The sequence below is a fragment of the Aeromonas sp. S41-2 genome (genome assembly GCF_027705845.1).
GTDB classification, from domain to species: Bacteria; Pseudomonadota; Gammaproteobacteria; order Enterobacterales; family Aeromonadaceae; genus Aeromonas; species Aeromonas hydrophila.
The window spans coordinates 114,868-170,329 of sequence record NZ_JAPDCG010000005.1 but is presented as its reverse complement, the minus strand read 5'-3'; the positions used below and the strand labels follow the sequence as shown (position 1 = coordinate 170,329).

Genomic DNA, 55,462 nt, shown 5'->3' with positions numbered 1-55,462 from the left:
GCAGAATGCGGCGAATTTCCTGACGCTCCAGCGCATCCACCGCCGCCGCCACCGCCAGATAGGTCTTGCCTGTTCCTGCAGGGCCGATGCCAAAGCAAATATCGTGGCGCACGATATTGGCGATGTACTGGGCCTGGTTGGGGCTGCGCGGCTTGATGAGGCCGCGCTTGGTCTTGACCGTCACCTCCTTGCCGTAAGGGATGCTCGGCGTCGGCTCGTCATCCTGCTCCAGCACCCGCGACTCCTGAATGGCCAGATGGACCATGTCGGGGGTGATGTCGGTCACCTTGCCGCCCTTGAGCGGCTGGGTTTCCACATAAAGGTGCTTGAGGATGACGGCGGCCGCCTCCACCTGGGCCTGCTTGCCCAGCAGCTGGAAGTGGTTGTCACGGTAGCTGATCTCGACGCCGAGGCGGCGCTCCAGCTGTTTGACGTTGTCATCGAACGGACCGCACAGACTGGCGAGACGCTGGTTGTCGGCGGGTTCCAGATGCAGATTCAGGGTCGAGATGTGTCGGCTCAAAGTGTCCTCGTCTTGACGCGATCCCATCCGGCCGGGGCCGGATGGGGTGAACAGATTAGTGGGGAGTGAAGGCGGCCACGCCCAGCGGGTCCGGTACGTTGTCCGGGCGGCGGGCGAGGATCTCGCTCGGGGCGGTGGCGATGCGCAGGTTCATCTCGTTCTCGCCGCGCAGGAATTTGCCGCGCAGGGAGTTGGGACGCACCTCGGTGATCTCCACGTCGGCAAAGCCGCCGATCAGGGTATGCGGGCCCTCGAAGTTGACCACCCGGTTGTTCTCGGTGCGACCGCACAGCTGCATGGGGTCGAGCTTGGAGGGCCCTTCCACCAGGATACGCTGGGTGGAGCCCAGCATGGCGCGGCCAATCTGCATCGACTGGTTGTTGATGACGTGCTGCAGGCGGGTCAGGCGGGCTTTCTTCACCTCCATGTCGACGTCATCGGGCAGATCGGCGGCCGGGGTGCCGGGGCGCGGGCTGTAGATGAAGCTGAAGCTCATGTCGAAGTTGATCTCTTCGATGAGTTTCATGGTGGCCTCGAAATCCTCGTCCGTCTCGTTCGGGAAGCCGACGATGAAGTCGGAACTGATGGTGATGTCGGGACGGGCGGCGCGCAGGCGACGGATCTTGGACTTGTACTCCAGCACGGTGTGCGGGCGCTTCATCATGGTCAGGATGCGGTCGGAGCCACTCTGCACCGGCAGGTGCAGGAAGCTGACCACTTCCGGGGTGTCCTTGTAGACCTCGATGATGTCGTCGGTGAACTCGATGGGGTGGCTGGTGGTATAGCGAATGCGATCGATGCCGTCGATGGCGGCCACCAGCCGCAGCAGCTCGGCGAAGGTGCAGATGCCGCCGTCGAAGGTCGGGCCCCGATAGGCGTTGACGTTCTGGCCGAGCAGGTTCACTTCGCGCACGCCCTGCTGGGCGAGCTGGGCGATTTCATAGAGCACGTCGTCCAGCGGTCGGCTCACCTCCTCGCCGCGGGTGTAGGGCACCACGCAGAAGGAGCAGTATTTGGAACAGCCTTCCATGATGGACACGAAGGCGGTCGCCCCTTCGGCGCGCGGCTCGGGCAGGCTGTCGAACTTCTCGATTTCCGGGAAGGCGACGTCTACCTGGGCGCCGCGCCCCTCCTGCACCTGCTTGATCATGGTGGGCAGGCGATGCAGGGTCTGCGGGCCGAAGACGATGTCCACATAGGGGGCGCGAGTGCGGATGTTGTCCCCCTCCTGGGAGGCGACGCAGCCGCCCACGCCGATCACCAGACCGGGTTTGTTTGCCTTGAGCTTCTTCCAGCGTCCCAGCTGGTGAAACACCTTCTCCTGCGCTTTTTCGCGGATGGAGCAGGTGTTGAGCAGCAAAACGTCTGCCTCTTCGGGCTCTTCGGTAAGCGTGTAGCCATTGCTGGCATCCAACAGGTCGGCCATCTTGGACGAGTCGTACTCGTTCATCTGGCAACCCCAGGTTTTGATGTGAAGTTTTTTGCTCATTGCTTCTCTTGACTTGTTTTGAATGCGGCATGGTCAAAGGACCGGGCATTTTACTCCGCAATCCGGAGACTGCCTAGCGAATATCCAGCCGGCCACGGCCGGAGCGCCGCCGGCGGACTTCCTGTCGCCATCGGCTTTCTCCTTGATTTGGCGCACTAATTCTCCACACCCTTCACTGTTTCCCGGCGCCCCTTGCGGTATCATGTGATCATTCGGTCCGGCTGTGTTTTCCCCTTGCCCGGGCTCACCCCTTGCAGGAATCAAGTTATGGAACAGTGTGATATCGCCATCGTCGGGGCCGGCATGGTCGGCGCCGCCACCGCCTGTCTGCTGGCGGCGCAGGGTCTCTCGGTGCGGGTCATCGAGACCCGGCTGCCGGAGCAATACGCCCCCGAGCAGCCGCTGGATCTGCGGGTCTCCGCCATCAGTCAGGCTTCGGTGGCGTTGCTGGAGCAGGCCGGCGCCTGGCAGCACCTGCAGCAGATGCGGCTGTGCCCCTATCGCCGGCTGGAGACCTGGGAGCTGGACGGTTTTGCCACCCGCTTCAATGCCGCCGACCTCGGCCTGCCCCAGCTTGGCTACATCATCGAGAACCGGCTGGTGCAGCTGGCGTTGCTCAGACGCATGGAAGATTTCCCCAACATCCAGACCCACACCCCGGCGGCGGTGACGAGCCTGCGCCAGAGTGCGGACGAGGCGGTGCTGACCCTGGATGATGGCAGCGAGCTGGCCGCTCGCTGGGTGCTGGCGTGCGACGGCGCCGAATCCCACACCCGCAAGCTGGCTGGCATCGGGGTGTCGCGCTTTGAGTACCGCCAGCACTGCATGCTGATCAACATCGACACCGACTTCGAACAGGAAGACATCACCTGGCAGCAGTTTACCCCGAGCGGCCCGCGCGCCTTCCTGCCGCTGCCGGGCCGGCACGGCTCCCTGGTGTGGTATGACAGTCCGGCCCGCATCCGGGCGCTGGCCGCCATGAGCAACGAGGGGTTGGCCGCCGAGGTGCGCCGCCACTTCCCGAGCCGGCTCGGCGGGTTTGCCGTGACGGCCAAGGGGAGTTTCCCGCTGGTGCGCCGCCACGCCAACGACTACCACGCTGGCCGGGTGGTGCTGCTGGGCGATGCCGCCCACACCATCAACCCGCTGGCGGGGCAGGGGGTCAACCTCGGCTTCAAGGACGTGGCCTGCTGGCGCGATCTGCTGCAGGGGGCCGGGGCCGACTGGCATCAGCTGGCGCTGGCCGGGCGCTATGAGCGGCGCCGCCGCCCCGACAACCTGCTGATGCAGTCGGGGATGGATCTCTTCTACGGGGTGTTCAGCAACGAGATAGGCCCGCTCAAGCTGGCGCGCAATCTGGCCCTCAATCTGGCGGACAAGGCGGGCCCGCTCAAGGAGATGGCGCTACGCTATGCGCTGGGGCTGGTTTAAGGCGCGCGGCGCCATCATGAGGGAGCAGGCAGCATGAACAAGGCATTGCTGGTGATCGATTTCATCAACGACATCGCCCACCCGGACGGGCGCATCGCCGCCTCGGCGGCCCATGTGCTGGAACAGGACGCCATCGCGCACGCCAATCAGGCGCTGGCCCATGCCCGTGCCCACGGCTGGCTGGTGGTGCTGATCAAGGTGGGTTTTGACCCGCACTATCTGCTGCAGCCCAAGGGCTCGCCCATGTTTGGCCGGGCTCACCAGTTCGGGGCGCTGTCGCTTGGCGATAGCGGCACCGACTTTCACGCCGACCTCGACGTGCAGCCGGGCGATCTGGTGCTGACCAAGCCCAGAGTCAGCCCCTTCTACGGCACCGCGCTGGAGCCGGCGCTGCGGGCCAACCACATCGAGCACCTCTATCTGTGCGGGGTGAGTACCAGCTGGGCCATTCAGGCGGCGGCGCGGGAGGGGCATGATCGGGATTACGCCATCACCATTCTGGAGGATGCCTGCGCGGCGGCGGATGCCAATGAGCACCATGCCTCGTTGCGGATGCTTGGCCGCATCGCCGAGATCTGCAAGGTGGCTCAGCTGGCCTGATCCCGGCGGCAGTCGGAGCTTGCTCACTGTTTTGACATTTTGTCTGCGGCCCCCTGTCGGGCCGCAGCCATTTTGGGCAACATGAAGCGAGCATCGATGGCCACAAGGATGAGTGCATGCGTTATCAGGGACGGATCGTGCGCTGGAACGAGGCGCGCGGCTTTGGTTTTATCGCCCCCGAGCAGGGGGATGGCGAGCCGAAAGGAGCCGAGCTGTTCGTGCATATCTCGGCGCTACAGTCAGATGGCTCGCTGCCCAAGATTGGCGAGCGGGTCTCCTATCTGCTTGGCAGCGGCCAGGATGGCAAACCCAGGGCCGAGCAGGTGTTCTTTGTGGATCGGCCGCTGTCGCTGGCAGGCACCCAACCAGCGCCCTCTGTGGGCAGGCTGGCTGTGACCGGGGAGCGGCCTCTGCCAGCCAGGGCACGCCCGCGCCCCGCCTATCGGCGCCGCAGCAACTGGCGCGGCAAGCTGATCCCGCTGCTGGTGCTGGCCGGGATCTTCTCCATTTACTCCCGCTTCTCGGCCGAGTCGGTCTCGCCTTCGCCAAGCTCTTCTTTCAGTCAGCAGGCGGCGGACAGCACAGACAGCCCGCAGGCGGCGCCTACTTTCGTCCGTCAGTGCGACGGTCGGCAGTACTGCTCCCAGATGACCTCCTGCGAGGAGGCGACCTGGTTTTTGCAAAACTGCCCCAATACCAAGATGGACGGCAGAGGAAGAGGGAACGGCATTCCATGTGAAAGCCAGTGGTGCGGCCACTAACGAGGGGATGAGGGCGGGTGCAAGTGGTTGATCATCTATCTTTATCTTGCAGGCCGGGGGCAGGCCATGGCCGCCGATGCCCCTTCGTCATGGACGGAACGCCGGCATTACGCTGGTGGCTGCGGCAGGTACGGTGCGTCGTTGTTGGGTGAGGAGCAGGGTCATGGCGGACTATTTTCAGGGATCACTGTTTCACTTCTCCGATCGGGCGCAATACCTGTCTGCATTGCTCAATTCGCTGGAGGAGCAGATCTCGGTGATCGATCGGGATGGCGTCATCCACTACACCAACCTCGCCTGGAATAGTTTCGCCGAACAGAACGGCATGCCGAAGGGGTACGACTGGCTGGGCGTCAACTATCTGAGGGTGTGCGACAACTCGGTGGAGCCGCTGGCCCAGATGGCGGCCGAAGGGATCCGGCGGGTATTGCGCCACGAACAGCAGCACTTTCATCTGGAGTACCCCTGTCACAGCCCGGATACCCAGCGCTGGTTCATGATGCGGGTCTCCGCCATCCCTGGTATCGAGGTCGAGTTCTACACCATCAGCCACGTCAACGTCACCGAGCGCAAGCTGCAGGAGCTGGACATGGCCTACCTCTCCCTGCACGACCCGCTGACCGGGCTGGCGAACCGGCGGCTGTTCAACAGCTTTCTGCACAACGAGTGGCGGCGCAGCATGCGCGAACAGACCCCCATCTCCTTCATCATGCTGGATCTGGACAACTTCAAGCTGTGCAACGACCACTTCGGCCATCAGGTCGGGGACGGTTTCTTGCAGCAGGTGGGTCAGCTGCTGAGTACCTTCTGCCAGCGGGCCACCGATCTGCCGTGCCGCTTCGGCGGCGACGAATTTGCCCTGATCCTCGGCAACACCGGGGACGAGGCCGCCTCCCGCATGGGGGAGGCCATTCGCGTCGGCATCAGCGAGCTGCTGATCCCGGGGGCGGATGGACTTAGACTCAGCGCCAGCGTCGGCATCGCCACCCTGTTGCCGCAGCAGGCCCGCGTCTCGGAAGAGGAGCTGCTGACCGCCGCCGACATGGCGCTCTATCTGGCCAAGCAGGGGGGCAAGAATCGCTGCCACTGCGTCAGCTGCAGCGCGCTGCCGGCCGCCTGATACTCGATTGCCTCACCCCTGTGGCGATTCCTCGCTTGCCCCTGATATCGACGCCCTGAACCTATCGCATCAGCGACCCGGTAGGGCTGGCTGCGGCGCCGGATGGGCATTGATGACCAGCTGCACGAAGCGATCGCGGATGGGATCGGCGAATTCCGGGTTCCACACCAGGCTTATCTCCCACTCGGAGCAGGGGCCGGACAAGGGGTAGAGGGTGACGTCCGGGCCGGCGATGAAGCTGACGCTGCGCGGCAGGATGGCGTTGCCGATGCCGGCGGCCACCAGTGCCACCAGGGTCTGGATATCCTCCGCCTCCTGGATCATGCCGGTCAGCCGGTTGGCGCCGAGGAAGCCGGCGATCTGCTGGCTGAGGCCGGGGCAGCGGTGGCCGACCATCTGCAGCAAGGGCTGGCTGGCCAGGGCCTGCTCCACATCGAAGGCGGCCGGATCCGGCTGCGTCATCAGGGTCGGCACCGCCAGCACCAGCCGATCGGTCAGCAGTCTGTGCTCCTGCAACTGTGGCGCCTGGGGTCGGCGCATGAAGCCGAGCTGCAGCTGGCCCGACAGCAGCCGCTCCTGCTGGATGGCGGAGGTCATGTCCTGCAGATGCACCATCACCTCGGGCACCTGCTGCTTGAAGCTGGCCACCAGTGCCGGTGCCAGCGCGAAGCTCGACAGGCCGAAACCAATCTTGAGGCGCCCGGCGATGCCGCTGGCCAACGCCATGGCATGGCGCTCAAAGCCCTTGCCGTGTTCGACCAGGGCGCTCGCCTGGGTGAGCAGCTGGGCGCCGATGGCGGTCAGCTCGGCGCCGTGGCGACCCCGGTTGAACAGGGTACTGCCGAGGGTCTGCTCCAGCCCCTGGATCTGCTTGGTGAGCGCTGGCTGGGTGATGAACAGCCGGTTGGCGGCCTCCCGGTAGTTGGCGGTGTCGGCCAGGGTGACGAATGCCTGCAGTTGCTTCAGATCGAATTTCATTCCATGTGGTTATCTAAAGTGGCCATTTTGTGATTATAAATTATCTAACCGCCTTGTTCTAATGGTCTGGTAGCGGGCCCCATTGGCCCCATCCGAACCGTCACAAGGAGTCATCTCATGCCTGCCGAACGCTATCTGTTTTTGATCAAGGGAACCCTGGTGCTGGCCCAGCCGCTGGCTGCGCCGGAGACGGGAGAGCTGCTTACCAGCTTGCTGCATCAGGGCTTTGCGGTCGGCCCCTTGCAAGTCTGGGCGAGCAATGCCGAACAGGCGCTGGCCTGCTATGAACAGGCGGCCCAGCGGCGGGCCTTCGGCGACATTCTGGCGGGGAGCGAACCCGGCCTGGCAGGGGTCGGTTCATGAGTCGGCTTGTGCTGCGGGCCAGCGCCCTGCTGCTGGACATGGATGGCACCCTAGTGCACTCCACCGGCGAAGTGGAGACGGTATGGCGGCTCTGGTGTCGCCGTCATCAGCTGGCGCCCGAGCCGGTGCTGGCCATGTGCCACGGGGTGCGCTCGCGAGAGGTGCTCCGTGCCCTGGCCCCGCAACTGGACATGGCGCAGGAGGTGGCCCTGCTCGATGAGCTGGAGATCAACCACACCGGCCAGGCGGAGGCCATCGCCGGGGCCCGGACTCTGCTGGCAGGTTTGCCGAGCGAGCGCTGGGCGCTGGTGACCTCCGCCAGTCAGCGGGTGGCCCGTCATCGGTTGCACAGCGCCGCTCTGCCGTTGCCCACCCTGCTGGTGGGGGCCGAGGATGTGATGCATGGCAAGCCGGATCCCGAGCCCTATCTGCTGGCGGCCGAGCGTCTGGGGCTGGCGGCGGCCGATTGCCTGGTGTTCGAGGATGCGTCGGCCGGTATCATCAGTGCGCTGCGGGCGGGTTGCCGCGTGGTACAGGTGGGGGGCAGGCAGCGGCTGGATCCGAACATCAGTGCCCTGATCCAGGACTGGCGCCAGGTGAGCGTGGTGGAGGAGGTGTCGGGTCTGCAGCTGACGCTGCTGGCCTGACAACAAAAAGCCCCCGTCGAGCGGGGGCTTGGGTGGTGGGCGACACGCTTATTTGAACACGCGAAAACGCGCGGCGTCGTCCATGAAGGTCTTGTCACCGGCCGGTTGCTTGATGCTGCCAAAGGGCATCTGGGCGCGCAGCAGCCAGCTGGCGGGCAGGTTCCACTCCTTGTGTACCGCCTGGTCTATGAGCGGGTTGTAGTGCTGCAGGGATGCGCCGATCTTCTCCTGGGCCAGGGTGGTCCAGACTGCAAACTGGGCGATGCCGGTGGCATGTTCCGACCAGATGGGGAAGTTGTCGGCGTAGAGGGCGAATTTTTGCTGCAGATCCTTGATGACGTCGGTGTCCTCGAAGAAGAGCACGGTGCCGAAACCTGCGCGGAAACTGCCGTCCACCTTGGCTTCGCTCTGGGGATAGGCTTCCGGCGGCACTATCTTCTTCAGCTCCGCCTTGACGATGTCCCACAGCTTGTGGTGCTGGGCGCCAAACAGGATGACGGCGCGGGAGCTCTGGGAGTTGAACGAGGAGGGGCTGTGCTTGATGGCATCCTGGATGAGAGTGGTCAGCTGCTCCGGCGTATGGGAAACCTGGTCACCCAGGGCATAGATGGTACGACGTACTTTGATCTGTTCGATAAACGGACTGCTCATAACATCTCCTTTGTTTGACAGGGAATCGTCTTCGGTGGTCCTTGGCAAGGCCATCCGGCTCCGATTGTTCAAGCTATAGACTATAACACCCCCTTCCTGGTTAGCCGTCAACGCACAGTGGTCACTGTTTTTACTTTTTGTTGATATACATATCCACGGCATGGATGAGCAGTATCACGTTTATATGTTTTTTGTCAGTTAGCCGGAGGGTGGCTGATTTTAATCAATGAATGATTCTGTTCGGCCGCCATAGAATCCTCGCATTACAGAATTTTTTGCGGGGTGTTGATGATCCAATGGTTGATTAGTCGGCGTTACTACCTGTTGACCTCGTTGACCCTGCTGCTGGGCACCCTGGTGCTGGTGGTGACCCTGGCCCTGGCGACGGCCAGCTATCTGCGCAGCATCGACAAGACGGTGGCCGGCTACGGCCACATGCTCTCCTCCCTCGATGCGGCCCTGATCCACGAGCTGGTGCTGGCCAACCAGCGTCAGCTGGCGGTGCTGGAGGCGTCGCTGGACAAGGCCGCCATCGCCCGCGGCGAGCCGGCCGACAACCCGCTCTGGGCCATTGCCCACCAGATCAAGCGCGACAGCCACTACATCTACTTCTACAACCCGCAGACGGACCGCATCAGCAGCTACCCGGCCTGGCAGCAGCCGGCCGAGTATCGTGCCGCCAGCCGGCCCTGGTATCGGGCGCTGTCGATGCCGGGCGATGACCTCATCTGGTTGGGTCCCTATCAGGAGTACGGCTCGGACAAGCAGATCCTGACCCTGATCAAGCGGGTAAAGTGGCTGGATGGTCAGCTGCTCGGCCTGCTGATGGTCGACATGTCGTTCAACGCCATCCAGCAGGCACTGCAGCGGGCCATGGGCCGCAACCAGGCGGCCATCTACATCAGCTCGCGGGGGGGAGATCAGCTGGTGGTGGGCTGCAACATGGCGCTCTATCAGCCGCCGGTGACCACGGCGGGTGTGGTGGGCAGCGGACTGGAGGTGATCTGGCATGGCCGCCATCTGCGCCGGGAGCTGGAGGGGATCGACTGGGATCTCAACATCTATCTGCCGCCCGAGCTGTTTCACGACGGCCTCGAGGAGGCCCTGCTGATGGTGGTGCTGCCGCTGCTCTCGCTGTTTGCCATCTGGTTTTGCAGCATCAACTTTCTGGTGCGGGTGTTCAATCAGGAGCAGGCGCTGGTGGCCGGCTCGCTGACCGGCATAGTGCGGGATCCGACCCAGACTCCCTGCCAGCTGAAGACCTGGTTCGTGCACAGCAGCCTGAGCGAGATAGATCAGGTGCGGGCCAGCTTTCTGCAGGGGCAGGATGCCCTGCTGCACGACCCCCTCACCGGCATCATGAACCGGCGGGCCTTCACCCAGCGTCGCAGCGAGCTGGAAGAGAGTGCCACACCCCACTGGCTGCTGCTGTTCGACGTCGACAACTTCAAGCGCATCAATGACAACTGGGGACACACGGTGGGGGACGGCGTGCTCTGCCGGGTGGCCGAGCTGCTGGTGGCGGAGCTGGGCAGTGGCTGCGTCTACCGGATCGGGGGAGACGAGTTCGCCGCCCTGCTGCCCTGGCCGCGCAGCGAGCTGGAGTCCGGGCTGACCCGGCTGCTGGCGCGGGTGCGCAATCAGCAGTGGCGCGAGTTTCGCGAGGCGGTGACCCTGAGCGTGGGCGGCGCTCACAGCCCGGATGACGGTGTGCTGCTGTTCGAGCGGGCCGACGAGTGTCTCTATCGGAGCAAGCGGCTGGGGCGCGATGGCTGGTCTTTGACGGAGAGGACCCGGCAGGAGCAGGGTGCTGACAGATCCTGTCATATGGATAACGGCTAAGCGACCGCTGCTGCTCGGTGGGTCCCGGCACTGCTTGCTGCCCAATTTCCATCTGATGTCATTTACATATTAAAATTCAATGTGTTATGTGTGAATTGGACGACATCGCAGGCGGTGCGGGAGGCGGTGTCGCTCTCCTGCGACAGTGGCGCCCTTTGGCGGGAATCGTATAGTTCGGGGAAATTAATCAGGTTTGACAGGAGTACCCCATGGAGATGAACAAGCGTGGCATGAGCGCCCTGGCCCTGCTGGGCTCACTGCTGCTGGTCAGCGGCGTAGCGCAGGCCTCGGAGACACTCAATACCATCCTCGGTGGCGGTGCGGGTGGCGTGGCCGGCACCATGATCGGCAAGGAGCTGGGCGGTGATACCGGCGCCCTGGTGGGGGCGGCGCTGGGCGGTGCGGCCGGTGGCGCCGCTACGGCCAACAAGGGCAACAAGAATGAAGCGGCGCTCGGTGGCGCCGTCGGGGCCCTCGGTGGTGCGGCCATCGGCAAGAGCGTGGGTGGCAGCACGGGTCAGCTGATCGGGGCTGGCGTCGGCGGGGCCAGCGGCTCCGCCATCGGCGCCAAGACGGGCGATGGCCACAAGAGCAACAACGACCGTTACTACGACGATGAGCACAGGCACCACAAGAAACACAAGAAGCACAAGAAACACAGATGGCATGACGACGATTGATCGCTGCCAGCAATGAGAGAGGGGCCGACAGGCCCCTCTCTTGTTTGGCTCGACCGCCGCTCACACCAGCCGGTGTTGGCGGCGCCCCTCGGCGAAGGCGTTGATGTTGTCGATCAGCTGATCGGCGAGGCGCTGCATCGACTCCTCGCTGGCCCAGGCCACGTGGGGGGTGAGGATGAAGTGAGGGTACTGCAGCGCCTGCATCAGCGGGTGGTCGGGGGGCGGCGGCTCGACGCTCGCCACGTCGAAACCGGCGCCGCCGAGGCGACCGTTGGCCAGTGCCCGCAGCAGGGCCTCCTCGTCCACCAGACCGCCGCGGCCGACGTTGATCAACAGGGCGCCCGGCTTCATCAGCTCGAGCTCCCGCTCGCCAATCAGGTTGCGGGTGTAGGGGGTGAGCGGGCAGTGCAGGCTGATGACATCGGCGCTTTGCAGCAGTTCGTCCAGCGGCAGCCGATCCTCGTCGTGGCTGGCGCCGACCTGGCTCTGGGCGTAGCGCACCTCCATGCCGATCCCCCTGGCCCGCTCGCCGAGGGCCTGACCGAGTGTCCCCTTGCCGATGATGCCGAGCCGCTTGCCGTGCAGATCCGTGATGTGGTGATCGAAGAAGCAGAACTGGCCGCTCTGCTGCCAGCGCCCCTCCAGCAGCGACTGGCGCCAGCAGAAGAGGTTGCGCGCCAGGGCCAGCATCAGCGCCATGGCGTGTTCCGGCACCGAGGGGCCCGAGTAGTTGCGGATGTTGCAGACGCCGACGTTGGCGGCGCGGCACGCCTCCAGATCCACGTTGTCGCTGCCGGTGGCAGCCAGCGCGATGAGTTTCAGGTCCGGCAGCCGGGCCAGCTCGGCGGCGCCGATGCGTACCTTGTTGATGATGGCGATGCTGGCGTCTTTGAGTCGCTCCACCACCTGCTCGGGGGCCGTGCTCGGGTAGCTCTGCCAGTGATGGGGAAAGTCGGGGTGGCGCAGGGTGATGCCGGTATCCAGGGTATCGCTGTCGAGAAACACAATTTGCTGCATGGAGCCTCCTGCCGTTGAGGCGTTCATGATGCCAAACATCGGCGACCGAGGGCCAGTTTGCTGCGCATCAACGGCTTGGCAATCGCGCCGGATGTGAGGCAGGCGGCATTTTTCGGGTCAGAGCCAGCCGAGGTGGGTGAGCCAGCCCTGGATCCGGGTCGGCGTTTCATCCAGCTCCAGCAGGGCGTAGGGGCGGTAGTTGAGCTTGTGGCTGCGGCGGCTCTCGCTTCTGCGTGCCTCGGCGGCCAGCAGCGGCCAGCGTCCGCCATCTTCCTGATAGAGGTCGAGGGTCGGCATGGTGGCCTGGGCGATCTCCTTGGCGAAGATCTGGTTGCTCTGCTGGTCGGGGAAGAAGCCGTCGAGCAGCACCAGCGCATCGGGGGCGGGCAGCTGTTCGCTGGCGATGAGGTTGGTGGCCCAGGCGGCGCCGGTGCCTTGCGCCAGAATCAGCTTGAAGCCCCCCTCCTGCAGCTTGGCATCTCCCAGCTTGCTGATGCGGGTGGCGAACTGCTTGCGAAAGTCGTCGATGGCCTGCTGCTTTTTCTCGGCGGCGGGGTCCAGTTCGGTCTGCTGGGGCGAGGGGAGCAGCAGCAGGGTGTCGAAGCCGAGCCGGCCGAGGGCCCGGGTCAGCTGCCACAGCTGGCCGCTGCGCTGCCAGTCGGGCAAGAGGATGGCCAGCCCCACATAGCTGTCGCTATCGTGCTTGGCGAACAGCACTGTCTGCTTGTCGATCTGGGTGCTGTTGGGCAGCCCCTGCCAGTCGTTGTTCTGCCAGTAGTCGAGCGGCGTCAGCGGTGTGCCCTCGCTGGCCTGCAAGGGGTTGCTTGCCAGCAGGGTCAGTAACAGCAGTGATAAGAACAATCTGGCCATAGTGCGCTCCCCGGTTACTCGGGTTAGCGGCACCAGGCCGGTTTTCTGAAGGGGGAAGTGGCAGTGCTAGGGTGACGGCCGCTCGGGGCTGGCGAGCCCGGCCAGCTTGCGGTCGTGCAGGGAGGAGAGCAGCAGCAGGGCACTGACGGCGCCAATCAGGGCGAAGAACATGTCGGACTGGGTATCCCAGGGGTCGCCCTGGGTGCCGAGAAACTCATCCGCTCCCTGGCCGAGCGCGAGGGCCGCCCCCCACTCGATGAACTCGTAGGTGGCGCTGATGGCGAGCACCACGCAGACCACCAGAAACGCCAGCATGCGCCGGCCCTGCACATAACCTCCGCGCAGCAGGATCTCCCGACACACCAGGGCGGGCACAAAGCCCTGAAAGAAGTGGCCAATCTTGTCATAGGGGTTGCGACTGAGCTCTAACCACTGCTGCAGCTCGAATCCCAGCGGGACGCGGGCGTAGGTATAGGCGCCGCCCAGCATCAGCACCATGGCGTGCAGGGTGATGCACAGATAGAGCAGGCTGGTGAGCGGAAAACGGCGGTGCGTCAGGGCAAGCAGCGGCATGGCGATGAGCACGGGGGCGACTTCCATCAGCCAGGTCGCCCGGTCATAGGGTTGCCAGCCGGAGAGGATCAGCAGTAGCAGGGTCGACAGCAGCAACAGACCTTTATGCAGAGATGTCATGGGGCGCTCCGGAGGATGGCACAAACCAGCTTGCCCATTTAGCCATGTTTGCGCTTCGAATACAGCCGGGCGGCGTTGTGCGCCCATAAAAAAAGCGAGCCAGAGGCTCGCTTTTTCACCATGGATTCAAGGGGTCAACTTAGTTGACGCGACGCTTGAACTCACCGGTGCGGGTATCGATTTCGATCTTGTCGCCGATCTCTACGAAGGCGGCAACGGCCAGCTCGTAGGTAGTGCCCTTCAGACGGGCCGGCTTGGTCACTTTACCGGAGGTGTCGCCACGGGCGGCCGGCTCGGTGTACTCGACTTCGCGAACGATGGTGGTCGGCAGTTCTACGGAGATGGCTTTCTCGTTGTAGAAAGTCACTTCGCAGATGTCTTCCATGCCGTCAACCATGTAGTTCAGGGCGTCACCCAGGTTGTCTTTCTCGACGTCGTACTGGTTGTACTCGGTGTCCATGAAGACATACAGGGGGTCGGAGAAGTAGGAGTAGGTGCACTCTTTACGTTCCAGCTGAACAACTTCCAGCTTGTCGTCGGCCTTGAATACGGTCTCGGTGGCGCTGCCGTTCAGCAGGCCTTTCAGCTTCATCTTGACCACGGCGGAGTTACGGCCGGATTTGTTGAATTCGGCTTTCTGGACCACCATCGGCTCGGTACCGATCATGACGACGTTACCAGCGCGGATTTCCTGTGCGGTTTTCATGTAAAAATTCCTGTTCGTATACGGGCAGATAAAAACTGCCAGATTATATACGGCTTTCTAAAAATTTCACCAGCCGAGTGACGAGATCCCCATCCCTGAGCTGCTTCTGTGACCAAGGTCGCCCATGTTGCAGCCATATCGCGGCGTGTTCCGGCCATTGCGCCCACCAATCGCGACAGTTTTCCCCCTGATTGAGGGCGTGGCTGAAACCGCGCAGCCACTGGCCGGTGGCGGTGGGCAGCTCTGCCAGATAGTGGTCGAGAAAGCCGTCCAGCTTGACCATGTGAGCCTGCTCTTCCTGCGGATAGATGTGCCACAGGAAGGGGCGGGCGGCCCACTGGGCCCGCACGAAGGAGTCCTCCCCGCGCACCAGATTGAGATCGCAGCTCCACAGCAGCCGATCGTAACCGGCCTGATCGGTCATCGGCAGCAGCTTGATGGTGAGGTTGCCCGCCTGCAGCAGCGCGCCTGCCTTGGCCGTCGGAATGGCCGCTGCCAGCCCGGCGCCGGTGAGCACGTCGTTGAGGGAGCGTCCGAGCGGCAGCAGCAGGGTGACGGGCGTGGCGCTCTGGCACCAGCTCTTGACCAGGCTGGTCAGGGCGGGGCTCTCGTAGGTAAAGAGGCTGACCCGCAGCTCGTGCTCTTGCTTGGGCGGCAGGCCGAGGCTGGCCCAGTAGGCGGCAAGCCCGGCTTCATCCTGTTGCCAGCGCTCACGCTCGGCGATGAGGCCGCGCTCGCACAGGAGGCCGCCGGTTCTGGCCGTGAAGCCCGGGAAGAAGAAGTATTTGTTGAGGCTCTGGTTGCCGACCCGCTGGGGCGAGGCGAGGGCGTGGCAATCCTCGACCCAGCTCTCGGCCGAGAGGTATTCGAGGTTGATCCAGCAAGGGGGCTTGGGCTGACTCGCCATCTGCTCGGCCATTCGTTCAATGAAGGGGGCGGGCAGCTGGCAGGCAAAGGCCTCGATCACCACCCTGGCCGGGAGGGTGTCGGCCGGCAGGGTGTCGTGCCAGTGCTGGATATGGATGCCATCGACCCACTGGCTATCCTGCGCGGGGTCGAGCCCCGGGCAGATGCGGGCGAAGCTGGCCAGATCATCCACCCAAAGCCGCACTTGAACCTCATTGCCGTGGGTCGGGAGCGCGCCTTCCTGTTTCAGCTGGCGGGCCAGCCGCCAGGTGACGCCGATGTCGCCGAAGTTGTCCACTACGCAGCAGAAGATATCCCAGTCAAATTGGGGGAGGGGGCTGGTCATGTCAGGGCATCCAGATACAAAAAAACCGGTGCGCAGGGTAGCACACCGGTTGGCTGGCTTCTAACCGTCAGCGCGTGACGGTGGCTGCGGCAGGTTACTCCTTGCCGTAGACGTTGTTCTCTTGCTCGCGTACCCGGATAAAGGTGGTGCGTTTGGTCAGTTCTTTCAGCTGGCTGGCACCGACGTAGGTGCAGGTGGAGCGCACCCCGCCCAGAATGTCACGCACCGTGTTTTCGACCGGGCCGCGATAGGGCAGCAGCACGGTTTTGCCCTCGGAGGCGCGGTATTCGGCGACGCCGCCGGCGTGCTTGTCCATGGCGCTTGAGGAGCTCATGCCGTAGAACTTCATGAAGGGTTCGCCATCCACGTCGACGATTTCGCCGCCACACTCCTCGTGGGCCGCCAGCATGCCGCCCAGCATCACGAAGTCGGCGCCGCCGCCAAACGCCTTGGCCACATCCCCCGGGCAGGTACAGCCGCCGTCACCGACGATCTGACCGCCCAGACCATGGGCCGCATCGGCACACTCGATGATGGCGGAGAGCTGCGGGTAGCCGACGCCGGTCTTGACCCGGGTGGTGCAGACCGAGCCCGGGCCTATGCCGACCTTGACGATGTCGGCGCCGGAGAGGATCAGCTCTTCCACCATCTCGCCGGTGACCACGTTGCCCGCCAGGATGACGTGGTTCGGGCAGGCCTCGCGGATCTTGCGCAGAAACTCGACGAAGTGCTGGGAGTAGCCGTTGGCCACATCGACACAGATGAAGCGCAGGGCGCTGGACATGGCCAGGATCTGGCGGGTCTTGGTGAAGTCATCCTCGGAGGTGCCGGTAGAGACCATCACATGACCCAGCAGCGCCGGGTCGGTCTCGTTGACGAAGGTTTGCCACTGCGCAAGGCTGTAGTGCTTGTGTACTGCGGTCATCATCTCGAAGCTGGCCAGGGTACGCGCCATGGCGAAGCTGCCAACGGTATCCATGTTGGCGGCGATGACGGGCACCCCTTGCCATTGGGTCTGGGTGTGCTTGAAGGTGAACTGACGGGTCAGGCTGACTTGGGAACGGCTCTTGAGAGTAGAGCGCTTGGGGCGGAACAGGACATCCTTGAAACCGAGCTTCAAGTCTTCTTCGATACGCATTACGAATTCCTTATTGAGCCTTGTTTGATAGGTCACTTTGCAGTGGCAACTTTTCGGCAGGCGCAAAAAAACCGGTGGTTTTCAGGCCCTCCGGTTTACAACAGTGTAGGCAAAAATCCCGTCGGAACAAGACTGATAATTCACTCAGCGTTGTGGTAGCCTTTGGCGTCACAACCTGAGCGCAGCCTTGGGTTTCATCCAGCCCCGCTCATGTCTCCCCGTTCGTCCACTTGAAAGATCTCGATTGAATCCTGTCTGGCAGGCTGCTGCGTGATCCTGACGTTACGAGCCATGGCCGCGCTGGTGGCGGCGAGGCGGCCACGTTCACCAGTTGACAGCCGCCTTTTCCATCCCCACTCTGGGCTGCTCGGGCCAGCGTCGGCCCTGCCCTGACAAGGAGTGAAGATGTTCGGATTGCGAATGATGCCGCTGCTGTTGCTGGTCGGTCTCGCCCTGCCGGGAGCGGCTCGGGCCGCTGCCGATCCCGCCGTCTATGGCTGGATTGAGAAGGGACTCATCATGCCGAGCGGGGTGGCGGTGAAGATGAAGCTGGATACCGGGGCGCTTACCTCCTCGCTCGATGCGCGGGATCTGCGCCACTTCAAGCGTGACGGCAAGTCCTGGGTGCGCTTTACCCTGCAGGTGACCGATGCCAATACCGACCGGCAGGTGAGCCAGACCCTGGAGCGGCCGGTGGAGCACATGGTGACGGTGCTTGGCGCCGGCGGCATGGAGCAGCGCCCCACGGTCACCATGTCCATCTGCCTGGGCGACAAGGTGTATGAGGAGTGGTTCACCCTGCGGGATCGCAGCAAGATGATCTATCCGGTGCTGTTGGGGCGCCGCCTGCTGGCGGATCTCGGCGCGGTGGATTCGAGTCGCACCTTCACGGTGCAGCCGAGCTGCCGCTGAGGGAAGTGAACGATATAAAAAAACGGGGGCCAGGCCCCCGTTTTTGATGGTGATGATCAGGCAGGGCGGGAGGGGGCGGGCAGCAGCACGCTCACCTCCAGTCCCCCCTCCGGCCGGTTGTGGATGTCGAGATCGGCGCCGTGCAGCTGGGCGATGCGCGAGACGATGGCCATGCCGAGGCCGACCCCGTCCCCCTGCTGGGGATTGACCCGAAAGAAGCGCTCGCACAGGCGCGACAGGGCGGCGGTGGGGATGCCGGGGCCGTTGTCGCGAATGTCGACCCTGACCCTGTGCCCCTCCTGGCGCGCCTCGACCGCGATCTCGCCCTGCGCCTGGGTGTAGCGCAGCGCGTTGTCGATGAGGTTGCTGAACATCAGCTCCAGCAGGGTGGCCTGCCCCATCACTGTCAGCTGCTCGGTGCCTTCCAGCGACAGCTGCTGATCCTTTTTCAGGGCGATGGGGGCCAGGGTGGCCAGGGTGCCCTGCAGCAGCTGGTTCAGGTTGAGCTCGGTCAGCTCCAGACCCTGCTGGTTGTCGATGCGGGCCTGAGTCAGCAGCTGGCGCAGCAGCCGATCGCTGCGATCGAGCGCCAGCAGCATCTTCTGCAGGGAGTGCTGACGGCTCTCGGTATCCTCGGCGGCCAGCGCGTTCTCGCTGTGGATGCGCAGCACCGCCAGCGGGGTACGCAGCTCGTGGGCCGCCTCGTTGGTGAACTGCTTCTCCCGCTCTATGGTATCGGCAAGCGCGTGCATCAACCGGTTGATCTCGTTGGTGAGCGGGGTCAGCTCCTGGGCCCGGATCTTCAGGGTGAGCGGGCTCAGGTTGGCCGGGTGGCGTTCGCCTATGGCCTGGGCCAGCTGTCGCAGCGGCGCCAGCCCGCGGGAGATGAGCCACCACAGCAGGCCGAGCAGGAAGGGCAGGGTGATGAGCAGCGGCAGCATGGCCAGGGTGGCCATCTTGCTGGCCAGCTCGCTGCGCTCGTCATCCCGCTCCGCCACGATGAGCCAGGTGTGCTCGTCCTGGTTGTAGAGGGTGAAGGTGCGCCACTCGTGGTTGTCCTTGGTGACGTTGTTGAAGCCGGGGGCCAGGACGCCGAGGGGCTGGCTGGGGGCGCTGGGGGAGCGCAGCAGTATGTGGCCCTGCTCGCTCAGCAACTGGAAGTAGAGGTTGCGCTCGAATTCGTGGCCGAAGGGGGTGAGCTCCCTGTCCTCCCCCCGCAGGTTGAAGCTGGTGTCCTTCTGCCACTGATCCGGGTTGTGCTGCTCCCAGTCCTGATAGACGGTGCCGTTGGCGGGCAGCTCGCCATTTTGTTCGAGATAGCGGCTGAGCAGCTGGTTGGTGATGCGGGAGGACTGGGCGAGACGGGCATCGAACAGCTCCTCCATCTCGTGGTTGGCCTCCAGATAACCGATGAGGGCGCTGATGGCCAGGCTGGCGCTGACCAGCGCCAGGATGCCGGAGAGCAGGAAGCGGCGGATGGAGCGGGGACGCGTCATGCCCGGTGGTCCCGGCGCTGGGCCTGTTCAAGCTGGGGGACTATGTAGCCGACCCCGCGGATATTGCGGATGAGATCGCTGTAGAACTTCTTGCGCAGGTGGTGAATGTGCACCTCCACCGCGTTGCTCTCGGCCCCCTCGTCCCAGCCGTAGAGGCTCTGCTGCAGCTGATCCTTGCTCAGCACCCGGCCGCTCTGGGTGATGAGCTCCTGCAGCAGCTTGTATTCGTGGGGAGTGAGCTTGACCGGCTCGCCCCGATAGGTGACCTGCTGGGACTCGGGATAGAGCTGCAGCTCGCCGTATTCGAGCACCGCCTGGGCCTGGCCCTTGCTGCGCCGCACCAGGGCGCGCAGGCGGGCGTTGAGCTCCTGCAGGGCGAACGGCTTGACCATGTAGTCGTCGGAGCCCGCATCCAGCCCCAGCACCCGGTCGTCCAGGGCGTCGCGGGCGGTGAGGATCAGCACCGGCAGCGTCTGGCCTTCCCGGCGCAGTTTGCGCAGCAGGCTGATGCCGTCGATGTCCGGTAGGTTGAGATCCAGAATGAGCGCGGCAAACTCCTCGCTCTTGAGTACCGACAGGGCGGGCAGCCCCTGCTGCAGCCAGTCCACCGTGTAGCCACTGCTGCGCAGGGCATCCACCATGCCGTCGCCCAGCATCACATCATCTTCCACCAACAGGATCCGCATTGTTATTCCTCTCAAAAGACGCTGCCCACCAGTATGCAAGCTGGTGGGCAGAGTTTAAATAGCGCTCTGATCCGACTTGGGTTTACAGCTTGTCGAGGCGATCGCGGATCTCGATGCGTCGACCCTGATCCGCCAGCTCGCGACCCGGCCGGGGCGGGGCGCTCAGCGCCTTCTCCAGATAGCCCTTGGCCTCGGCCTTGCGACCCTGATCCAGCAGGAAGTCGCCGTAGAAGAAGTTGGGATCGATGCCGGTCGGGTTGATGGCCAGCGCCTGCTTGAGCAGCTGCTCGGCCTTCTCGTCATCGCCAAAGCCCACCGGCCAGCCCGGCACCTGATAGTAGAGCGAGCCCAGGCTGGTGTAGGCGGAGCCGTCCAGCGCCTTGGGGTCCTGCTTGAGGGCGATCTCCAGCTTGGCCTTGGCCTCCTTGACCAGACCCAGCGCCCCCAGCCCACCTTTGGCACCGGCCCAGGTGCTCTTGACGATGGCCGACCAGATCAGCAGGTCGGTGCGAAAGGCCTCCTTGGCGCTGGCCTGATCGGCCTGGCTGCTCAGCTGTTCGAGGCAGCTCTCCTTGGCCTTGCCGGTCTGCTGATACTGACAGACGGCCCACTGCTGCTGGATGACGGGCAGGGTATCGGCGGCCTGGGCCATCCCCGAGCCCAGCATGAGCAGCAGGAGGGCGCCGTGGGTGAAACGGGGGCGGAAAGTGGCGTGCTTCATCTTAACGTTCCTTCTCTGTCATGACGGAAGTGGTGTGCCCCGGATTGCCGGCAGCGGGCGCCGCGTGGCGGGCATAGCGCTCTATGATGGGTTTTTGCTTGGCCAGCGCCCGGTCGACCAGGCCGGGCAGCAGGCCGTTGAGCCGCACGAACAGCTTCTCCGGCCAGCCGAGCCAGCTGCGGCGGGTTTCGTTGCACAGGGCGATGACGGCCTCCTCGGCCACGTCCTGCGGGCTGTCGGTGTGGGTGCCGAGCTCGGCATTCATCTCGTAGGCCGCCTCCGAGTTTAGGCGGGTACGGGTGGCGCGGGGGGCAAAGTGCAGCACCTGGATGCCGGTGCCCTCCAGCTCGCGGCCGAGCGCCTCGCTGAAGCCGCGCAGGGCGAACTTGCTGGCGCAGTAGACGCTGTAGCCGGCGTAGCCGATGGCACCAAAGCTGGAGCCGACGTTCATGATGACCGCCGGCTTGCGCAGGCGGGGCAGCAGCATGCGGGTGAGCTGGATCGGCGCCTCGACGTTGAGCAGCAGCTGGCGCTCCACCTGTTCGCTGCTCTGATCTTCCAGCCAGGCAAACTGGTTGCAGCCGGCGTTGTTGATCAGCACGTCCAGCCCCTCGTCCAGCGCCGGGTGCTGCAGCAGTTTGGCCCGCTCCTGGGGCGAGCCCAGATCGGCGATCACCGTCTGGTGGCGCTCCGGGTGCGGCAGCTCCTTGCACAGCCGCTCCAGCGCACTGGCCCTGCGTCCGTGCAGCAACAGGCGCGCTCCCTGGGTCGCCAGCTCCTGGGCCAGCGCTTCGCCGATCCCGCCGCTGGCGCCCGTGAGCAGCACGAGTTTTCCTTCAAGCTTCATGATGTCTGGTTTTCCGTCAGTTGATAGAGCATGTCGGCGTAGAGGCGGTAGACCACCTTGGCCGAGTGAATGATGGCCGCCTGATCGGCCGGGCTCTCCACCCGATTCATCAGGGACTCGAAGAACTTGAGGTGCTCTTGATCCAGCGCGCCGTGGGAGCTCAGATAGCTCATGGCCTGGGGGGGCAGGCCGAGACCCGCCTTGAGCTGATCGGCCACGGTCAGGGCGATGGCGACGCTGGTGCCTTCCAGCACCTGGACCATGCCGAAGAAACCCATGGGGTTGCCGCGTTGTACCTGGTCGTAGAGGAAGGCCACCATCAGCTCGATGGGCAGCTCGGGCTGGCCGTGGCGCACTGCCTCGGCATCGCCGCCACAGGCGCGGATATCGCTCAGGATCCACTCCTGATGGCCGTACTCCTCGTCGATGTACTCGGCGATGGCGCCGCGCACCCACTCATACTCCTGACCCAGCTTGCCGCCGGTGGCCATCAAGAGCGGTACCGTGTGGCGCACGTGATAGAAGGCCTGGGAGAGGAAGCGCAGGTAGATGTCGCGGGAGATCTCCCCCTTGCGGCACGCCTCTATGATGGGGGCGTTGAACAGATGCTCCCGGGCCGGGGCGGTGGCTTGTTGCAGCACTTGATAGAAGCTCATGAGGTCTCTCCTGTAAGGCATTGGCTGATCTGCCGGGAAAAGTGGTGATAAATTCGTTCGCGACGGGGGCGACCGTTGGCGGTCAGCAGCTCCGGATGCTGATCCAGTGCCACCGGCAGCCAGTGATGGATGCGGGCATAGTCGGGCAGGCGGTGATTGAGCTGCTCGATCTGCTGGGCCAGCTGGGCGTCGGCGCCGGGCAGTGGCTGGATCAGGGCGACGTTGGCCGGCTGGCCGTCGCCGAAGATCACGATGCGGGCGATGGCCGGACAGAGCTGGGCTTCCGCCTCGATCCACTCGGGGGAGAAGTTGCGGCCAAAGGCGGTGATCTGGACGTTCTTCTTGCGCCCGGTGATGTGCAGATACCCCTCATCATCCAGGTGGCCCAGATCGCCGGTGGCGACCCGTGCTGGCGTCGGCTCGTCGCTGCCCAGATAGCCGAGCATGGCGGCTCCCTCTACCAGGATCTCGCCGTCAGCGGCGATCGATACTCGGCAGTGGGGCAGTGGCTGGCCAACGCTGCCCAGGCTGTGGCCGTCGGGGCCGTTGAGGGCCACGACGGAGCCGCACTCCGACAGGCCGTATCCCTCGTAGACCGGCAGCCCCAGCTTGCGGGCCCGGCTGATGAGCTCGGGCGAGACCTTGCCACCGCCCACCGCGACGAAGCGCAGGCCGGCCAGCTGCTCGGCCAGCGCCGGGTTGGCGCTGCACAGGGCCAGCAGCAGGCGCAGCAGCTCGGGCACCAGCACCAGACTGTGGGTGGGCCAGCGCAGCAGGGCCTGGGTCAGGGTGGCCGGGTCCAGCTTGCTGGAGCCGGCAAAGCCGAGCTCTGCCAGCGAGGGGATGCGGCTGCAGGCGCCGGTGAGCAGCGGCACATAGAGGCCGGTCAGGTTTTCCAGCAGGGTGGTGAGCGGCAGCAGGGTCAGGTGCTTTTCGACGTTGGCCGGAGCGACCCGCTCGGCCAGCGAGGCGCAGACCGCCATCATCTGGGCCAGCGACAGGCAGACGCCTTTGGGCTGCCCCGTGGTGCCGGAGGTATAGGTGATCTTGGCGGTGCCGGCCGGCAGCGGCGGCAGCCGGGCAGGGATACGGCGCCACAGAGGCAGCTCGCCGACCGCCAGTTGCAGCGGATCGCTGGCCTGCCAACCGGGGTGGTAGGGGCCGATCAGGGCGTTGGCGCCGCTGCTCTCCAGCAGCCACTCCTGCTGCTCCAGGCTGAAGAAGTGGGGGATCGGGATCACTACTATGCCGGCCATGGTGCAGGCAAGATCGATGAGCGCCCAGGGCAGGCCGTTGTCCAGCTGCAGCGCCAGCCGGCTGATCCCGGCCATCTGCAGGCGGTCTGCCAGCGGCGGCAGCTGCTGCCACAGCGCCTCGTAGCTGAGGCTGTGCTGGCTGCTGGCGAGAGCCGGGCTGTGGGGGGTCTGGCGGGCGAAGTAGGCGATTTGGTCAAACAGCATCATAAGGCGCTCCGGTGCGGGCAGTTGAACAGGGACGGCATGGGTGCCAGCAGCGAGAGCAGCAGGCTGCCCTGGGCCAAGGCCTGCCGTCCGAGGCCGAGATCGCCGACCATCACCTTGGGCTGGCAGTGGTAATAGGCGCCCCAGGCGCTGGCGTCGTCCCCCACCTTGTCGGCCTGGGCGGGGGCCAGCTCGACCGGGGTGAGGTGGAGGCGGTGAAAGCTGTTGCGCAACTTGGCAGTGCCGGTGAACACCACGTAGTCGAGGTCGTTGTCGCACAGCAGGCGGCAGAGCGCCGCAAACATCAGGCGGGCGTTGCCGGGCTCGCTGCAGGCGAGGTTGCCTACCTCGACGATGCGATCACGCCGGGCGGGGGCGCCGAGCCGGGTTTCGATGGCGGCCTCGATGGGCTGCTCCAGGTACTGTTCCAGATAGAGGCGCTCGCTGCCGGCCAGCTTGAGACCGCAGGCGCCGACCAGCAGGCCGTCGGCCCGGTAGAGGCCGAGCAGGCAGGGCAGAAAATGGGGAATGCGGGCGTTGAACTCCTGGCTGTAGGCGGCCTGGATGTAGCTTTGCAGTGCCATGACCTGTTGCGGGGTATCGGCCAGCGTCAGCCGATAGGGTGCTTGAATGTCGGTGGTCATGGATGGCTCCTTCTTGTCGATTGTCATCAGACTAAAGGGGCAAACTTAAGAAACCCTTAAGAGGTAAAAAATCTGTTTCACGCAGAGGCAACTGGTTGAAAAGAGAGGTAAAGCCGCGATCCGAACACGGGGCTGCCGGACAAAAACCTTGTCAGCCGTCAGGCGGGCAGGCAAGCTGCGGCCACTTTTGACCGCCCCGCTTTCGAGAGGAGATGCCATGACCCCCTTATCCTGCCCGCTCTGCTGCGCCGCCGATGCCTATGAGCTGCCGGTGGCCGGCAAGCTGTACCATCGCTGCCGGGCCTGCGAGCTGGTCTGGCTGGATGCGGCCGAGCACCTGGATCCTGCGCGCGAGAAGGCGGTCTATGACGGCCACGACAACCAGGTGGATGACCCTCGCTATCGCCAGTTTCTACAGCGGGCCTTCGGCGAGGTGCAGCGCCGTTTGCCTCCGCCAGCCAGCGGCCTCGATTTTGGCTGCGGCCCGGGCCCGGCGCTGATCGCCATGGGGCGCGAGGCGGGCTACCAGATGGCGGGCTACGACAAGTTCTATGCCGATGAGCCCGAGCTGCTGGCGCAGCAGTATGACTTCATCACCAGCACCGAAGTGATCGAGCACATCGCCACCCCGCGCGCCGTGCTGGACGGGCTGTGGGGCTGCCTCAAGCCCGGCGGCCTGCTGGTGCTGCAGACTCAGCGGGTGCTGGGGGATGAGCGCTTCCGGCAGTGGCGCTATCGCCACGATCCGACCCACATCGTCTTCTTCGCCGAGGCCTCCTTTCGGGCCCTGGCAGCCCGCTGGCAGGCGCAGGTCGAGTTTCCCCACGCGGATGTGGCGGTCATCACCAAACCCTGAACGGGGCATTTTCATTTGGCGGCGGCTTGGGCATGCTGATGGCCTGATTGGCGGGGCCCGCTTGCCTGTTTCCCTGCATTGAGTCCCAGGCGCCGCCCGCCCCCCGATACCAAGGAGTGGTTCGTCATGTCGATTCCCCATCTTTCACTGCAGGATGCCCGTCATCTGCAACTGGCGGCCCAGGGCCTGCTGACGCCACGCCGCGGCAAGGCGCGAGCGGCCGACCTGCTGGCTACCATTCGCCGCATGGCGCTGCTGCAGATAGACACCATCTCGGTGGTGGCCCGCAGCCCCTATCTGGTGCTGTTCAGCCGGCTGGGGCAGTACGATCCGCGCTGGCTGGAGCAGTTGCTGGCCGATGGCGAGATCTTCGAATACTGGGCGCACGAGGCCTGCTTCGTGCCGCGCGAGGATTACCGCCTGCTGCGCCACCGCATGCTGGATCCCGCCGCCATGGGCTGGAAGTTTTCGGCCAACTGGCTCGCCACCCATCAGCAGGAGATTGGCGAGATCATCGAGCGCATTCGCCAGCACGGCCCGGTGCGGGCGGCGGATTTTGAACGCAAGGAGGGGAAGGGCAACGGCTGGTGGGACTGGAAGCCGGAGAAGCGCCACCTGGAGGTGCTGTTTACCGCAGGTCAGCTGATGGTGCGCGAGCGGCGCAACTTCCAGCGGGTTTACGATCTGGCCGAGCGGGTGATGCCCGAGTGGCGCGACGAGCGGGATCTGCCGAGCCTGGAACAGGCGCAAAGGGAGATGGTGCGAGCCAGTTGCCGGGCGCTGGGGCTGGTCAAGACCGGCTGGGTGGCCGACTACTATCGGTTGCGACGCGGCAAATACGACGCCCTGCTCCACCAGCTGGCGGACGAGGGAGAGCTGCTGCCGGTGCGGGTGGAGGGGTGGCAGCACGGCGCCTTTGTGCACGGCTCGCTGGCAGACGAGCTGGCCCAGGCCCAGTCCGGTACCCTCAAGGCCAGCCACACCACGGCGCTGTCGCCGTTTGATCCGCTGGTCTGGGATCGCAAACGGGCCAGCGAGCTGTTCCAGTTCGACTATCGCATCGAGTGCTACACCCCGGCGCCCAAGCGCCAGTACGGCTACTTCGTGCTACCGCTGCTGCATCGCGGCAAGCTGGTGGGCAGGATGGACGCCAAGGCCCATCGCCAGCAGGGGATTTTCGAGATCAAGAGCCTCTATCTGGAAGCGGGAGTCAGGGTGACCCGGACCCTGGCGCAGGATCTGGCCAAAGCGCTGCAGCGGCTGGCCGACTGGCACCAGACCCCGACCTTGCGCTACGGCGCCATCCCCGCACCCCTGCTGGCCCTGTGGCAGGAGGGAGCACCCTGACGGGGATCGTCATCCCCACCTGAACTAAGCTGCAAGGGAAGCGAAGGAGGGAGACGATGACGCGATCCATGTTGTTGCTGCTGGGATGGGGTTTGGCCGGGCTGGTGGAGGCGGCCCAGCCCGAGGTGCAGATCTGTCTGGGGGAGGGCAACGAGTGGGCCCCCTTTACCTACTGGGAGCGCAAGGATGGCATGCCCGACACCCGCCGTCTCACCGGCTCCGCCACGACCCAGGTGCTCGAGGCCCTGCAAAAGCTCGGGTTGCCCTACAAGATCCGTTATCTGCCCTGGGCGCGAGTGCAGCAGGAGCTGGCCGATTATCGCCAGAACCGTTTGTGCGAGCTGACCTGGGATGCCAGCTACAAGCCGGAGCGGGCGGAATATGCCTTCTACAGCGTGCCGCTCTACTACACCCACCTCGGATTTTTCTACCTCAAGCGGCGCTTTCCCGAGGCGCCCGATCTGCAGACGGTCAATCGCTCCCGGGTGTGCGGGGTGATCGGCTACAACTATGCCCCTTACGGACTGGCGCTGGAGCCGCGCCGGGTCAAGCAACTGCAGCAGGCGCTGGACATGCTGGGGCGCGATCGCTGCGACTTCTTGCCCAGCGAGATTGAGCCGCTGATGAGCGGCATCGGCCTTGGCATCTACCAGAGCGAGAGCGGCCTGCTCAACCTCGCCCTGCCCAGCCGCAAGGGCTTCTATCTGCTGGTGAGCAAGGGGTCGCCACGGGCCTATGAGCTGGTGACCCGCCTCAATCAGGTGTTCATCGAGTTTCAGGACAGCGGTTACAGCGACGAGGTGATGCGCCGCTTTTTGCCGCCGACAGAGTGACCACCATCAACAACCGGGCCTGACGCCCGGTTTTTTATGGTGGTGATGGGGGGCTGGCGGCGGCTCTTCGGCAGGTTTCGCGTTCGGATGTCATCGCCCGTTGCCGTGGTGCAGGTTCCTTGCCGAGGGGTTTACCCCCGCACCAGGCCGGGCAGAACCAGGGCAACGGCGGCGGCGATACGCGCGCGGATGTCGCTGCCCGGTGCCAGCAAGCCGAGCGCCATCTGGCGCAGCGGCTCCGCCATGGTCATCGCCAGCAGCAGGTCGCTGGTCTGGGCGGTGTCCAGCTCGCGCAGCCAGCCCAGTTGCTGTTGGCGCTGCAACCATGCCGCCAGGGTCGCCCTGCCGCGGGCAATGCCGTTCTCCTGATAGGCCGCCAGCAGGGCATCGCGCCCCGCGAAATCATGCTGCAGCAGCCGGAACATGCCCACAGCCTGCGCGCTCAACACCTGGCTGGCAATGGCTTGCAAGCCCTGCTGCAGCATCTCCCCCAGCGCGCCTGGGTGAGCTGCATCCTGCTCGAAGGCCGGTTGAAAGGCATCGGTCCAGCTGCGCACCGCCTGCGCCACCAGCTCGTCGCGGTTGGCGGCAAAGCGGTAGAGGGTTTTCTTGGCAACTCCCGCCTGCTTGGCCACCGCATCCACGGTCGCGGCGCCGTAGCCCCCCTTGAGCAACAAGGTCAGCGTCGCCTCGGCCAGGGCGGCGCGCAGGTCGGCTTCCGGGGTGAGCGGGCGGCCCCGTGAGCGTGTCTCTTCATCGGTTTGCTGTGACATGATGGGCTCCTGGAAAGCATTGACAGACCCAGCATACAGGCATAGCTTAAATTAGGAAACGAAATTCGTTTCCTAATTTGTTGGAGTCTCATCATGGATACTTCCCCGCTGTTTGCCCCCTGGGGCGTCAATGACATCAATGAGTTGCTCAGGCCGCAGCCGCTGCGCCTGGAAATGGGCCTGACCCGCAGCACTGACGGCCTGCTGACGGTCGCCATCCGCACCGATCTGCACGGCTGCAAGGGGCGCATGCTGGATTGGTGGTTCACCTTCTTCGAGACGACCCAGCACATCAGGTGGTGGCACCCGCACGACCACGTCGAGCACCGGGGCTGGGACCATCACTGGAAAAGAGGAGAGCGCTATGTGGGGGCCAGCATAGATGCGGTGGAGTGGCTTGCCGAGCTGCCACCGGTGGCGGCCCGCCTCAAGTTCCACTGTGCCGAAGAGGTGTTCGCCCCGCAACCGCTGCAGGAGGCGCGGGAGACGCAGGCACTCTCTGCCTCCATCTGCGCCCGCATCGGCTTTGGCGACGAGGTAGCCCTGGATGAACAGGGGGCGCCGCTGGATGGCGAGATGCTGCACCTGGCGCGCGATACTTCCTATGGCTATGTGCTGCGCAGCCGCTTCCTGCTGGGCAAGGCCTGTACCAATCCGTTTGACGAGGTACCGGACGAGGTAGGCTTCAACTTGATGCGCCACTGCTACAGCGAGTTCAGCTATCTGGCGCAGTTTTTGCCGTCGCTCTACTACGCGGAAAACGGCCGTGAACCGGCGCCGACGCTCTGGTGACGGGGCTGATAGTTGGCATTGAACGTTGCTGAGTGCCTTGGCACAGCCAGGGAGCATGCCCGCTATCGGGCTGCGGCGTGAGCCGCCGAGGGGGCATAAAAAACCGGGCGCTTGGCCCGGTTTGTCATTGCGTCAGGATGCGCTTACTGGAATACCAGTACCATCAGCAGACCCAGAGTGATGGCGGACACCAGGAAGGCGAAGCCATAGAACACATAGTGGTGCAGCTTGGTGGTGTGGATCCCCAGATCGTGCAGGCCGTGGTAGATGCGGTGCATGCCGTGCCAGATGGGCAGGGCGATGATCACCAGCAGGATGCAGGCACCCCACCAGGAGCTGGCGAACTCGAGTGCGCGTTCGTAGCTCATGGTCTCCACGTCCATGATACCCATGGGCACCAGCAGACCGGTGATGAGGACAATGACCGGCAGCAGCATGGCAACCACCATGCCACCGGCACCAAACAGTCCCCAATATATAGGCTCGTCAGAACGTCTCATATTTTTTCCTCAAATCATGATTGAGAGATCGTGGCCAACGTTTCTGAGTGACAGCCCGGCACCAAACAGGCACCAATAACTGGGTTCGTCAGAACGTCTCATGGTTTTCTCCTCAGGCCACGATGATCAGGACAAGCAGGGATACCACCGCCAGCGCCACATACTGGGCGATGACGATCGGCTTCTCCGGCATCAGGTCTTCGCCACGGAAGATGCGCATGGCTTTCGGGGCCAGTGCGAACCAGGTCTTGGCGTGGAACAGGCAGGCTGCCAGGGCGATGACATGGAACAGGATGGCGATCGGGCTTTGCAGGGATTCCAGCCAGCCGTTGAACGCCTCCTGACCCTGTACCAGTCGCAACAGACCCCACATCAGCACGACGGCGTAGATGGAGACGAAGATGCTGGTGCCTTCGCGGATCATGTAACCGGTGTAGAAGGCATTCTTCAGCCACCAGTCTTTCTTCATTTCGCGGACGTAAGGCTTACGTTTGCTATTGGTGTTGTTCATGGTCTCATTCCTGATCTCAATCTGGCTTGAACATGGCGATCATGTAGTCCTTGGCGCTCTCGACCTTGCCAAGCTGGATGGCCGCCGCCGGATCCACGCCTTTCGGGCACACTTCGGAGCAGTAGCCCACGAAGGTACAACCCCAGACGCCCTCGTCCTGGCTGATGATCTTCATCCGCTCTCTGGACGCGCTGTCGCGGTTGTCGGCGTTGTAGCGATAGGCCAGCGCCAGTGCTGCCGGACCGGTGAACTTCTTGTTGATGCCATATTGCGGGCAGGCCGCGTAGCACAGACCGCAGTTGATGCACATGGAGAACTGGTGATACTTCGCCATGTCAGCCGGCGTCTGGGTGTACTCGCCGTCGCACAGGCTGCGCGGCTCGGCCGGGATGATGTACGGCTTGATGCTCTCCAGCTTCTCGATGAAGTCGGACATGTCGACCACCAGATCGCGCTCGATCGGGAAGTTGTTGAGCGGCTCTATGGTCATCTTGCCCGGCAGGTAGTCGCGCAGGAAGGTCTTGCAACCCAGCTTGGGAATGCCGTTGACCATCATGCCGCAGGAGCCGCAGATCGCCATCCGGCAGGACCAGCGGAAGCTCAGAGTAGAGTCCAGATGATCCTTGATGTATTGCAGCGCATCCAGCAGGGACATCTCTTTGAGGTAGGGCACCTGGAAGGTCTGCATCCAGGGCTCGTTATCCTGCTCGGGACGGTAGCGCAGGATTTCAATTTCGATCATCTCAGCCATTCTTCTTAGCCTCGTCTTGTTTCTCACCCTCGGAACCGTATACGCGTTTCGCCGGTTGGGATTTAGTGATCTTCACATCGGAGTAATCGATGGTCGGGGCCCCTTCACCGTTGTAGAAGGAGAGAGTGTGCTTGAGGAAGTTCACGTCATCACGCTCTTCGTAACCGTCCAGACGCTGGTGGGAACCGCGGGACTCTTTCCGGTTGAGGGCGGAGTGCGCCATGGCTTCGGCCACGTCCAGCATGTAGCCCAGTTCGATGGCGTACAGCAGGTCGGTGTTGAAGACCGAGGACTTGTCGTTGATCTTGATCTTCTTGTAACGGGCTTTCAGCTCGTTGATCTTGTCGATGGTGCCCTGCATCAGCTCTTCGGTACGGTAGATACCGACCCCGGCTTCCATGGACATGCCCAACTCGTTGCGGATATCGGCCGGGTTTTCGGTACCGTCGATATCGAGCAGGGAGAGGTGCTGCTTGATCAGCGCCTCGGCCTTGGCGGCCAGTGCCTGGGTGTTGCCGTGTTGCTGGGTCTTGGCAAACTCACCGGCGTGCTCGCCGGCTACCTTGCCGAATACCACGATCTCGGACAGGGAGTTGGAACCCAGACGGTTGGCGCCGTGCAGACCGACGGAGGCACATTCGCCCAGGGCGTACAGACCCGGCATGCGGGTGGCGCACTGACCGTTGGTCTCGATGCCGCCCATGGTGTAGTGGGCAGTCGGACGTACCGGGATCGGCTCCTTCACCGGATCCACACCCACGTAGGCCTTGGCCAGTTCGCAGATGAACGGCAGACGCTCTTTCAGGTACTTCTCGCCGAGGTGGCGCAGGTCGAGGTGAACCACATCGCCCATCGGGCCCTGGATCACGCGGCCTTTTTGCTGCTCCTGCCAGAAGGCTTGGGAGAGACGGTCACGCGGGCCCAACTCCATGTGCTTGTTCTTCGGCTGGCCGACCGGGGTTTCCGGGCCCAGACCGTAGTCTTGCAGGTAGCGGTAGCCATCCTTGTTGAGCAGGATGCCGCCTTCACCACGGCAACCTTCGGTCATCAGGATGCCGGTACCCGGCAGACCGGTCGGGTGGTACTGCACGAACTCCATGTCGCGCAGCGGCACGCCGTGGCGGTAGGCCAGCGCCATGCCGTCACCGGTGACGATACCGCCGTTGGTGTTGTAGCGATAGACACGGCCGGCGCCACCGGTGGCCAGAATGACGGATTTGGCCTGGATGAAGCGGGTGATGCCGTTCTGGATGTCGAAGGTCAACACGCCCTGGACGCGGCCATCTTCCACGATGAGATCCATGCAGAAGTGCTCGTCAAAGCGCTTGATGGTCGGGTACTTGATGGAGGTCTGGAACAGGGTGTGCAGAATGTGGAAACCGGATTTGTCTGCCGCGAACCAGGTGCGGGGGATCTTCATCCCGCCGAAACGACGCACGTTGGCCTTGCCGTCTGGCTTGCGGCTCCAGGGGCAACCCCAGTGCTCCAGCTGGATCATCTCGTTGGTGGCATTGTTGACGAAGTAGTCGACCACGTCCTGCTCACACAACCAGTCGCCACCGGATACGGTGTCGTTGAAGTGGTTTTCGAGGGAGTCATCATCACGGACGACACCGGCGGCACCGCCCTCTGCGGCCACGGTGTGGCTGCGCATCGGGTAGACCTTGGAGATCAGGGCGATCTCCAGCTCCGGGTGGGCTTCTGCTATGGCGATTGCGGCACGCAGGCCACCGCCACCAGCACCGATGATGGCGACATCGGTCTTGATAATATCCACATCTGCCTCCTTAGGGATAGATTTGCTGGGCACGATTTTGCTCTATGAAAAAAATTCAGGCTTGATGCAAGTCAAACTGGTTTGTTTTAGTGCTTGGCAATGGTGACTTTTATCAAAATCACCCCATTCCTTGGATGAAAACGCCGTAATTATCGCCATCCTTCAGTTATCGGTATCAGCCGCTGTCATTGCTATGGTTATTTTAAGCTCAGGATTATACGTAGTTTTCTTTCAAAAAAATGAGAAACACCTCTCTTTTTAGGTATTACCCATAAAGTTTTTAAGTTTTTTATCAAAAATATTTAATAAGAATTATTCACGGATAGAACAATACTGTGCTTGAGTTCAAAAAACTAATCCGAATGTCGACCTTGATGCGTTGCTTTATGACGAGATACCGTTTCGTATGGGGATTTCCATCCTCATAGTCCCGATGGTTGATGTGGTAATAACTATTGAAACAAAAGCATTTTTTCATAAAAAAAGGGGCCTGTGTGGCCCCTTTGATTTCGGTTGATCAGATCCGGAACATGCCGACCTGATTGCTCAGTTCACCTGAAATATTTTTAAGTTGTTCAGACAGATGGCGCGAACTGTCGGCATCGACCGCCAGCTCGTCCGAGACATCCTTGACCGCCTGGATGTTGCGGCTGACCTCGTCGGTCACCGCCCGCTGCTCCTCGGCGGCGCTGGAGATCTGGGTGGCCATGTCGGAGATCTGGTTGATGGAGGCGGTGATCTGCTCCAGTGCCTGGGTGGCATCGTTGGCATCTTCCACGCTGTTCTGGGCCAGCAACTGACCCTCGTGCATGGTGCTGACGGCGCCCTGGGTGTTGCGCTGCAGGGTTTCGATCATGCTGCGGATCTCGACGGTGGAGCTGTGGGTACGCTGGGACAGCACGCGCACCTCATCGGCCACCACCGCAAAGCCGCGACCTTGTTCACCAGCCCGGGCCGCTTCGATGGCGGCGTTCAGCGCCAGCAGGTTGGTCTGTTCGGCGATGCCCTGAATGGTGGAGAGGATGGTGTTGATCTCCTGGGCGTTCTTTTCCAGTTCCTGAATGATCCCGGAGGCCTGCTTGACCTGAGTGGCCAGATCCGTGATGGAGCGCTGGTTGCGGGCGATCACCTGCTTGCCGTGCTCGCAACTGCTGGAAGAGCTGCGGGCCGCATCGGCGGTCTGCTCGGCGTTGCTGGCCACTTCCACCGCAGTGGCGGACATCTCGTGCACAGCGGTAGCGATCTGGGAGATCTCGTTTTGCTGGCGAGCCAGACCCTGGCTCGATTTTTCCGCCATGTTGTGGGACGACTTGGCTTGCTGGTTCAGCTGTCCGGAGGAGTTGGAGATGTCCTGCACCATCACGTGGATCCGGTCGATGAAGGTGTTGACGTGCTTGGCAACGATACCCACTTCGTCTTCACGCTCGATCTTGACGCGGCGGGTCAGGTCGCCGTTGCCGCGGGAGAGATCGGCAATCGCTTCGCCCAGGGTTTTCAGCGGGGCCAGCGAGCCGTTGATGGCGACATAGGAGAAGCCGGCGACGATGAGGATGGTGAGCAGGCCTTGCAGCAGGGCGGAGGTCACCATGCGGGAGACGGACTGATAGGCGACCGCTTCATCCACCACTATGCCGAAATACCAGTTGGTGTTGGGGATCTCGGTCAGGTCGAACACGCTGGGTTTACCGCTGATCTCCATCTCGGAGATGGTGTTGTCATGGGCCAGCTCGTTGACCTTGGCGGCGGTCAGCTCGGGGGAGATGGCGGTCGCCTGTTTGAGGGCGAGCTCCTTGTCCGGGTGGGCAATGATGGTGCCGTTGCTGTCCACCAGGATGGCGTAGGTCCCTTCCGAGTTGATGGCCAGCACATCGCGTACCAGCGCATCGATGGAAACGTCACCGGCGATGACCCCCTGGGTATTGCCCCGGGTGAAGGGCTCGGCGATGGTGATGATCAGCTGGCCGGTGGTGATGTCGGCGTAAGGCTCCGTGATGACCAGCTTGCCGGCGGCCATGGCGTCCTTGTACCAGGGGCGTTGACGAGGGTCATAGCCGGCCGGCAGATCGGTCGGCTTGCTCTGGATCATCTTGCCATCCTTGGTGCCGACGTAGACCAGGTCAAAGTTGCCGGCATTCATGGATTGGGCCAGATGGCTGATGGGTTCGTCCTCCTTGGCGAAGGCCTCCTTGGTGGAGGTGACCATGCTGATGCGGGCGTCCAGCCAGCGGGAGATGCCTTTCACGTTCGAGACCGAGCTGTCGTCGATGAAGCTCCAGATCAGGCGCTGGGTTTCACTTCTCAGCTGGGTGGTGTTGTACCAGACCTGCAGGCCGGTGATGACCAGGATAATGACCCCGATGGCGAGGACAAGCTTGTTCTTGATGGATAAGTTCATGTTTACATCCTTGTGAGCGTCAGTCTGCGATGTGTGGTTTTATTGTTATGGGCCAACACTGTATCGGCCAAAGTAGAACTTTTTGTATCCCGGTGCGCCTTTAAATTTATAGCTTAAATCAGCGGTTATCGAACTCCCCCTGGCACAATGAGTCCGTTTTTGGCCGGCGGCAGGAAGCGGTCCGGCCGGTTGGTAAAGATGCCATCGACGCCGATGGCGGCCAGCATCGCCTGATCGGCAGCTTCATCGACCGTATAGACCAGTACCTTGAGCCCGTGGTCGTGGGCATCCTGCACCAGCGACTGATCGACAAAATCCACGTCGCAGTTGAGCGACCAGGCCCCCAGCTCGGCTGCAAACTTGGCGAGGGTGAGAGGAATGGTGGAAGTCAGTGCCCCCAACCGGATGTCGGGGCGCAGGGTGGCAAAGCGGGCGAGCTCCGGGTGGTGGAAGGAGGAGACGACCCACTGCGTGGGCGCGAAGCCAAGCTCGGCCTCGGCACGCCGGGTCAGTCGGGCCACCTCGTCGGCTGTTTGTGCTCCTTTCAGCTCGATATGCAGCTCGACCTGGCCAGCAATCGCCTCCATCACCTGCCACAGGGTCGGGATCCCTTCTCCCTCACCGGCATCCAGGCTCGCCAGATAGGCGCGCGACTGGGCCGTCAACACGCCGCTACCATCGGTGCAGCGCTCCAGCCGCCGGTCGTGGAACACCCAGAGCTCGCCGTCGGCCAGCTGCACATCGATCTCGATGGCCCCGGCGCCGAGCGCCAGTGCCAGCCGGATGGCCTTGAGGGTGTTTTCCGGCGCCAGTCCGCTGGCACCGCGATGGGCAATGATCTGCATGATGTACTCCTGTGGTGCCTGCTCAGGCCCGGCTCAGACGAATGTCGATCTGCTGGTGCGGCAGCCCCAGCCCCTGTTGCTGCAATTTCTCCAGTACCAGCGAGTGGACCTCGTGGGTGATGGGCATGCGGTGATCCATGCTGTTGACGTAGAGCCGGATCTCGTAGATCAGCGCCGAGTCGGTGAATTCGATCAGGAACACCTCGGGGGAGGGGGTCTCCAGCACCAGGGTGGAGGCCCGGATCGACTCTTCCAGAATGGTCTGTATCTTTCTGGGCTCCTGGGTCAGGCCGATGCGGATGCGCAGCCGCACCCGGGTGATGGCGTCTGACAGCGACCAGTTGATGAACTGCTCGGTGATGAAGGCCTTGTTGGGGACGATGATCTCCTTCCTGTCCCAGTCCACTATGGTGGTGGCGCGGGTCTTGATCTTGGTGACGGTGCCGGTCAGCTCGCGAATGGTGACGGTGTCGCCGAGCCGGATCGGTTTCTCGAACAGGATGATGAGGCCCGACACGAAGTTGGCGAAGATCTCCTGCAGTCCGAAACCCAGGCCCAGGGAGAGGGCCGCCACCATCCACTGCGCCTTGGACCAGTCGATGCCGAGGATGGAGAAGCCGGTCAACGCCCCCACCACCAGCACTATGTACTTGGTCACCGTGGTGATGGCAAAACCGGTGCCGGGGGAGAGGCTCAGGTGCTGGAGCAGGGTCAGCTCCATCAGGCCCGGCAGGTTGCGGGCGGTGACCACGGTCAGGATGAAGGTGAACACCGTCAGCATCAGATCCTGCAAGGTGATGGCGGAGAGCTGTTCGATGCCGCCAATCTTGCTGCTCACCTGCCACACCTCGATGCTGCGCAGGAAGCTGAACGCCGAGTTGAGTTCGGACCACTGCACCACCACCAGCATGGTGAAGCCCAGCATCAGCAGGGTGCGCACCAGCCCGAGCGACTGGGCGCTGATGGTATCCAGATCCAGCTCTGTGTCTTCCACCACGTCCGGGATCTCGGAGCTGAGCTCGTCATGCCCCTCTTCCCGGCCGCGCTGGGCCAGGATCTCGGCCCGCTTGCTCTTGGCCCGCTCGAAGGCGAGGCGGCGGCGCTGGATCAGCATCCAGCGGTGCGCCAGATAATAGACGAGCAGGCAGCCCAGCCCCATCAGCAGGCTCAGCTCCAGCTGGCGCAGCAGGATGCGGGAGGTATAGAAGTAGCCGAGCAGGGAGCCGATCACCGCCAGCAAGGGGGCCAGCATCAGGCTGTTCCAGATGAAGTGGTGCAGCAGGTGCGGCTTGGTCATGTCGGCCTGGCCCCAGGTGAGCGGCAGCCGCTCCCGGTTGAGGCGGGCGAAAAACAGCAGCAGCCAGAGGGCGCCGACGATGAAGGCCAGTCGGCCGAGGGAGTCGTAGAAGGCGTGCTCCTGATAGCTGTTGGCCATGCCCTGCACGAAGAAGCTCGGGATGATCACCAGCAAGAGGGTGCGAAACTGGCTCCACACCTTCTGCACCCGCTCCTTCTGCCAGCGGAAATGGAGGATCAGGATCCCCTTCTCCAGCGTCAGGTGACGGGCCATCAAGAGCGCCAGCAGCAGGAACCAGATCTCGCCGAGGCCGCGGGCCACCGCCACCGCGAACGGATATTGCCAGGCGCCGTCGAGCAGGCCGCGCACCATCAGCACCATGGCGGGCAGCGGCAGGGAGGCGAGCAGGGAGCGCATCAGCAGCCGGCTGGTGAGGCTGAACTTGTCCTGGGTCACTTTGCCGATGCGGGGCGCTATGTGCTGGCTGTAGTGGGTCAGGTGGCGGGCCAGTTTGAACCAGCACCAGGCCAGCACCAGGATGCCGATGCCGGCGAAGGTGAGGGTGATGGGGTTGTTCTCGGCGATGGCCTGGGGCAGTTGCAGCCAGTTGACCGGGTTGAGGGCGAGGCCGAGGGCTGCCGGCACCCCGAGCAGCACGGCCGGGGTGAGCGGGCGCACGTCCGGCATCCAGAACAGGTGGCTGGCGCTGAGCTCGCGGATCTCGTCGATCTTGCTGTTCTGGCGGCTGTAGAGCAGCTTGAGCCGGGTCTGCTCCTGAATGAGGCTGTCGGAGGCGTCGTTGAGCCGGGTCAGCAGCTGGCGACGGGCCTTGAGCAGATTGTCGAGCACCGCCTGCTGGGCGCGATCGAGGGCCACTTCGTCAGTGGCCAGCAGCTGATCGCGCATCTGGCGCGGGTCCTTGAGTGCGTCCTGCTCGGTCTCGTACTGGTACTTGGCCATGCGGGCGTTGACGATGGCCGACTCCAGCTTGTCGAGCGGGAAGTAGGCGGGCAGATCCGAGAGTTTGCTGCGCAGGTTCTCGCCGTAGGCGTTGCTGATCTGCAGCCACTCCAGTTGCTCGCGTACCGAGTTGACCAGGTCGTTCAGGCTCGACAGGTTCTTGTCGATCACCCGTTGCTCATCCTGCACCCGCTCTATCTGATCCTCCAGCGCGCCGAGCTGGATGGAGAGCGCCTGGTTCTGCTGTTGCTGCTCCAGTAGCAGCGGCATGTCGGAGGTAAGCTGTTTGCGCAGGCGCTCGCTCTCTGCCAGCGCCTGCTCGGTCTTGTCGCGGCGCAGCTGGTTCTGCTGGTTGAGCAGGCTGGTCTGCCACTCATCCTCGTCGGTGATGGCGAGGTTGAGCTCCTGTAGCCTGAGTTTGCCGAGATCGTTGCGCTGCTGGGCGGAGAGCTGCTCCAGCTCCAGCATCTGGATCCGGTCGGAGAGGCTCTGCTCCTTGAGGCGGGTGACCAGCTGCTGGGCATCCTGCAGGCGATCCGATTCGTTGCTGAAGCTGAGCCGGTCGAGCAGGGCGCGGGTCTGCTGCAACTGTTTGCGCAACTCGTCGACCCGCAGGTGATACTCCTGGCCGGTGCTCTCCAGCTGGTTGAGGCTGTCCATCACCCCCTGGCGCTCCTTGCGCAGGTTGAGCTGGCGGTTGCTGCTCAGGCCGATGGCCTGGCGCAGCGCCTCCTCCTTCAGGGAGGAGAGGGCCGGGCGAGGCTGGGGCTGGTAGTTGTGCAGGCTCTCCTTGAGGCGGGCCGACTCCTTGGGATAGTCGATGAGGATCTGCTGATAGGCCTTGCCCTGCTCGCGATAACGCTGGGCCTCCCGGGCAAACTGCAGCGCCTGCTGGTAACTTTCCCGCAACTTCTGGTTTTCCGGGGTGTCGGTCTTGGGCACGCTCTGCAGCAGTTCTTCCACCTGGGTGATGGCGTCATCGGCCTGGGCAAGGGGAGTGAGGAGAGTGAGAGAGAGCAGCAGGCAGAGCAGGCGTTGCAACATGGCGCACGTTTCCGTTCAGGTGAGGTCGCCCTAGCCTAAAGCAGGGGCCGGGGCGGGTAAAGTTTTCCATATTAATGATTTGTAACATAAATAACGGGCGTTCCCGGCCCGCTTTGGCTATCATTCTGGCCGTTTTTCCCTCCGTTGAGCATTTTATGTCCGCAGTCGATCTGGGCACGGCCCCTCTTTCCCGCCTGTTCTGGCGCTACGTCACCCCGACCGTGGCCGCCATGCTGGTCACCGGCATCTATGTCACCATAGACGGCATCTTCGTCGGCCATATTCTGGGTCAGGACGGGCTGGCCGGCATGATGCTGGCGTACCCCATCTGCGCCGTGCTCTATGCGGTGGGGGCGCTGATCGGCATGGGCTCCTCGGCGCTCGCCTCGTTTTATCTGGGCAAGGGGGAGCAGGCGAGGGCCCGCCACATCGTCGGCAACGCGCTGGTGATGGTGCTCATCGCCTCTGGGCTGCTCGCCTTCATCGGCATCCGTTACGGCGAGGCCATGCTGATCTGGATGGGGGCGGAGGGGGTCATCTTTGACGCCGGCTTCGCCTATCTGCAGTGGTATGCCTGGCTCGGGGTCTTTGCGGTGCTCTCCATGGCGTTTACCGCCCTGCTGCGCAACGACGGACGACCCGGCCTCACCACCTGGATCCTGGTAGGGGGCGGCGTGCTCAACGTGTTGCTCGATTACCTGCTGATGGCGGTGATCCCCTGGGGGCTGGCGGGTGCCGCCATTGCGACCATGCTCTCCCAGGCGGTGACCGGCGGCCTCTGTCTGTGGCACTTCTTCACCCCGCGCAGCCAGCTGCGCATTGGCTGGGACACCCTGCGACCCGACTGGCGGTTGATGGGGGAGACGCTGCGACTCGGGGTGTCGAGTTTTTTGATGTACCTCTATCTGTCGGTGGTATTGGCGCTGCACAACAAGGCGCTGCTGGCGGTGGGCACCTCGCTGCACGTGGCGGCCTACGGCGTCATCAGCTATAGCGAGGCCTTCTTCTATCTCATCTTCGAGGGGATCGCCATGGGCATCCAGCCCATCGCCAGCTTCAACGCCGGAGCGGGCAACTGGGCACGGGTGCTGCGGGTGCGCAACCTGGCGCTGGGGGTGACCCTGCTGGTGGCCCTGTGCGGCATGCTGCCGCTCTATCTGTGGCCGGAGGGGGTGGTCTACCTGTTTGCCGGGGACAACGCGGCCCTCTTGCCGGTGGCCAGCCTAGGCATCTGGCTCTACTTCTGGGGCTTGCCGATGGAAGGGCTGCTGCTGGTGGGGGCCACCTACTTCCAGGCGATCAACCGGGCCCGCATCGCCTCCCTGCTCACCGGCGGCAAGCTGGTGCTGATCGGTGGTTTCCTGTGGGGTTTCTCCTCCTTGTGGGGGGTATCCGGCGTCTGGCTGGCGCTGCCCACCTGCAGCACCCTGCTGGTGCTGGTGATGTGGCGAGCCATGGGCAAGGAGGTGCGCCAGCACGCCGCCGCCTGACATGTCGTAATTCGGCCATCAAAAAGGCAGCCTCGGCTGCCTTTTTCATTTTGAGCGCCCCTGACAGGTCACCGACCTCAGGGCTTGAAGGCGCCGATGAAGATGGCGGGGTCGACCCGGGCGTCGTTGAGACTGACATTCCAGTGCATGTGGGGACCGGTGGCACGGCCGGTGGCGCCGACCCGGCCGACGATGCCGCCGCGGGGCAGGCTCTGGCCCAGCTTCACGTCGACCTTCGACATGTGGCAGAACATGCTGATGAGCCCCTGACCGTGATCGACGAACACCGTATTGCCGTTGAAGAAGTAGTTGCCGATCAGGATCACCTTGCCCGCCGCCGGCGACTTGATGGGGGTGCCGGCACCGACCGCGAAGTCGAGGCCGGAGTGGGGGTTGCGCTCCTCGCCGTTGAAGAAGCGGCGCAGCCCGAACGGGCTGGAGAGCGGTCCTTCCACCGGTTTGTCGAACAGCAGGTTGCTCGGCAGGGTCGGGCTAAAGGTCTGGTAGGCGCGGGTCTGTTCCGCCAGTTCGCGGTTGATGCGGGTCAGGTCTTCGGCCAGCGGGTTGACCTGACGGCTGTTCTTGAGCTTGATGTGCTGCTCCCGGTAGTGCTTGGTGCCGACCGTGAAGCCGAGGGTGCGGCCATCGCTCACCTGCAGCTGATGGGGGCCGGGTTGGCTCTTGAGGGGGATGCCGACGATGGCAATCCAGCGTTTGCCCTCTTCACGCACCACCAGCACTGGCTTGCCCTGATAGCGGGCGGTCGGGGCCTGCGCCTCGCTGCCCAGCGCCACCACGGCGACGCCCCCCGGCACCGGGTGGTTGAGCAGGCGACTGATGAAGCCCTCGGCGAGGGCGGACTGGCTGGCCAGCAGCAACAATAGACAACAAACGACTCTCATGATGATTCCAGGCTGGGTTGACTAAAACGAAACGGTAACGAAATCAGGACGCTGGCTGGAAGCGCTGGTAGATGGCCTCCATCTGGACCGACACCTCCTGGCGCACCAGGTCCAGCTCCAGCATGTCTTGTACCACCTTGAGCTGATCCGGATTGAGGAAGCTGCGACTGCTCTCCAGCACCCGCTGGGTATAGGCGCGCTGGTTCTCCAGATAGGTGCCGGCATCGCCGCTCTCCTGCTGGGCCAACTGCTGGTTCGCCTCGCTCAGTAGACGCGTCAGAGATTGGCGCTGGGCCGGTGCCAGCAGCTCGCCGTGCTCCGCCAGGCGACCCTGGATCTCCAGCAGGCGGTTGGTATCGCCCGAGTAGATCTCCTGTTCGAGTCGGGTGCGGGTATCCTCCCCCAGCAGGTTGCTGAGGTTGCCCCAGATGCGCTGGCTCTCCTGCTCATAGGCATCGGGATGGTCGAAACCGAGGCGATAGAGCTCGCGCAGTTGCTCCTGGACCTGGCCGCGCACGTCTTCCACTATGTCGAGCCGGTCGAAGACGGTGGTGAGCTGGCTGCCCTGTTCGGCGTCATAGAGCCGCTCGATCAGCACGGATCCTTCGCTCGACTGGCTCCACTGGCTGATGGCGGCCTCCAGCTCGGGATTGGGAGGCAGCACCTCCTGGGCGGGGGCGGGCTCGCTCTGGCTGCCCTTGCCGGGCAGCTTGGCCAGCAGGCTCTGCCCGGTGCTCTGGCCGCTGTTCTGGCTGGTGGCCGAATCGCATTGCGACGGGCTGTTGGTGGGGCTGGCGCTGTCGGATCCCGGCTGAGGTTCGACAGGGGCGGCCTGCCACTGCCAGAGGTTGAGCAACAGGGAGGCCAGCAGAATTGGCGCCAGGTGAGATGTACGCATCTTGGATTCTCTTGAATAAGTGAATGCCCCTTGCAAAGGGGTCTTTTATGATAACCGTAACGTCTGATACAAGCAGCCATGACGTGCAAAACCGGCCTCGGCGGTGACCCGCCATTGAGTCGGTCGGCCCATGGCTCTAGAATCGGCAACCAGCCGTTTTGAACCGAGGAAATGTTATGAATGGATTGTCCCCCCTGCGCGCAGAACCTGCTCGTCACCCCATCGGGCGTGGCTGGGTCTGGGTGCGATCCGGTTTCGATGTCTTCAACAAGGGGATGGGGGTCAGTGTCGCCATGGTCCTCATCTGGTTTTCGGTCGGCCTGCTGCTGGAGCGTCTGCCGGCGGGCAGCCTCATCTCCCAGCTGCTCTACATGGTCTGGGGCGCCGGCTGGGTGGCGGTGGCCCGTCACGGTTATGAAGGCAACCTGCTGCGCTTTGCCGATTTCTTCTCCGGTTTTCGCCACAAGCTGACCCCGCTGATGCTGGGGGGCCTGCTGGTGCTGGCCCTGTTCAGCCTGATCGGCCTCATCTGCCTGGGGCTGCTCTCCATGTGGGGACTCACTTCCCTGCTGACCCAGGATCCCGAATCTCTGGTGGTGACGGCGGCCCAGGCCCAGGGGCTGCTGCTCTGTCTGCTGCTGGGGCTGGCACTGCTGATCCCGGTGCTGATGGCCATCACCTTCGCTCCTGCCCTTATCTATTTCCACGATGTGGGGATCCTGCAGGCCGCCAAACTGAGTTTCAAAGGCTGCCTGACCAACATGTGGCCCTTCCTCTGGTGGGGACTGATCGCCGCCATCCTGATGCTGTTCGGCGCGGCGCTGATGCTGGTGGGTCTGCTGGTGGTGATCCCGGCGCTCAACTACTCCATCTATGTGGCCTATCGGGATATCTATCTGGACGTGACGCAGGAGACGCCTGTCGAAGCTCCGCTGACCGGCTTCGAAGCCTGACGCCAACGGACTGCTGTGACATATGCGCGAAAGGGGCCTGCTGGCCCCTTTCGCATGTTTGCGTGGTCTCTTGTTCCCGCCACTACTCTCGCCACATGGGGTCGACGGCCATGCGTTCCACCAGAAAGTCGAGGAAGCTGCGCAACAGCGGTGACATCTGCTTGCGGGTGCCGTAGACGGCGTAGACGCCGAGTCGCTTGGGCTGCCACTGCGCCAGCAGCGGCACCAGGGTGCCGGTATCGAGGTGAGGCTGGACCGAGTAGCGGGGCTGCAGGCTGATGCCGGCGCCCTCCAGAGTTGCCTCCAGCAGCAGGTTGGAGATGTTGGCGCTGAGGTTGCCGCTCACCGGCACTGATTCGGGTCCGTCCGGTCCCTGGAACTCCCACAGGCTCTTGCCGAAATAGGTGTAGGTGAGGCAATTGTGCAGGGCGAGATCCTGCACCTTCTGCGGGGTCGGGTGTCTGGCCAGATAGGCCGGGCTGGCGCAGACCACGGAGTGACAGGTGCCGAGCCGGCGGGCCACCAGGTTGGGGTCGAGGTCATTGGTGATGCGCACGGCGAGATCGATCCGCTCCTCCACCAGATTGACGGTGCGGTCCAGCAGCAGGATGTCGATGGCGGTGCCCGCATAGCACGCCAGGTAGTCGTTGGCTGCGCCCACCAGCAGGGCTTCCGAGAGTGAATAGCTGCTGGTGATGCGCAGTTGCCCCTTGGGGGCCTCGTCGCCGCGCACGGCGATCTGCTCCATCTCTTCCCCCAGTGCCAGCATGGCCCGGGCCCGGTTCAGCGCCTCTTCCCCAGGGCCGGTCAGACTGAGCCGGCGAGTGGTGCGGTGCAGCAGCCGTGCCCCCATCCACTGTTCCAGCTCCGCCAGGTAGCGCGTCACCATGGCGCGCGACATCTCCAGTTTCTCCCCGGCGCCGCTCAGGCTGCCCTGTTCGACTACGCTGACAAAGACCCGCAATGCGGTCAGTCGATCCATTTCAGGCTCTCTATATGCTCGATTAATGCAACAGTGATGCGCTTATTATGCTGTATTTGTACCGTAATTGATCCAATAAACTGTGTCCATCTGATGAACCCCTGATGACTTGATGAGGAATACCCGATGAACAACACCCTGATCCGCAACCTGACCCTGGCCACCACCCTGCTGAGCGGTGCCGCCATGGCCGCCCCGCTCACCGTGACCGTCTACAACCCGGGCGAGAAGGCAATCTTCCCGGTCTCCTCCTCCCTGGTGACCGGCGACAAAGAAGCGATCCTGATCGATGCCCAGTTCGACGTACAAAACGGCCAGGCGCTGGTCGACATGATCAAGAAGAGCGGCAAGAAGCTGACCACCGTCTATATCAGTGCCGGTGACCCCGACTTCTACTTCGGTCTGGAGCCCATCAAGGCAGCCTTCCCGGACGTCAAGGTACTGGCAGACCAGCATGTGGTCGACCATATCAACCAGACCAAGGACGCCAAGCTGAGCTACTGGAGCCCCATCCTCGGCAAGGGGGCACCGAAGAGCCTGACCGTGCCGCAAGTGATGACGGCCAGCCATCTGACCCTGGATGGCGAGAAGATCGAGATCAAAGAGATGAACACCCCGAATGCCTACCTGTGGGCACCGTCCATCAAGACGGCGTTTGGTGGCGTACCGGTCTACAGCGGCGTGCACGTGTGGATGGCTGATAGCCAGACCAAGGCTGCTCGCAGCAACTGGGTCAAGGCGCTGAACAATCTGCTGGCTCTGAAGCCCGAACGCGTAGTGCCGGGTCACTTCCTGGGGACTGCTCCCAAAGGCAGCGCCGCCGTGACCTTCACCCGTGACTACGTAGAGCGCTTTGAGCAGGAGCTGGCCAAAGCCAAGAACTCCGGCCAGCTGATTGAAGCACTGAAGAAGGCTTACCCGTCCCTGCCGGTCGACGATGGTCTGGCCATCGGTGCCAAGGTCAACACCGGCGAGATGAAGTGGTAAACCCCTGACGCCTACTTCCCTGTGTTTTTTTACCGGGCCCAAGGGCCCGGTTTTTTTAGCCGAATGAACGAGTGAATCACATGAACGAAACGACTCTGCATTATGTATACGACCCCCTCTGTGGCTGGTGCTACGGCGCCGCTCCGCTGTTGGAGGCTGCGGCTGCCATCCCGGAACTGCGCATCGAGCTGCACGCCGGTGGTCTCTGGCTTGGCGGGCGCAGGCAGGCGATGGGCCAGGCCCTGCGCGATTACGTCCGTCCCCATGATGAGCGGATCCAGGCGCTGACCGGCCAGCCTTTCGGCGAGCGCTATTTCAACGAGCTGCTGCTGCGCGATGGTCTGCTGCTCGATTCGGAGCAGCCCATCCGCGCCATCCTGGCGGTGACGGCCCTGGGTGGCAACGGTCTGAGCCTGCTACACCGCATCCAGCAATCCCACTATCGCGATGGCATCTGGACTGGTTCGCTCGAGCATCTGACCAGCCTGGCGGCGGAGCAGAACATTGGCGCGGATGATTTTGTGAAGGCCTATCAGCAGGCCGACCTGGCGAGTCATCTGGCCGACAGTCAGCGCTGGATGCGCCGTCTCGGCGGGCAGGGCTACCCGACCCTGGGATTGGTGCAAGGCGACGAAGTCACCCCCTTGTCCGCCTCCTCCTTCCTGGGTGAGCCAGAGGCGTTTGCTCGCCAGATCCAGCTCATGATGAGTCGTTGAGCGAACAGCAGGTCGTATCCGGAGGCGGATGTGCAGCGCCCGAGGTGCTCGTTGCAGATTTTTCCTACCTGTCCGGCACTCATGCTATCCCCTGGCGGGACGATATATTCAGTAGCGGACAGTTTGAAAATCATCCGCTTGCGATCATCGCGCTATGCTCTATGGGGATAGCCCGGGCGTTTGAGGCCACGGGCTTGCGTCTAGCCGCCAAGGATACCAATCATGTTCAAAAATATGTCTATAGGTCAGAAGTTGAGCGCCGGTTTTGCCGTATTGGCCCTGCTAGTGGTGGGGCTGGCGTGGTTCTCCATCACTCAGCTGTCCCATCTTTATGCCGATACCGCCACCATCTCGGGCAACCTGTTGCCATCGACCCGTTATGCCAGCCAGATGCACGTGGCCATTCTCGATGCCCGTCGCTCCGAACTGGCGCAGGTGATTGGTGGCCTCAACAAGGATACTCAGGAGGTGAGCGAACGTACCGTCACCTTCAACAAGGCCAAGCAGGAGTTTGACGCGGCGGCGCAGAAGTATGGCTCGTTGCCCTTCAGCACCGATGAGGAGAAGCAGACTTACGAGGCGTTGTTGGCCGCTGGTGCCAAGTACTTCTCGGTACACGAGCAGCTGATTGCGGCTTTTGCCAGCGGCGATCTGGAAAAAGTGAAGAGCCTGCGCAAGAACGAGACTCGCGCCGCCCTGGAAGAGGCGGGGGCCAAATCCTACCGTCTACGCGAGATCAACAACGAGCTGGCTGACAGCATGGTGAAGTCGGTGGCCGACCTCTACAGCAGCTCGCGTACCATGAGCATCATCGTCAGCCTCATCACCGTCTTGTTCGTGGTGGTGGTGGCCTGGCTGCTGACTGGCCAGATCCGCAATCCGGTGATGGCGATGCTGGAACAGACCCGCAAGGTAGCAGCCGGCGATCTGGCAGCCCATCTTGATGCCAGCCAGTTCAACAACGATGAACTGGGGCAACTGGCCAAGGGCTTTGGCGAGATGCAGAAGAACCTGCGTACCCTGGTCAGTGAAGTCTCCGGCTCCGTGGTGCAACTGAGCTCGGCAGCCGAAGAGATCAGCGCGGTGGCGCGCCAGTCCGCCAACAACATGAACAGTCAGCAGCACGAGCTGAATCAGCTGGCCACCGCCATGAACGAGATGCAGGCCACGGTGCAGGAGGTGTCCCGCAACACCAGCGATGCCGCCAGTGCCGCCAGTGCCGCCAGCAGCACCGCCGAACTGGGGGCTCGCACCGTCAACGACTCCATCAAGCGTATTGAGCAGGTCGCCGGCGCCATCGAGAGCACCGCCGTGGTGATCCGTCAGCTTGGCGACGACAGCCGCAACATCGGCATGGTGCTGGAGGTGATCCGCGGGATCGCCGAGCAGACCAACCTGCTGGCGCTCAACGCCGCCATTGAAGCGGCCCGGGCCGGCGAGCAGGGCCGCGGCTTTGCGGTGGTGGCCGACGAGGTGCGTACCCTGGCGAAGCGGACTCAGGATTCCACCTCCCAGATCAACACCATCATCGCTGAACTGCAGCAGCGGGCCGAGCAGGCCGGCACCACCATGCAGCAAAGCCAGGACATGATGAATTCCACCGTGAGCACGGCGCGGGAGGCGGGGGCATCCATCTCCGAGATCAGCGGCTCGGTGGAGAGCATCTCCCACATGAATATCCAGATTGCGACCGCTACCGAAGAGCAGGGGGCGGTGAGTGAAGAGCTCAACCGCAACGTGGTCAATATCAGCCATGCCTCCGAGGAAGTGGCCGCCGGTGCAACCCAGATGGCTCAGGCCTGTAACGACCTCAATCACCTGGCGACCCAGTTGCAGGAGATGGTACGCCGCTTCCGGGTGTAAAGGCGGGTTGGATGCTCGCTGCTGCGGGCCCGGATCCTAGATCCGGGCCCGTCTTGTTTTATCGGTCTGTCGACTCTCCCTCTTGCACCATCCCTTGTTCGCTCCGCCGTTCTTGGGCATGCTAATGGCCCCATTGGTTGGCAGGATTCTGGATGTATGAACCTTCGCGATCTCGAGTATTTGGTGGCGCTGGAAGAGGAGAAGCACTTTCGCAAGGCGGCGGAGCGTTGCTTCGTCAGCCAGCCCACCCTGAGTGGCCAGCTGCGCAAGCTGGAGGATGAACTCGGGGTGATCCTGATCGAGCGTACTTCGCGCAAGGTGCTGTTTACCTCGGCTGGTGATGCCATGGCCCAGCAGGCCCGCAAGGTGCTCAAAGAGGTGCGCGAGCTCAAGAGCATAGGCCAGCATTTTGCCGAGCCCATGTCCGGTGAAATCCACATCGGTTTCATTCCTACCGTCGGCCCCTATCTGCTGCCTCACATCATTCAGGATCTGCGCGAGCATTTTCCCAAGCTGGAGTTCTACCTCTATGAAGAGCAGACCCAGGTGTTGCTCAAACGGCTGGAAGAGGGGGAGCTGGATTGCTTGATCCTGGCCGAGCTGGAGGGTATGGACGGGTTTGGTTCGATCCCGCTCTATCAGGAGCCCATGTGGCTGGCGGTGCCCCAGCAGCACCCGGAGGCCAAGGCCAAGGCGGTGCCGCTCAGCAATCTCAAGGGCAAAAAGTTGCTGATGCTGGCCGATGGCCACTGTCTGCGGGATCAGGCGATGGGATTCTGCTTCGCCGCCGGTATCGGCGAGGATCAGCGCTTCAAGGGCACCAGTTTGGAGACGCTGCGCAACATGGTGGCCGCCGGCAGCGGCATGACGCTGGTACCCAGGCTCGCCGTGCCCGCCAATGCCGAAGAGGGAGGCGTCAGCTATCGACCGGTGATAGATCCAGTGCCTGGGCGCACCATAGCGCTGCTCTATCGCCACTACTCTGTGCGTCGGCCCTGCTTCAACGAGCTGGCCGCTCGTATCTCGCGCTTGATGCAGAGCCTGCTTGGCTAACTGCGCATCGTTACAACGGGGCCACAAAAAAGAAAACCGGCGCATTGCGCCGGTTTTTTTATCTTCTGCGGTGGTTTAGAAGATATCGTCGGTGGAAACGGGACCATCGGTGGGCGAACCCTCACCGCCGTATACCTGATTGCCATCCGAGCTCTGTGTCGCGTAGCGGGTCGGCTCGGTGCCTTCCTTGAAGAACTCTTCCATGCTGCTGCCGTCGGTCCGGTTGGTCAACAGGCCGGTCTCACGATCGATCCGCACCGTGATGATCCCTTCCGGTACCGGCATCTTGCGCTCAGGCACCTGCTTGAGCGCCGTCTTCATGAAGTCGATCCAGATGGGCTGTGCGGCACCGCCGCCAAATTCGGCCCGGCCCAGACCACGCTGGTGGTTGTCAAAACCGATCCAGGAGGTGGCGACCAGATTCGGGGTATAGCCGGAGAACCAGGCATCACGGGATTCGTTGGTGGTCCCGGTCTTGCCGGAGATATCGTGGCGCTTGAGGTCACGCGCCGCCCGCCAGCCGGTACCGCGCCAACCATTGCCACCCCAGATGGCGGTGGTCAGGGTGTCGGTCACCAGGAAGGTACTCTGGGCACTGATGGTCTGCGGTGCCATGTTGCCGGGAACGACCGGATCGATGGGGCACTGGGCTTTCCAGTCCGGCGCCGTATTGGCATAGGCATCCGCACTGTCGAGACCGGCGGCGGCCAGCACGCCACAATCACGGCAGGCGGCTGCCGGGTTGGCCTGATAAAGAGGCGCGCCGAAGCTGTCGGTGACTTCGGTGATGAAGTAGGGGGTGACCTGGAAGCCGCCGTTGGCCATGACCGAGTAGCCGCGCACCACTTCCAGCGGGGTGAACTCGGCGGCACCCAGGGCCAGCGACTCGTTGGGCGAGATGGTATCGCGCGCAAAGCCGAAGCGAGTCAGGCCGTCGATATAGGTATCCAGCCCGATGGCGCGCATCAGGCGCACCGACATCACGTTCTTCGACTTGGCGAGGCCGAGGCGCAGGGAGGTGGGGCCTTCATAGATGGCCGGGGAGTTTTTGGGCTGCCACATGGGGCCCTTGGAGGGATCCCACTGGTTGATCGGCGCATCGTTGATGAGGGAGGCCAGGGTGTAGCCCTGCTCCAGCGCGGTGGCATAGAGGAACGGCTTGATGTTGGAACCTATCTGGCGGCGTGCCTGATCGACCCGGTTGAACTTGGAGAGCTCGAAGCTGAAACCGCCTACCAGCGCCTCGATGGCTCCATCCTGCGGGTTCATGGCCACCAGGGCGGCGTTGACCTCGGGGATCTGGGAGAGCAGCAGCTCTTCACCCTTTTCCCGAACCCAGATCTGGGCGCCCACTTTCAGCATGTCGCGGGCCGAGCGGGGCGCAAAGCCCTGGCGATCGTCGGTGATGAAGGCACGTGCCCACTTGATGCCGTTCCAGCCAAGCTCAGCCTGTTTGCCGTTCTTCAGCACTATGGTCGCACTCTTGTCAGCCAGTTTGGTGACGACGGCGGCCATCAGCGGCTCATAGGTGGGCTGCTTGGCCAGATGGGCCATGATCTTGTCATAATCCCAATCGGCTTCGCCCGCTTTCCACAGCTGGGCGGTCACGCCCTTGTAGCCATGGCGGGTGTCATAGTCGAATACGCCGTCGAGCAAGGCCAGACGGGCGGCGCGCTGGCGCTTGGCGGTGACTGTGGTGTAGACGTGCAGGCCCATGGTGTAGGCATCTTCACCAAACTGCTCCACCATCTTCTGGCGCACCATCTCCCCCAGATAAGGGGCATTCAAGGTGATCTCGGCACCGTGATAGCGGGCCTTGACCGGCATCTTGGATGCTTCATCAAACTGGGCCTGGGTGATCTTGCCGGTTTCCAGCATGCGGCCAAGTACCACGTTGCGACGGGCAAAGGCACGCTCGGGCGAGCGGATCGGGTTCAGCATGGACGGCGCCTTGGGCAGACCGGCGATGATGGCGATCTCGTCCAGCGTCAGGTCCTTGACCTCCTTGCCAAAGTAAACCTGGGCGGCGGCACCGACCCCGAATGCTCGGTAGCCGAGCGGGATCTTGTTGAGATAGAGCTGCAGGATTTCGTCCTTAGAGAGATTCTGCTCGATGCGCCAGGCCAGGAAGACCTCTTTTATCTTGCGCACCAGCGTCTTTTCATTGCTCAGGAAGAAGTTGCGGGCGACCTGCTGGGTGATAGTACTGGCGCCCTGGCGGGCCTGACCGGAGACGGCCCAGACGGTGGCTGCGCGAATGATGCCGATGGGGTCGATCCCTGGGTGCTCATAGAAACGGGCATCTTCGGTCGCCAGTACCGCATCGATCATCGACTGGGGGATTTCATCCAGATGCAGCGGGATGCGACGAATTTCGCCAAATTGGGAGATCAATTCCCCATCCCGGCTGTACACCTTCATCGGGGTGGCCAGCTTGACGTCGCGCAGCGCGGTCACATCCGGCAACTGGGGCTTGATGTAGAAGTAGATACCGATGAGGCTGGCAACACCCAGCACAGCACCCAGCATCATGACAATAAACAGGCGTACGAGCCATTTCAGCATGGAAGAACTACCAATCGTCTTAAAATTAGCCAACGGGCGCAGAGTATAGCCCTTTTGCCTCCGGAAATTCGAGGTTTTCCTGACGGCAGCCCGGCTCCTCGAGAAGAGGCGGGAGGTTAGCATTCTGCGGCTCAATAACCAAGGGGAGGCGAGGGGCCGCCGGAAAGCGAGTTGTATCACTTTTCGGCATAAACTTTATGACATTGATAGATAGAGCATTTAGGATGAGTTAAGTCATCATCTTCTGATTAGCTGTCCTACAATCAATCCTAAAACCCAATAACGCATGGATGTGTATATGTTTGGGCTATTCAACAAAGGTTCTCTGCTTCCTCTGGCGGGTATTGATTTTGGCAGCCAGACCATCAAGGCCGTGACCATTACCGGTCGTCCCGGCAAGCTGCATCTCGAATCGGTGGCCGAAGTCGCCACTCCCAAAGGCACTCTGGTCGATTATCAGCTGCAGGATATCGAGCGGGTCAGCCAGTCTCTGAAGGCCCTCAAGCGCCTCATCTCGGGCAGTAGCCAGTATGTTGCGACGGCCGTCACCGGTTCCAACGTGATCACCAAAGTCATTCAAGTGGATGCTGCACTGGGTGAGAAGGAGCTGGAGAACCAGGTTCAGCTCGAGGCCGAACAACTCATTCCCTTTCCCCTAGATGAAGTGAGCCTGGATTTTGAAATTCTGGGCAAGGTCAATGATCAGGAGCGCCGCGAAGTGTTGCTGAGTGCGGCCCGCACCGAGAGCGTGAGCGGGCGGGTGACCGCGCTGGCGGAAGCCGACATGACCACTAAGGTGGTGGATGTGGGCGCCCACGCACTGGGCCGCGCCGTGCTTGCCTGCCTGCCGGAGCTGCAGGAGTGGGAGAAACCGGTCGGTGTGATCGATATCGGAGCGAGTGCCATGACCTTTGCCGCACTGGTAAAAGGAGAGGTTATCTACTCACGCCTGCAAAACTTCGGTGGCGATCAATATAGTCAGGCGCTGGCCTCTTTCTACAACCTGTCGCTGGATGATGCCGAGCAGGCCAAGTTGCAAGGCAAGCTGCCAGTTGATCACGAATTGGATGTGTTGCTACCCCATATGAATGCCCTGCTGCAGCAAGTCAGGCGGAATGTGCAGCTGTTTTGCAGCTCTTCCGGGCACAGGGAGCTTTCCAGACTGGTGCTCACCGGTGGTGGCAGCCTGCTGCCCGGGCTGGCGGCCCAGGTCGGCAGCGAGTTGAACTGTGAGGTATTGCATCCTGATCCCTTTGCCCTGTTCGGCAAGCCGAAAGGGGAGGGGGCGGTCCACGGTGCCAAGTTCATGACGGCGCTGGGTCTGGCATTGAGGAGCTTCACGCCATGTCAAATATAAACCTCCTGCCCTGGCGCGAGGCCAGGGCCCAGCGGCAGAAGAAGCAATTCGGGGTCATGCTGGGAATCTTCATGGCCATCACGGCTTCACTTGGCTTTGCCGCCGACTGGCTGGTGGAGCAGCAGATAGGCCATCAGCAGCAGCGCAACCAGCGTTTGCAGCAGGAGATGACCATCCTCGATGCCCAGCTTGGCGAGATCCGCCTGCTCAAGGAGCGACGCAAGGAGTTGATCGATCGCATGCAATTGATCGAGCACCTGCAGATGCGCCGCAATCTGCCGGTTCGCCTGTTCAACCAGTTGCCTTCGCTGGTTCCCAACGGGGTTTACCTCAATACGCTTGCCTTGCAGAACAACCAAATAGATGTGAATGGCAAGACCGAGGCCTATGGCAGGGTAGCCAGCATGATGCGTCGTATCGATGGCTCCGGTTGGCTGGGGCAGTCGCAGATCAGCACGATTTTTGCGGCCGATGTGGCGCCCGTTTCGCTCAGCCAGTTCTCCATGATGTTCCAGGTCGCGGGTGCGGCAGGTGCCACGGTCGATGTGGCTAAGGGGCAGCAATGAATCTACAACAGCTCAACGAACTGGATCTCAACAACATAGCCAGCTGGCCCAAGCTGGCGAAGGGGATTTTCATCCTGTTCTTCTGTGCCTTGCTGGGGGGGGCCATCTATTACTACGTGATTGCCAACTCACTGACCCTGTTGACCCAGGAGACCAACAAGGAGGCCGAACTCAAGGCGCAGTTCGAGAGCAAGGCGATGCTGGCTGCCAACCTCGGTGCCTACAAGACGCAGATGGTGCAGCTCGAACAGTTGGTTGATACCCAGCTCAAGCAGTTGCCCAATACTCACGAAGTGGCCGGATTGCTGGATGACATCAGTTTCATTGCTACCGACAATGGGCTCAAATTGAATCGCATCAATTGGGAGCCCGAGATCAAGCACGAGTTCTCCACCGAGCTGCCCATGCGAATCGAAGTAGTGGGCACTTATCATGAGATAGGCAAGTTCACGGCCGACATGGCGGCCTTGCCGCGTATCGTCATCCTGGAATCGTTCACGCTGGGACAGGGCAAGGAGCAGGGTGACATGATTGCCATGTCGATGCTGGCCAAAACTTACAAATACAATGGCAAAACCGTGGGGCAGACCAAATGAAGCTACTCTGCGTGCTGTTGCCTGCCCTGCTGTTGACCGCCTGCGGTGGGCAGGACGACATGGACAACTATGTGGCCGCAACCAAGGCCAGAAAACCAGTTCCCATCGAGCCTCTTCCCGAAATCAAACCCTTTTCCCCCATGGCTTATCACCTCAGCGATCAGCGCAGCCCGTTCATTGCTCCCCAGCCTGAAACCAGCAGTGCCAAGGTGGATGCCAAGGTGAAGCCGGATTGCGCCCAGATCGTGGCCAACAGAGAGAAAGAAGTACTGGAGCGCTATTCATTGGCCAGCCTGAGCATGCAGGGCTCACTTGGCAAGCAGGGACAGTTGTGGGCCTTGATCAGGACTCCTGATGGTCAATCCATCCGGGTGGGTCTCAATCAACACATGGGACTGGATCAGGGACGGGTGATCAGGATCACTGACACCTACGTGGATTTGATTGAGACTATACCGGATGGCAAAGGATGCTGGGTGACCCGAGAAACTCAGCTGGGCATGGCCAATCTTGAAGCAAAACGATAATCAGGGATGATGCGATGAAAACAACAATAGGTATGGTAGCCCGAGTTACCCTGCTGTTTTGCGCCGGAGCATGGAGCCAGGCCTGGGCCGTGGCAACCCTGCAGGAGGTCAAGGTCAATCCGCTGATGGCCGATCAGCTGTTGCTGGAGTTGAGTTTCAGTGAACCGGTCAGCGGATTTACCGATCGTCTCTCCTATGAACCCAATCAGCTGCTGCTGCATGTGCCGGGGGCAGTGGGGGCGCTCAACGTGAACCCGTTGCCCATCAAGCAGCAAGGGGTGGACAACCTCAAGGTCGAGGGCAAGGGGGCAGGTCTCGATATCAAGATCGCTCTCGATCAACTGACCCCCTATCAGGTGCATCAGCAGGGCAACAAGTTGTTGGTGGCACTGGGAGAAAAAGCAGCCATGCCGCTGCCAGCCACCACAGCATCCTCCGGGCTGGTGGCCCCCCAGCCGACCTCGTCTGCACTTATCAATACCCAGCCGGCAGCCTCGTCCGCCCTGATCAACAGTCAGCAGCTTGCTCGCCAGAGCGCTCCAGTGGCTGCGCCCGTGGCCAGCAAGCCGGTCTTGCCATCACCACAGGCGGCGGCCAGTGGTGCCTACTTCAATTCCGTGAAGGGGGTCGATTTCAGGCGTGGCAAGGACGGGCAGGGGGAATTTCTGGTGACGCTGGATAACAGCTCCGCCGCCGTTGACGTCAGCAGCCGTGGTCAGACGGTGCTTGCCAAGTTTCACGGCACCCGGGTACCGGACGATTTGCTGAACCTGATCAACGTGCAGGATTTTGCTACCCCTGTCTCTCAGGTTGAGGTGTTCCGCCAGGGTAACGACACCCTGTTCGAACTCTCGGTCAACGGCCAGTTTGATTACCGTTACGATCAGGCGGACAAGATGTTCATCGTCGAGGTGAAAAAGCGCACCGCGGCGACTGCCGGCAAGCAGTATCAGGGCAAACCCATCTCTCTCAATTTCCAGGATATCCCGGTGAGAACCGTGCTGCAGCTCATCGCGGATTTCAACAACCTCAATCTGGTGACCACGGATTCGGTGTCGGGCAACATCACCCTGCGGCTGGACGGGGTGCCCTGGGAGCAGGCACTCGACATCATCTTGAAGGTGCGGGGACTCGACAAACGGC

At 62.8% G+C, this 55,462-nt stretch carries 53 protein-coding genes (2 of these 53 running past the window's edge); 24 read left to right on the top strand and 29 right to left on the bottom strand.

What is annotated here, in order from left to right:
• Positions 1–523: the 5' portion of a PhoH family protein gene (locus tag OKC44_RS13595; RefSeq protein ID WP_270813411.1), read on the bottom strand. Its footprint begins 521 nt before the window's first position; 523 of the gene's 1,044 nt are visible here — the first part of the coding sequence; its start codon is at positions 521–523; its stop codon lies beyond the left edge, outside the window.
• 55 nt (positions 524–578) lie between these two features.
• The gene (miaB, locus tag OKC44_RS13590; RefSeq protein ID WP_011707016.1) at positions 579–2,012 is read right to left on the bottom strand and encodes a tRNA (N6-isopentenyl adenosine(37)-C2)-methylthiotransferase MiaB; all 1,434 of its coding nucleotides are present in this window, start codon (positions 2,010–2,012) and stop codon (positions 579–581) included.
• Between the two features lie 267 nt (positions 2,013–2,279).
• On the opposite strand from miaB, the gene OKC44_RS13585 reads away from it, so the two are divergent.
• From OKC44_RS13585 to OKC44_RS13570, 4 genes are all read left to right on the top strand, one after another.
• Positions 2,280–3,443, top strand: coding sequence for an FAD-dependent oxidoreductase (locus OKC44_RS13585; RefSeq protein WP_044800580.1), 1,164 nt, complete (start codon positions 2,280–2,282; stop codon positions 3,441–3,443).
• Positions 3,444–3,476: 33 nt separating this feature from the next.
• On the top strand, positions 3,477–4,043 hold the full coding sequence (locus OKC44_RS13580; protein ID WP_219312178.1) for an isochorismatase family cysteine hydrolase: 567 nt from the start codon (positions 3,477–3,479) through the stop codon (positions 4,041–4,043).
• A 116-nt stretch (positions 4,044–4,159) separates the two neighbouring features.
• On the top strand, positions 4,160–4,804 hold the full coding sequence (locus tag OKC44_RS13575; RefSeq protein WP_270813406.1) for a cold-shock protein: 645 nt from the start codon (positions 4,160–4,162) through the stop codon (positions 4,802–4,804).
• A 163-nt stretch (positions 4,805–4,967) separates the two neighbouring features.
• Complete coding sequence (locus OKC44_RS13570) at positions 4,968–5,924, top strand: diguanylate cyclase domain-containing protein (protein ID WP_270813404.1); 957 nt, start codon at positions 4,968–4,970, stop codon at positions 5,922–5,924.
• A 69-nt stretch (positions 5,925–5,993) separates the two neighbouring features.
• Here the strand turns inward: OKC44_RS13570 and OKC44_RS13565 are convergent, their stop codons facing one another.
• On the bottom strand, positions 5,994–6,902 hold the full coding sequence (locus OKC44_RS13565) for a LysR family transcriptional regulator (protein ID WP_270813401.1): 909 nt from the start codon (positions 6,900–6,902) through the stop codon (positions 5,994–5,996).
• Between the two features lie 117 nt (positions 6,903–7,019).
• Between OKC44_RS13565 and OKC44_RS13560 the strand changes: the two genes are divergently transcribed.
• Positions 7,020–7,265: a hypothetical protein gene (locus OKC44_RS13560; RefSeq protein WP_270813398.1), complete on the top strand. Its 246-nt coding sequence runs from the start codon at positions 7,020–7,022 to the stop codon at positions 7,263–7,265.
• Entirely contained in the window at positions 7,262–7,912 is a 651-nt protein-coding gene (locus OKC44_RS13555; protein WP_270813395.1) for an HAD-IA family hydrolase, read from the top strand. The genes OKC44_RS13560 and OKC44_RS13555 overlap by 4 nt, the downstream gene beginning before the upstream one ends.
• Before the next feature lie 48 nt (positions 7,913–7,960).
• On the opposite strand, the gene OKC44_RS13550 is transcribed toward OKC44_RS13555, so the two are convergent.
• On the bottom strand, positions 7,961–8,563 hold the full coding sequence (locus OKC44_RS13550; RefSeq protein WP_016351664.1) for a nitroreductase family protein: 603 nt from the start codon (positions 8,561–8,563) through the stop codon (positions 7,961–7,963).
• 288 nt (positions 8,564–8,851) lie between these two features.
• Between OKC44_RS13550 and OKC44_RS13545 the strand changes: the two genes are divergently transcribed.
• Both OKC44_RS13545 and OKC44_RS13540 read left to right on the top strand, forming a co-directional pair.
• Positions 8,852–10,405: a sensor domain-containing diguanylate cyclase gene (locus OKC44_RS13545; protein WP_270813394.1), complete on the top strand. Its 1,554-nt coding sequence runs from the start codon at positions 8,852–8,854 to the stop codon at positions 10,403–10,405.
• A 209-nt stretch (positions 10,406–10,614) separates the two neighbouring features.
• On the top strand, positions 10,615–11,085 hold the full coding sequence (locus OKC44_RS13540; RefSeq protein WP_017409236.1) for a YMGG-like glycine zipper-containing protein: 471 nt from the start codon (positions 10,615–10,617) through the stop codon (positions 11,083–11,085).
• A gap of 60 nt (positions 11,086–11,145) precedes the next feature.
• On the opposite strand, the gene OKC44_RS13535 is transcribed toward OKC44_RS13540, so the two are convergent.
• From OKC44_RS13535 to OKC44_RS13510, 6 genes are all read right to left on the bottom strand, one after another.
• Positions 11,146–12,102, bottom strand: coding sequence for a D-2-hydroxyacid dehydrogenase (locus tag OKC44_RS13535; protein ID WP_011707005.1), 957 nt, complete (start codon positions 12,100–12,102; stop codon positions 11,146–11,148).
• A 117-nt stretch (positions 12,103–12,219) separates the two neighbouring features.
• Positions 12,220–12,972: a DUF3530 family protein gene (locus tag OKC44_RS13530; protein ID WP_011707004.1), complete on the bottom strand. Its 753-nt coding sequence runs from the start codon at positions 12,970–12,972 to the stop codon at positions 12,220–12,222.
• A gap of 66 nt (positions 12,973–13,038) precedes the next feature.
• Positions 13,039–13,665, bottom strand: a complete 627-nt coding sequence (locus OKC44_RS13525) for a DUF2238 domain-containing protein (RefSeq protein WP_270813392.1) — start codon at positions 13,663–13,665, stop codon at positions 13,039–13,041.
• Between the two features lie 139 nt (positions 13,666–13,804).
• A complete protein-coding gene (gene efp, locus OKC44_RS13520; RefSeq protein ID WP_011707002.1) occupies positions 13,805–14,371 on the bottom strand; it encodes an elongation factor P in 567 nt (188 codons plus the stop codon).
• A 43-nt stretch (positions 14,372–14,414) separates the two neighbouring features.
• Positions 14,415–15,623 (bottom strand): elongation factor P maturation arginine rhamnosyltransferase EarP, encoded by a 1,209-nt coding sequence (gene earP / locus OKC44_RS13515; RefSeq protein WP_270813390.1) that lies wholly within the window; start codon positions 15,621–15,623, stop codon positions 14,415–14,417.
• Positions 15,624–15,717: 94 nt separating this feature from the next.
• Positions 15,718–16,761 carry a GMP reductase gene (locus OKC44_RS13510; RefSeq protein ID WP_017409231.1) on the bottom strand — a complete coding sequence of 348 codons (1,044 nt, stop codon included), beginning with the start codon at positions 16,759–16,761 and terminating at the stop codon, positions 15,718–15,720.
• Positions 16,762–17,166: 405 nt separating this feature from the next.
• Between OKC44_RS13510 and rloA3 the strand changes: the two genes are divergently transcribed.
• Positions 17,167–17,673, top strand: a complete 507-nt coding sequence (rloA3, locus tag OKC44_RS13505) for a retropepsin-like aspartic peptidase RloA3 (protein WP_270813388.1) — start codon at positions 17,167–17,169, stop codon at positions 17,671–17,673.
• A 56-nt stretch (positions 17,674–17,729) separates the two neighbouring features.
• Here the strand turns inward: rloA3 and OKC44_RS13500 are convergent, their stop codons facing one another.
• The 7 genes from OKC44_RS13500 to OKC44_RS13470 all read right to left on the bottom strand — a co-directional run bounded on the left by OKC44_RS13500 (position 17,730) and on the right by OKC44_RS13470 (position 24,183).
• Positions 17,730–19,169, bottom strand: a complete 1,440-nt coding sequence (locus OKC44_RS13500; protein ID WP_270813386.1) for an ATP-binding protein — start codon at positions 19,167–19,169, stop codon at positions 17,730–17,732.
• The gene (locus OKC44_RS13495; protein WP_011706997.1) at positions 19,166–19,855 is read right to left on the bottom strand and encodes a response regulator; all 690 of its coding nucleotides are present in this window, start codon (positions 19,853–19,855) and stop codon (positions 19,166–19,168) included. The genes OKC44_RS13500 and OKC44_RS13495 overlap by 4 nt, the downstream gene beginning before the upstream one ends.
• Before the next feature lie 82 nt (positions 19,856–19,937).
• The gene (locus OKC44_RS13490; protein WP_041217536.1) at positions 19,938–20,576 is read right to left on the bottom strand and encodes a tetratricopeptide repeat protein; all 639 of its coding nucleotides are present in this window, start codon (positions 20,574–20,576) and stop codon (positions 19,938–19,940) included.
• A gap of 1 nt (position 20,577) precedes the next feature.
• Complete coding sequence (locus tag OKC44_RS13485) at positions 20,578–21,423, bottom strand: SDR family oxidoreductase (RefSeq protein WP_270813381.1); 846 nt, start codon at positions 21,421–21,423, stop codon at positions 20,578–20,580.
• Positions 21,420–22,079 carry a TenA family transcriptional regulator gene (locus tag OKC44_RS13480; protein ID WP_043121138.1) on the bottom strand — a complete coding sequence of 220 codons (660 nt, stop codon included), beginning with the start codon at positions 22,077–22,079 and terminating at the stop codon, positions 21,420–21,422. Before OKC44_RS13480 ends, OKC44_RS13485 begins: the two co-directional genes overlap by 4 nt.
• Positions 22,076–23,542 (bottom strand): AMP-dependent synthetase/ligase, encoded by a 1,467-nt coding sequence (locus OKC44_RS13475; protein WP_270813379.1) that lies wholly within the window; start codon positions 23,540–23,542, stop codon positions 22,076–22,078. The genes OKC44_RS13480 and OKC44_RS13475 overlap by 4 nt, the downstream gene beginning before the upstream one ends.
• Positions 23,539–24,183 (bottom strand): thermostable hemolysin, encoded by a 645-nt coding sequence (locus OKC44_RS13470; protein WP_103826953.1) that lies wholly within the window; start codon positions 24,181–24,183, stop codon positions 23,539–23,541. Before OKC44_RS13470 ends, OKC44_RS13475 begins: the two co-directional genes overlap by 4 nt.
• 217 nt (positions 24,184–24,400) lie before the next feature.
• Here OKC44_RS13470 and OKC44_RS13465 point away from each other — a divergent pair, with 217 nt between their 5' ends.
• The 3 genes from OKC44_RS13465 to OKC44_RS13455 all read left to right on the top strand — a co-directional run bounded on the left by OKC44_RS13465 (position 24,401) and on the right by OKC44_RS13455 (position 27,219).
• Positions 24,401–25,039, top strand: a complete 639-nt coding sequence (locus OKC44_RS13465; protein WP_270813374.1) for a class I SAM-dependent methyltransferase — start codon at positions 24,401–24,403, stop codon at positions 25,037–25,039.
• A gap of 126 nt (positions 25,040–25,165) precedes the next feature.
• Positions 25,166–26,386: a winged helix-turn-helix domain-containing protein gene (locus OKC44_RS13460; RefSeq protein WP_270813371.1), complete on the top strand. Its 1,221-nt coding sequence runs from the start codon at positions 25,166–25,168 to the stop codon at positions 26,384–26,386.
• A gap of 56 nt (positions 26,387–26,442) precedes the next feature.
• The gene (locus OKC44_RS13455) at positions 26,443–27,219 is read left to right on the top strand and encodes a substrate-binding periplasmic protein (RefSeq protein ID WP_270813368.1); all 777 of its coding nucleotides are present in this window, start codon (positions 26,443–26,445) and stop codon (positions 27,217–27,219) included.
• A 131-nt stretch (positions 27,220–27,350) separates the two neighbouring features.
• Here OKC44_RS13455 and OKC44_RS13450 read toward each other — a convergent pair whose 3' ends face one another.
• Positions 27,351–27,992 carry a TetR/AcrR family transcriptional regulator gene (locus OKC44_RS13450; protein ID WP_139392668.1) on the bottom strand — a complete coding sequence of 214 codons (642 nt, stop codon included), beginning with the start codon at positions 27,990–27,992 and terminating at the stop codon, positions 27,351–27,353.
• Positions 27,993–28,085: 93 nt separating this feature from the next.
• Here OKC44_RS13450 and OKC44_RS13445 point away from each other — a divergent pair, with 93 nt between their 5' ends.
• Complete coding sequence (locus OKC44_RS13445) at positions 28,086–28,784, top strand: DAPG hydrolase family protein (protein ID WP_270813365.1); 699 nt, start codon at positions 28,086–28,088, stop codon at positions 28,782–28,784.
• Between the two features lie 143 nt (positions 28,785–28,927).
• On the opposite strand, the gene frdD is transcribed toward OKC44_RS13445, so the two are convergent.
• The 7 genes from frdD to mscM form a co-directional block, all read right to left on the bottom strand.
• Positions 28,928–29,284, bottom strand: coding sequence for a fumarate reductase subunit FrdD (frdD, locus tag OKC44_RS13440; protein WP_011706986.1), 357 nt, complete (start codon positions 29,282–29,284; stop codon positions 28,928–28,930).
• 112 nt (positions 29,285–29,396) lie between these two features.
• A complete protein-coding gene (locus OKC44_RS13435) occupies positions 29,397–29,795 on the bottom strand; it encodes a fumarate reductase subunit C (RefSeq protein ID WP_270813362.1) in 399 nt (132 codons plus the stop codon).
• Between the two features lie 16 nt (positions 29,796–29,811).
• Entirely contained in the window at positions 29,812–30,546 is a 735-nt protein-coding gene (locus tag OKC44_RS13430) for a succinate dehydrogenase/fumarate reductase iron-sulfur subunit (RefSeq protein ID WP_011706985.1), read from the bottom strand.
• Entirely contained in the window at positions 30,539–32,323 is a 1,785-nt protein-coding gene (frdA, locus tag OKC44_RS13425) for a fumarate reductase (quinol) flavoprotein subunit (RefSeq protein ID WP_011706984.1), read from the bottom strand. Before frdA ends, OKC44_RS13430 begins: the two co-directional genes overlap by 8 nt.
• Before the next feature lie 517 nt (positions 32,324–32,840).
• Positions 32,841–34,718: a methyl-accepting chemotaxis protein gene (locus OKC44_RS13420; protein ID WP_029304221.1), complete on the bottom strand. Its 1,878-nt coding sequence runs from the start codon at positions 34,716–34,718 to the stop codon at positions 32,841–32,843.
• Positions 34,719–34,843: 125 nt separating this feature from the next.
• Entirely contained in the window at positions 34,844–35,563 is a 720-nt protein-coding gene (locus OKC44_RS13415; RefSeq protein WP_029304220.1) for a glycerophosphodiester phosphodiesterase, read from the bottom strand.
• A gap of 22 nt (positions 35,564–35,585) precedes the next feature.
• A complete protein-coding gene (gene mscM / locus OKC44_RS13410; protein WP_270813357.1) occupies positions 35,586–38,864 on the bottom strand; it encodes a miniconductance mechanosensitive channel MscM in 3,279 nt (1,092 codons plus the stop codon).
• Between the two features lie 155 nt (positions 38,865–39,019).
• On the opposite strand from mscM, the gene OKC44_RS13405 reads away from it, so the two are divergent.
• Positions 39,020–40,354, top strand: coding sequence for an MATE family efflux transporter (locus tag OKC44_RS13405; RefSeq protein WP_270813354.1), 1,335 nt, complete (start codon positions 39,020–39,022; stop codon positions 40,352–40,354).
• A gap of 77 nt (positions 40,355–40,431) precedes the next feature.
• Here the strand turns inward: OKC44_RS13405 and OKC44_RS13400 are convergent, their stop codons facing one another.
• Together OKC44_RS13400 and OKC44_RS13395 are read right to left on the bottom strand one after the other, a co-directional pair.
• Positions 40,432–41,256 carry a M23 family metallopeptidase gene (locus OKC44_RS13400; RefSeq protein WP_270813352.1) on the bottom strand — a complete coding sequence of 275 codons (825 nt, stop codon included), beginning with the start codon at positions 41,254–41,256 and terminating at the stop codon, positions 40,432–40,434.
• Between the two features lie 43 nt (positions 41,257–41,299).
• Positions 41,300–42,154 (bottom strand): hypothetical protein, encoded by an 855-nt coding sequence (locus tag OKC44_RS13395; RefSeq protein ID WP_270813350.1) that lies wholly within the window; start codon positions 42,152–42,154, stop codon positions 41,300–41,302.
• Positions 42,155–42,330: 176 nt separating this feature from the next.
• Here OKC44_RS13395 and OKC44_RS13390 point away from each other — a divergent pair, with 176 nt between their 5' ends.
• Entirely contained in the window at positions 42,331–43,107 is a 777-nt protein-coding gene (locus OKC44_RS13390; protein WP_270813347.1) for a BPSS1780 family membrane protein, read from the top strand.
• An 82-nt stretch (positions 43,108–43,189) separates the two neighbouring features.
• On the opposite strand, the gene OKC44_RS13385 is transcribed toward OKC44_RS13390, so the two are convergent.
• Positions 43,190–44,089, bottom strand: coding sequence for a LysR family transcriptional regulator (locus OKC44_RS13385; protein WP_270813344.1), 900 nt, complete (start codon positions 44,087–44,089; stop codon positions 43,190–43,192).
• 126 nt (positions 44,090–44,215) lie between these two features.
• On the opposite strand from OKC44_RS13385, the gene OKC44_RS13380 reads away from it, so the two are divergent.
• The 4 genes from OKC44_RS13380 to oxyR all read left to right on the top strand — a co-directional run bounded on the left by OKC44_RS13380 (position 44,216) and on the right by oxyR (position 48,708).
• Positions 44,216–45,076 (top strand): Vmh family MBL fold metallo-hydrolase, encoded by an 861-nt coding sequence (locus OKC44_RS13380; RefSeq protein WP_016351638.1) that lies wholly within the window; start codon positions 44,216–44,218, stop codon positions 45,074–45,076.
• 80 nt (positions 45,077–45,156) lie between these two features.
• Positions 45,157–45,792: a DsbA family protein gene (locus tag OKC44_RS13375; RefSeq protein ID WP_270813342.1), complete on the top strand. Its 636-nt coding sequence runs from the start codon at positions 45,157–45,159 to the stop codon at positions 45,790–45,792.
• A 222-nt stretch (positions 45,793–46,014) separates the two neighbouring features.
• The gene (locus tag OKC44_RS13370) at positions 46,015–47,655 is read left to right on the top strand and encodes a methyl-accepting chemotaxis protein (RefSeq protein WP_044800552.1); all 1,641 of its coding nucleotides are present in this window, start codon (positions 46,015–46,017) and stop codon (positions 47,653–47,655) included.
• 156 nt (positions 47,656–47,811) lie between these two features.
• The gene (gene oxyR, locus OKC44_RS13365; protein WP_270813337.1) at positions 47,812–48,708 is read left to right on the top strand and encodes a DNA-binding transcriptional regulator OxyR; all 897 of its coding nucleotides are present in this window, start codon (positions 47,812–47,814) and stop codon (positions 48,706–48,708) included.
• A gap of 75 nt (positions 48,709–48,783) precedes the next feature.
• On the opposite strand, the gene OKC44_RS13360 is transcribed toward oxyR, so the two are convergent.
• The gene (locus OKC44_RS13360; RefSeq protein ID WP_077095994.1) at positions 48,784–51,273 is read right to left on the bottom strand and encodes a penicillin-binding protein 1A; all 2,490 of its coding nucleotides are present in this window, start codon (positions 51,271–51,273) and stop codon (positions 48,784–48,786) included.
• Positions 51,274–51,559: 286 nt separating this feature from the next.
• Between OKC44_RS13360 and tapM the strand changes: the two genes are divergently transcribed.
• The 5 genes in view from tapM to OKC44_RS13335 are tightly spaced (at most 14 nt apart) and all read left to right on the top strand, a layout consistent with a single transcriptional unit that may run on beyond the window.
• A complete protein-coding gene (tapM, locus tag OKC44_RS13355) occupies positions 51,560–52,630 on the top strand; it encodes a PilM family type IVa pilus assembly protein TapM (RefSeq protein WP_139750412.1) in 1,071 nt (356 codons plus the stop codon).
• Entirely contained in the window at positions 52,618–53,196 is a 579-nt protein-coding gene (tapN, locus tag OKC44_RS13350; protein WP_011706969.1) for a PilN family type IV pilus biogenesis protein TapN, read from the top strand. Before tapM ends, tapN begins: the two co-directional genes overlap by 13 nt.
• Positions 53,193–53,792 (top strand): PilO family type IV pilus biogenesis protein TapO, encoded by a 600-nt coding sequence (tapO, locus tag OKC44_RS13345; RefSeq protein WP_011706968.1) that lies wholly within the window; start codon positions 53,193–53,195, stop codon positions 53,790–53,792. The genes tapN and tapO overlap by 4 nt, the downstream gene beginning before the upstream one ends.
• Positions 53,789–54,319: a pilus assembly protein PilP gene (locus tag OKC44_RS13340; RefSeq protein WP_011706967.1), complete on the top strand. Its 531-nt coding sequence runs from the start codon at positions 53,789–53,791 to the stop codon at positions 54,317–54,319. Before tapO ends, OKC44_RS13340 begins: the two co-directional genes overlap by 4 nt.
• Positions 54,320–54,333: 14 nt before the next feature.
• Positions 54,334–55,462 carry the 5' portion of a type IV pilus secretin PilQ gene (locus OKC44_RS13335; RefSeq protein ID WP_270813330.1) on the top strand. It continues 1,073 nt past the right edge of the window, so only the first 1,129 of its 2,202 coding nucleotides appear in the window; it begins with the start codon at positions 54,334–54,336; its stop codon lies beyond the right edge, outside the window.

Bases quoted from the DNA above. Each gene is read 5' to 3' on its own strand.
- miaB (WP_011707016.1), bottom strand. From the start codon at position 2,012: ATGAGCAAAAAACTTCACATCAAAACCTGGGGTTGCCAGATGAACGAG.
- OKC44_RS13585 (WP_044800580.1), top strand. From the start codon at position 2,280: ATGGAACAGTGTGATATCGCCATCGTCGGGGCCGGCATGGTCGGCGCC.
- OKC44_RS13580 (WP_219312178.1), top strand. From the start codon at position 3,477: ATGAACAAGGCATTGCTGGTGATCGATTTCATCAACGACATCGCCCAC.
- OKC44_RS13575 (WP_270813406.1), top strand. From the start codon at position 4,160: ATGCGTTATCAGGGACGGATCGTGCGCTGGAACGAGGCGCGCGGCTTT.
- OKC44_RS13570 (WP_270813404.1), top strand. From the start codon at position 4,968: ATGGCGGACTATTTTCAGGGATCACTGTTTCACTTCTCCGATCGGGCG.
- OKC44_RS13565 (WP_270813401.1), bottom strand. From the start codon at position 6,902: ATGAAATTCGATCTGAAGCAACTGCAGGCATTCGTCACCCTGGCCGAC.
- OKC44_RS13560 (WP_270813398.1), top strand. From the start codon at position 7,020: ATGCCTGCCGAACGCTATCTGTTTTTGATCAAGGGAACCCTGGTGCTG.
- OKC44_RS13555 (WP_270813395.1), top strand. From the start codon at position 7,262: ATGAGTCGGCTTGTGCTGCGGGCCAGCGCCCTGCTGCTGGACATGGAT.
- OKC44_RS13550 (WP_016351664.1), bottom strand. From the start codon at position 8,563: ATGAGCAGTCCGTTTATCGAACAGATCAAAGTACGTCGTACCATCTAT.
- OKC44_RS13545 (WP_270813394.1), top strand. From the start codon at position 8,852: ATGATCCAATGGTTGATTAGTCGGCGTTACTACCTGTTGACCTCGTTG.
- OKC44_RS13540 (WP_017409236.1), top strand. From the start codon at position 10,615: ATGGAGATGAACAAGCGTGGCATGAGCGCCCTGGCCCTGCTGGGCTCA.
- OKC44_RS13535 (WP_011707005.1), bottom strand. From the start codon at position 12,102: ATGCAGCAAATTGTGTTTCTCGACAGCGATACCCTGGATACCGGCATC.
- OKC44_RS13530 (WP_011707004.1), bottom strand. From the start codon at position 12,972: ATGGCCAGATTGTTCTTATCACTGCTGTTACTGACCCTGCTGGCAAGC.
- OKC44_RS13525 (WP_270813392.1), bottom strand. From the start codon at position 13,665: ATGACATCTCTGCATAAAGGTCTGTTGCTGCTGTCGACCCTGCTACTG.
- efp (WP_011707002.1), bottom strand. From the start codon at position 14,371: ATGAAAACCGCACAGGAAATCCGCGCTGGTAACGTCGTCATGATCGGT.
- earP (WP_270813390.1), bottom strand. From the start codon at position 15,623: ATGACCAGCCCCCTCCCCCAATTTGACTGGGATATCTTCTGCTGCGTA.
- OKC44_RS13510 (WP_017409231.1), bottom strand. From the start codon at position 16,761: ATGCGTATCGAAGAAGACTTGAAGCTCGGTTTCAAGGATGTCCTGTTC.
- rloA3 (WP_270813388.1), top strand. From the start codon at position 17,167: ATGTTCGGATTGCGAATGATGCCGCTGCTGTTGCTGGTCGGTCTCGCC.
- OKC44_RS13500 (WP_270813386.1), bottom strand. From the start codon at position 19,169: ATGACGCGTCCCCGCTCCATCCGCCGCTTCCTGCTCTCCGGCATCCTG.
- OKC44_RS13495 (WP_011706997.1), bottom strand. From the start codon at position 19,855: ATGCGGATCCTGTTGGTGGAAGATGATGTGATGCTGGGCGACGGCATG.
- OKC44_RS13490 (WP_041217536.1), bottom strand. From the start codon at position 20,576: ATGAAGCACGCCACTTTCCGCCCCCGTTTCACCCACGGCGCCCTCCTG.
- OKC44_RS13485 (WP_270813381.1), bottom strand. From the start codon at position 21,423: ATGAAGCTTGAAGGAAAACTCGTGCTGCTCACGGGCGCCAGCGGCGGG.
- OKC44_RS13480 (WP_043121138.1), bottom strand. From the start codon at position 22,079: ATGAGCTTCTATCAAGTGCTGCAACAAGCCACCGCCCCGGCCCGGGAG.
- OKC44_RS13475 (WP_270813379.1), bottom strand. From the start codon at position 23,542: ATGATGCTGTTTGACCAAATCGCCTACTTCGCCCGCCAGACCCCCCAC.
- OKC44_RS13470 (WP_103826953.1), bottom strand. From the start codon at position 24,183: ATGACCACCGACATTCAAGCACCCTATCGGCTGACGCTGGCCGATACC.
- OKC44_RS13465 (WP_270813374.1), top strand. From the start codon at position 24,401: ATGACCCCCTTATCCTGCCCGCTCTGCTGCGCCGCCGATGCCTATGAG.
- OKC44_RS13460 (WP_270813371.1), top strand. From the start codon at position 25,166: ATGTCGATTCCCCATCTTTCACTGCAGGATGCCCGTCATCTGCAACTG.
- OKC44_RS13455 (WP_270813368.1), top strand. From the start codon at position 26,443: ATGACGCGATCCATGTTGTTGCTGCTGGGATGGGGTTTGGCCGGGCTG.
- OKC44_RS13450 (WP_139392668.1), bottom strand. From the start codon at position 27,992: ATGTCACAGCAAACCGATGAAGAGACACGCTCACGGGGCCGCCCGCTC.
- OKC44_RS13445 (WP_270813365.1), top strand. From the start codon at position 28,086: ATGGATACTTCCCCGCTGTTTGCCCCCTGGGGCGTCAATGACATCAAT.
- frdD (WP_011706986.1), bottom strand. From the start codon at position 29,284: ATGAGACGTTCTGACGAGCCTATATATTGGGGACTGTTTGGTGCCGGT.
- OKC44_RS13435 (WP_270813362.1), bottom strand. From the start codon at position 29,795: ATGAACAACACCAATAGCAAACGTAAGCCTTACGTCCGCGAAATGAAG.
- OKC44_RS13430 (WP_011706985.1), bottom strand. From the start codon at position 30,546: ATGGCTGAGATGATCGAAATTGAAATCCTGCGCTACCGTCCCGAGCAG.
- OKC44_RS13420 (WP_029304221.1), bottom strand. From the start codon at position 34,718: ATGAACTTATCCATCAAGAACAAGCTTGTCCTCGCCATCGGGGTCATT.
- OKC44_RS13415 (WP_029304220.1), bottom strand. From the start codon at position 35,563: ATGCAGATCATTGCCCATCGCGGTGCCAGCGGACTGGCGCCGGAAAAC.
- mscM (WP_270813357.1), bottom strand. From the start codon at position 38,864: ATGTTGCAACGCCTGCTCTGCCTGCTGCTCTCTCTCACTCTCCTCACT.
- OKC44_RS13405 (WP_270813354.1), top strand. From the start codon at position 39,020: ATGTCCGCAGTCGATCTGGGCACGGCCCCTCTTTCCCGCCTGTTCTGG.
- OKC44_RS13400 (WP_270813352.1), bottom strand. From the start codon at position 41,256: ATGAGAGTCGTTTGTTGTCTATTGTTGCTGCTGGCCAGCCAGTCCGCC.
- OKC44_RS13395 (WP_270813350.1), bottom strand. From the start codon at position 42,154: ATGCGTACATCTCACCTGGCGCCAATTCTGCTGGCCTCCCTGTTGCTC.
- OKC44_RS13390 (WP_270813347.1), top strand. From the start codon at position 42,331: ATGAATGGATTGTCCCCCCTGCGCGCAGAACCTGCTCGTCACCCCATC.
- OKC44_RS13385 (WP_270813344.1), bottom strand. From the start codon at position 44,089: ATGGATCGACTGACCGCATTGCGGGTCTTTGTCAGCGTAGTCGAACAG.
- OKC44_RS13380 (WP_016351638.1), top strand. From the start codon at position 44,216: ATGAACAACACCCTGATCCGCAACCTGACCCTGGCCACCACCCTGCTG.
- OKC44_RS13375 (WP_270813342.1), top strand. From the start codon at position 45,157: ATGAACGAAACGACTCTGCATTATGTATACGACCCCCTCTGTGGCTGG.
- OKC44_RS13370 (WP_044800552.1), top strand. From the start codon at position 46,015: ATGTTCAAAAATATGTCTATAGGTCAGAAGTTGAGCGCCGGTTTTGCC.
- oxyR (WP_270813337.1), top strand. From the start codon at position 47,812: ATGAACCTTCGCGATCTCGAGTATTTGGTGGCGCTGGAAGAGGAGAAG.
- OKC44_RS13360 (WP_077095994.1), bottom strand. From the start codon at position 51,273: ATGCTGAAATGGCTCGTACGCCTGTTTATTGTCATGATGCTGGGTGCT.
- tapM (WP_139750412.1), top strand. From the start codon at position 51,560: ATGGATGTGTATATGTTTGGGCTATTCAACAAAGGTTCTCTGCTTCCT.
- tapN (WP_011706969.1), top strand. From the start codon at position 52,618: ATGTCAAATATAAACCTCCTGCCCTGGCGCGAGGCCAGGGCCCAGCGG.
- tapO (WP_011706968.1), top strand. From the start codon at position 53,193: ATGAATCTACAACAGCTCAACGAACTGGATCTCAACAACATAGCCAGC.
- OKC44_RS13340 (WP_011706967.1), top strand. From the start codon at position 53,789: ATGAAGCTACTCTGCGTGCTGTTGCCTGCCCTGCTGTTGACCGCCTGC.